General features: G+C 43.5%; 56 protein-coding genes, 1 pseudogene and 1 other annotated feature (2 of these 58 running past the window's edge). Of the genes and pseudogenes, 23 read left to right on the forward strand and 34 right to left on the reverse strand.

The window, feature by feature from the left end; translation table 11 throughout:
* On the forward strand, positions 1-189 hold the final stretch of the coding sequence (ompW, locus tag Xkoz_RS05270; protein WP_099141174.1) for an outer membrane protein OmpW. Its footprint begins 453 nt before the window's first position; the window shows 189 of its 642 coding nt (coding positions 454-642); its start codon lies off the left edge, out of view; it ends in the stop codon at positions 187-189.
* Positions 190-302: 113 nt separating this feature from the next.
* Here the strand turns inward: ompW and trpA are convergent, their stop codons facing one another.
* From trpA to Xkoz_RS05300, 6 genes are read right to left on the reverse strand one after another with little or no spacing between them, the layout of a single operon-like run.
* Positions 303-1,106: a tryptophan synthase subunit alpha gene (trpA, locus tag Xkoz_RS05275; protein ID WP_099141175.1), complete on the reverse strand. Its 804-nt coding sequence runs from the start codon at positions 1,104-1,106 to the stop codon at positions 303-305.
* The gene (gene trpB / locus Xkoz_RS05280; protein ID WP_099141176.1) at positions 1,106-2,296 is read right to left on the reverse strand and encodes a tryptophan synthase subunit beta; all 1,191 of its coding nucleotides are present in this window, start codon (positions 2,294-2,296) and stop codon (positions 1,106-1,108) included. The genes trpA and trpB overlap by 1 nt, the downstream gene beginning before the upstream one ends.
* A gap of 29 nt (positions 2,297-2,325) precedes the next feature.
* Entirely contained in the window at positions 2,326-3,690 is a 1,365-nt protein-coding gene (gene trpCF / locus Xkoz_RS05285) for a bifunctional indole-3-glycerol-phosphate synthase TrpC/phosphoribosylanthranilate isomerase TrpF (protein WP_099141177.1), read from the reverse strand.
* 2 nt (positions 3,691-3,692) lie between these two features.
* Positions 3,693-4,691, reverse strand: coding sequence for an anthranilate phosphoribosyltransferase (gene trpD, locus Xkoz_RS05290; protein ID WP_099141178.1), 999 nt, complete (start codon positions 4,689-4,691; stop codon positions 3,693-3,695).
* 48 nt (positions 4,692-4,739) lie between these two features.
* On the reverse strand, positions 4,740-5,318 hold the full coding sequence (locus tag Xkoz_RS05295; protein WP_099141179.1) for a glutamine amidotransferase-related protein: 579 nt from the start codon (positions 5,316-5,318) through the stop codon (positions 4,740-4,742).
* Positions 5,318-6,883 (reverse strand): anthranilate synthase component 1, encoded by a 1,566-nt coding sequence (locus Xkoz_RS05300; RefSeq protein WP_422646076.1) that lies wholly within the window; start codon positions 6,881-6,883, stop codon positions 5,318-5,320. Before Xkoz_RS05300 ends, Xkoz_RS05295 begins: the two co-directional genes overlap by 1 nt.
* 50 nt (positions 6,884-6,933) lie before the next feature.
* Positions 6,934-7,040 (reverse strand) — a sequence feature (Trp leader region).
* Positions 7,041-7,290: 250 nt separating this feature from the next.
* On the opposite strand from Xkoz_RS05300, the gene rnm reads away from it, so the two are divergent.
* From rnm to rluB, 3 genes are all read left to right on the forward strand, one after another.
* Positions 7,291-8,163: an RNase RNM gene (gene rnm / locus Xkoz_RS05305; RefSeq protein WP_099141181.1), complete on the forward strand. Its 873-nt coding sequence runs from the start codon at positions 7,291-7,293 to the stop codon at positions 8,161-8,163.
* Between the two features lie 19 nt (positions 8,164-8,182).
* Positions 8,183-8,803 (forward strand): L-threonylcarbamoyladenylate synthase, encoded by a 621-nt coding sequence (locus Xkoz_RS05310; protein ID WP_099141182.1) that lies wholly within the window; start codon positions 8,183-8,185, stop codon positions 8,801-8,803.
* A 64-nt stretch (positions 8,804-8,867) separates the two neighbouring features.
* Positions 8,868-9,791 carry a 23S rRNA pseudouridine(2605) synthase RluB gene (gene rluB, locus Xkoz_RS05315; protein WP_099141183.1) on the forward strand — a complete coding sequence of 308 codons (924 nt, stop codon included), beginning with the start codon at positions 8,868-8,870 and terminating at the stop codon, positions 9,789-9,791.
* 49 nt (positions 9,792-9,840) lie between these two features.
* Here rluB and cobO read toward each other — a convergent pair whose 3' ends face one another.
* Both cobO and Xkoz_RS05325 read right to left on the reverse strand, forming a co-directional pair.
* Positions 9,841-10,437 carry a cob(I)yrinic acid a,c-diamide adenosyltransferase gene (gene cobO / locus Xkoz_RS05320; protein WP_099141184.1) on the reverse strand — a complete coding sequence of 199 codons (597 nt, stop codon included), beginning with the start codon at positions 10,435-10,437 and terminating at the stop codon, positions 9,841-9,843.
* Complete coding sequence (locus Xkoz_RS05325; protein ID WP_099141185.1) at positions 10,437-11,201, reverse strand: YciK family oxidoreductase; 765 nt, start codon at positions 11,199-11,201, stop codon at positions 10,437-10,439. The genes cobO and Xkoz_RS05325 overlap by 1 nt, the downstream gene beginning before the upstream one ends.
* A gap of 234 nt (positions 11,202-11,435) precedes the next feature.
* Between Xkoz_RS05325 and sohB the strand changes: the two genes are divergently transcribed.
* On the forward strand, positions 11,436-12,482 hold the full coding sequence (sohB, locus tag Xkoz_RS05330; RefSeq protein WP_099141186.1) for a protease SohB: 1,047 nt from the start codon (positions 11,436-11,438) through the stop codon (positions 12,480-12,482).
* Between the two features lie 145 nt (positions 12,483-12,627).
* Here sohB and Xkoz_RS05335 read toward each other — a convergent pair whose 3' ends face one another.
* Positions 12,628-12,879 (reverse strand): YciN family protein, encoded by a 252-nt coding sequence (locus tag Xkoz_RS05335; protein ID WP_099141187.1) that lies wholly within the window; start codon positions 12,877-12,879, stop codon positions 12,628-12,630.
* 308 nt (positions 12,880-13,187) lie between these two features.
* Between Xkoz_RS05335 and topA the strand changes: the two genes are divergently transcribed.
* Together topA and cysB are read left to right on the forward strand one after the other, a co-directional pair.
* Positions 13,188-15,785 carry a type I DNA topoisomerase gene (topA, locus tag Xkoz_RS05340; protein WP_099141188.1) on the forward strand — a complete coding sequence of 866 codons (2,598 nt, stop codon included), beginning with the start codon at positions 13,188-13,190 and terminating at the stop codon, positions 15,783-15,785.
* Positions 15,786-16,145: 360 nt separating this feature from the next.
* Positions 16,146-17,120, forward strand: a complete 975-nt coding sequence (gene cysB, locus Xkoz_RS05345) for an HTH-type transcriptional regulator CysB (protein WP_099141189.1) — start codon at positions 16,146-16,148, stop codon at positions 17,118-17,120.
* Positions 17,121-17,306: 186 nt separating this feature from the next.
* On the opposite strand, the gene Xkoz_RS05350 is transcribed toward cysB, so the two are convergent.
* On the reverse strand, positions 17,307-18,146 hold the full coding sequence (locus tag Xkoz_RS05350; protein WP_099141190.1) for a hypothetical protein: 840 nt from the start codon (positions 18,144-18,146) through the stop codon (positions 17,307-17,309).
* A gap of 395 nt (positions 18,147-18,541) precedes the next feature.
* Here Xkoz_RS05350 and acnA point away from each other — a divergent pair, with 395 nt between their 5' ends.
* The gene (acnA, locus tag Xkoz_RS05355) at positions 18,542-21,235 is read left to right on the forward strand and encodes an aconitate hydratase AcnA (RefSeq protein WP_099141191.1); all 2,694 of its coding nucleotides are present in this window, start codon (positions 18,542-18,544) and stop codon (positions 21,233-21,235) included.
* Positions 21,236-21,340: 105 nt separating this feature from the next.
* Here acnA and ribA read toward each other — a convergent pair whose 3' ends face one another.
* Positions 21,341-21,949, reverse strand: a complete 609-nt coding sequence (ribA, locus tag Xkoz_RS05360) for a GTP cyclohydrolase II (RefSeq protein ID WP_099141192.1) — start codon at positions 21,947-21,949, stop codon at positions 21,341-21,343.
* Between the two features lie 360 nt (positions 21,950-22,309).
* On the opposite strand from ribA, the gene Xkoz_RS05365 reads away from it, so the two are divergent.
* The 4 genes from Xkoz_RS05365 (at position 22,310) to yciH (ending at position 24,940) form a co-directional block, all read left to right on the forward strand.
* The gene (locus Xkoz_RS05365; protein WP_099141193.1) at positions 22,310-22,624 is read left to right on the forward strand and encodes a LapA family protein; all 315 of its coding nucleotides are present in this window, start codon (positions 22,310-22,312) and stop codon (positions 22,622-22,624) included.
* Between the two features lie 6 nt (positions 22,625-22,630).
* Positions 22,631-23,800 carry a lipopolysaccharide assembly protein LapB gene (lapB, locus tag Xkoz_RS05370; protein WP_099141194.1) on the forward strand — a complete coding sequence of 390 codons (1,170 nt, stop codon included), beginning with the start codon at positions 22,631-22,633 and terminating at the stop codon, positions 23,798-23,800.
* A gap of 83 nt (positions 23,801-23,883) precedes the next feature.
* The gene (gene pyrF / locus Xkoz_RS05375; RefSeq protein WP_099141195.1) at positions 23,884-24,624 is read left to right on the forward strand and encodes an orotidine-5'-phosphate decarboxylase; all 741 of its coding nucleotides are present in this window, start codon (positions 23,884-23,886) and stop codon (positions 24,622-24,624) included.
* Positions 24,617-24,940, forward strand: a complete 324-nt coding sequence (gene yciH / locus Xkoz_RS05380) for a stress response translation initiation inhibitor YciH (protein ID WP_099141196.1) — start codon at positions 24,617-24,619, stop codon at positions 24,938-24,940. The genes pyrF and yciH overlap by 8 nt, the downstream gene beginning before the upstream one ends.
* A 75-nt stretch (positions 24,941-25,015) precedes the next feature.
* Here the strand turns inward: yciH and bla are convergent, their stop codons facing one another.
* The 10 genes from bla to Xkoz_RS05430 form a co-directional block, all read right to left on the reverse strand.
* Entirely contained in the window at positions 25,016-25,963 is a 948-nt protein-coding gene (bla, locus tag Xkoz_RS05385; protein ID WP_099141197.1) for a class A beta-lactamase, read from the reverse strand.
* 134 nt (positions 25,964-26,097) lie between these two features.
* Complete coding sequence (locus tag Xkoz_RS05390; protein ID WP_099141198.1) at positions 26,098-28,035, reverse strand: exoribonuclease II; 1,938 nt, start codon at positions 28,033-28,035, stop codon at positions 26,098-26,100.
* 439 nt (positions 28,036-28,474) lie between these two features.
* Positions 28,475-29,107: an endonuclease III gene (gene nth, locus Xkoz_RS05395; RefSeq protein ID WP_099141268.1), complete on the reverse strand. Its 633-nt coding sequence runs from the start codon at positions 29,105-29,107 to the stop codon at positions 28,475-28,477.
* A 13-nt stretch (positions 29,108-29,120) separates the two neighbouring features.
* Positions 29,121-29,825: an electron transport complex subunit E gene (locus Xkoz_RS05400; RefSeq protein ID WP_099141199.1), complete on the reverse strand. Its 705-nt coding sequence runs from the start codon at positions 29,823-29,825 to the stop codon at positions 29,121-29,123.
* A gap of 2 nt (positions 29,826-29,827) precedes the next feature.
* Positions 29,828-30,454, reverse strand: a complete 627-nt coding sequence (gene rsxG / locus Xkoz_RS05405; RefSeq protein WP_099141200.1) for an electron transport complex subunit RsxG — start codon at positions 30,452-30,454, stop codon at positions 29,828-29,830.
* A gap of 13 nt (positions 30,455-30,467) precedes the next feature.
* Positions 30,468-31,547, reverse strand: coding sequence for an electron transport complex subunit RsxD (gene rsxD, locus Xkoz_RS05410; protein WP_099141201.1), 1,080 nt, complete (start codon positions 31,545-31,547; stop codon positions 30,468-30,470).
* A 12-nt stretch (positions 31,548-31,559) separates the two neighbouring features.
* The gene (rsxC, locus tag Xkoz_RS05415) at positions 31,560-33,920 is read right to left on the reverse strand and encodes an electron transport complex subunit RsxC (RefSeq protein WP_099141202.1); all 2,361 of its coding nucleotides are present in this window, start codon (positions 33,918-33,920) and stop codon (positions 31,560-31,562) included.
* On the reverse strand, positions 33,913-34,536 hold the full coding sequence (gene rsxB, locus Xkoz_RS05420) for an electron transport complex subunit RsxB (protein WP_099141203.1): 624 nt from the start codon (positions 34,534-34,536) through the stop codon (positions 33,913-33,915). Before rsxB ends, rsxC begins: the two co-directional genes overlap by 8 nt.
* Positions 34,536-35,117, reverse strand: a complete 582-nt coding sequence (gene rsxA / locus Xkoz_RS05425) for an electron transport complex subunit RsxA (protein ID WP_099141204.1) — start codon at positions 35,115-35,117, stop codon at positions 34,536-34,538. The genes rsxB and rsxA overlap by 1 nt, the downstream gene beginning before the upstream one ends.
* Positions 35,118-35,234: 117 nt before the next feature.
* Positions 35,235-35,675, reverse strand: coding sequence for a DUF2569 domain-containing protein (locus Xkoz_RS05430; protein ID WP_099141205.1), 441 nt, complete (start codon positions 35,673-35,675; stop codon positions 35,235-35,237).
* 162 nt (positions 35,676-35,837) lie between these two features.
* Between Xkoz_RS05430 and Xkoz_RS05435 the strand changes: the two genes are divergently transcribed.
* Together Xkoz_RS05435 and Xkoz_RS05440 are read left to right on the forward strand one after the other, a co-directional pair.
* Positions 35,838-36,878 (forward strand): oxidoreductase, encoded by a 1,041-nt coding sequence (locus Xkoz_RS05435; RefSeq protein WP_099141206.1) that lies wholly within the window; start codon positions 35,838-35,840, stop codon positions 36,876-36,878.
* A gap of 32 nt (positions 36,879-36,910) precedes the next feature.
* A complete protein-coding gene (locus Xkoz_RS05440; RefSeq protein ID WP_099141207.1) occupies positions 36,911-37,891 on the forward strand; it encodes a bile acid:sodium symporter family protein in 981 nt (326 codons plus the stop codon).
* Between the two features lie 62 nt (positions 37,892-37,953).
* Here Xkoz_RS05440 and add read toward each other — a convergent pair whose 3' ends face one another.
* The 3 genes from add to manA form a co-directional block, all read right to left on the reverse strand.
* Positions 37,954-38,955, reverse strand: coding sequence for an adenosine deaminase (add, locus tag Xkoz_RS05445; RefSeq protein WP_099141208.1), 1,002 nt, complete (start codon positions 38,953-38,955; stop codon positions 37,954-37,956).
* Positions 38,956-39,164: 209 nt separating this feature from the next.
* Entirely contained in the window at positions 39,165-40,700 is a 1,536-nt protein-coding gene (locus Xkoz_RS05450; RefSeq protein WP_099141209.1) for a YdgA family protein, read from the reverse strand.
* 170 nt (positions 40,701-40,870) lie between these two features.
* Positions 40,871-42,031: a mannose-6-phosphate isomerase gene (gene manA, locus Xkoz_RS05455; RefSeq protein ID WP_099141210.1), complete on the reverse strand. Its 1,161-nt coding sequence runs from the start codon at positions 42,029-42,031 to the stop codon at positions 40,871-40,873.
* Positions 42,032-42,204: 173 nt separating this feature from the next.
* Between manA and fumC the strand changes: the two genes are divergently transcribed.
* On the forward strand, positions 42,205-43,599 hold the full coding sequence (gene fumC, locus Xkoz_RS05460) for a class II fumarate hydratase (RefSeq protein ID WP_099141211.1): 1,395 nt from the start codon (positions 42,205-42,207) through the stop codon (positions 43,597-43,599).
* Positions 43,600-43,660: 61 nt separating this feature from the next.
* On the opposite strand, the gene tus is transcribed toward fumC, so the two are convergent.
* Positions 43,661-44,587, reverse strand: coding sequence for a DNA replication terminus site-binding protein (gene tus / locus Xkoz_RS05465; protein WP_099141269.1), 927 nt, complete (start codon positions 44,585-44,587; stop codon positions 43,661-43,663).
* Positions 44,588-44,858: 271 nt separating this feature from the next.
* On the opposite strand from tus, the gene Xkoz_RS05470 reads away from it, so the two are divergent.
* The gene (locus Xkoz_RS05470; protein WP_099141212.1) at positions 44,859-45,491 is read left to right on the forward strand and encodes a helix-turn-helix domain-containing protein; all 633 of its coding nucleotides are present in this window, start codon (positions 44,859-44,861) and stop codon (positions 45,489-45,491) included.
* A gap of 120 nt (positions 45,492-45,611) precedes the next feature.
* Here Xkoz_RS05470 and Xkoz_RS05475 read toward each other — a convergent pair whose 3' ends face one another.
* On the reverse strand, positions 45,612-46,853 hold the full coding sequence (locus Xkoz_RS05475) for an MFS transporter (protein WP_244183406.1): 1,242 nt from the start codon (positions 46,851-46,853) through the stop codon (positions 45,612-45,614).
* A 166-nt stretch (positions 46,854-47,019) separates the two neighbouring features.
* Between Xkoz_RS05475 and Xkoz_RS05480 the strand changes: the two genes are divergently transcribed.
* The 3 genes from Xkoz_RS05480 to bioD all read left to right on the forward strand — a co-directional run bounded on the left by Xkoz_RS05480 (position 47,020) and on the right by bioD (position 50,072).
* The gene (locus Xkoz_RS05480; protein ID WP_099141214.1) at positions 47,020-47,940 is read left to right on the forward strand and encodes a LysR family transcriptional regulator; all 921 of its coding nucleotides are present in this window, start codon (positions 47,020-47,022) and stop codon (positions 47,938-47,940) included.
* 139 nt (positions 47,941-48,079) lie between these two features.
* Positions 48,080-49,279 (forward strand): sugar metabolism global transcriptional regulator Mlc, encoded by a 1,200-nt coding sequence (mlc, locus tag Xkoz_RS05485; protein WP_099141215.1) that lies wholly within the window; start codon positions 48,080-48,082, stop codon positions 49,277-49,279.
* 130 nt (positions 49,280-49,409) lie between these two features.
* Positions 49,410-50,072, forward strand: a complete 663-nt coding sequence (gene bioD, locus Xkoz_RS05490; RefSeq protein ID WP_099141216.1) for a dethiobiotin synthase — start codon at positions 49,410-49,412, stop codon at positions 50,070-50,072.
* Between the two features lie 66 nt (positions 50,073-50,138).
* On the opposite strand, the gene Xkoz_RS05495 is transcribed toward bioD, so the two are convergent.
* The 3 genes from Xkoz_RS05495 to ydfG form a co-directional block, all read right to left on the reverse strand.
* On the reverse strand, positions 50,139-50,459 hold the full coding sequence (locus tag Xkoz_RS05495; protein WP_422646078.1) for a DUF1161 domain-containing protein: 321 nt from the start codon (positions 50,457-50,459) through the stop codon (positions 50,139-50,141).
* 33 nt (positions 50,460-50,492) lie between these two features.
* Complete coding sequence (locus tag Xkoz_RS05500; protein WP_099141217.1) at positions 50,493-50,849, reverse strand: DUF1283 family protein; 357 nt, start codon at positions 50,847-50,849, stop codon at positions 50,493-50,495.
* A 65-nt stretch (positions 50,850-50,914) separates the two neighbouring features.
* Positions 50,915-51,661: a bifunctional NADP-dependent 3-hydroxy acid dehydrogenase/3-hydroxypropionate dehydrogenase YdfG gene (gene ydfG, locus Xkoz_RS05505; RefSeq protein WP_099141218.1), complete on the reverse strand. Its 747-nt coding sequence runs from the start codon at positions 51,659-51,661 to the stop codon at positions 50,915-50,917.
* A gap of 221 nt (positions 51,662-51,882) precedes the next feature.
* On the opposite strand from ydfG, the gene Xkoz_RS05510 reads away from it, so the two are divergent.
* The gene (locus tag Xkoz_RS05510; protein ID WP_099141219.1) at positions 51,883-52,566 is read left to right on the forward strand and encodes a hypothetical protein; all 684 of its coding nucleotides are present in this window, start codon (positions 51,883-51,885) and stop codon (positions 52,564-52,566) included.
* Positions 52,567-52,592: 26 nt separating this feature from the next.
* Here the strand turns inward: Xkoz_RS05510 and Xkoz_RS05515 are convergent, their stop codons facing one another.
* Complete coding sequence (locus Xkoz_RS05515) at positions 52,593-52,886, reverse strand: hypothetical protein (protein ID WP_099141220.1); 294 nt, start codon at positions 52,884-52,886, stop codon at positions 52,593-52,595.
* 160 nt (positions 52,887-53,046) lie between these two features.
* Between Xkoz_RS05515 and Xkoz_RS05520 the strand changes: the two are divergent.
* Positions 53,047-53,175: pseudogene (locus Xkoz_RS05520) on the forward strand (aminoglycoside adenylyltransferase domain-containing protein); the annotation flags it as partial.
* 224 nt (positions 53,176-53,399) lie between these two features.
* Here Xkoz_RS05520 and Xkoz_RS23700 read toward each other — a convergent pair.
* The 4 genes from Xkoz_RS23700 to aptA all read right to left on the reverse strand — a co-directional run bounded on the left by Xkoz_RS23700 (position 53,400) and on the right by aptA (position 56,896).
* Positions 53,400-53,528, reverse strand: coding sequence for a hypothetical protein (locus Xkoz_RS23700; RefSeq protein ID WP_279627391.1), 129 nt, complete (start codon positions 53,526-53,528; stop codon positions 53,400-53,402).
* A gap of 105 nt (positions 53,529-53,633) precedes the next feature.
* A complete protein-coding gene (locus Xkoz_RS05525; RefSeq protein WP_099141221.1) occupies positions 53,634-54,737 on the reverse strand; it encodes an alkene reductase in 1,104 nt (367 codons plus the stop codon).
* Positions 54,738-55,048: 311 nt separating this feature from the next.
* Positions 55,049-55,498: an ASCH domain-containing protein gene (locus tag Xkoz_RS05530; RefSeq protein WP_422646077.1), complete on the reverse strand. Its 450-nt coding sequence runs from the start codon at positions 55,496-55,498 to the stop codon at positions 55,049-55,051.
* Positions 55,499-55,564: 66 nt separating this feature from the next.
* Positions 55,565-56,896 carry an omega-aminotransferase AptA gene (aptA, locus tag Xkoz_RS05535; RefSeq protein WP_099141222.1) on the reverse strand — a complete coding sequence of 444 codons (1,332 nt, stop codon included), beginning with the start codon at positions 56,894-56,896 and terminating at the stop codon, positions 55,565-55,567.
* Between the two features lie 241 nt (positions 56,897-57,137).
* Between aptA and Xkoz_RS05540 the strand changes: the two genes are divergently transcribed.
* Together Xkoz_RS05540 and Xkoz_RS05545 are read left to right on the forward strand one after the other, a co-directional pair.
* A complete protein-coding gene (locus Xkoz_RS05540) occupies positions 57,138-57,578 on the forward strand; it encodes a DUF2946 domain-containing protein (protein WP_244183401.1) in 441 nt (146 codons plus the stop codon).
* A 92-nt stretch (positions 57,579-57,670) separates the two neighbouring features.
* Position 57,671 carries a 1-nt sliver of a TonB-dependent copper receptor gene (locus Xkoz_RS05545; RefSeq protein ID WP_099141224.1) on the forward strand. Its footprint extends 1,997 nt past the window's final position, so only 1 of the gene's 1,998 nt is visible here; only part of the start codon is in view: it crosses the right edge, with 1 base visible at position 57,671; its stop codon lies off the right edge, out of view.

Consider the following 57,671-nt stretch of genomic DNA (forward strand, 5'->3'; position numbering starts at 1 on the left):
GATTCCTGGGGAGTCGCCGGGCAAGTTGGCCTGGATTATAAACTGGACAAAAACTGGATGTTAAATACTTCACTTTGGTGGATGAATATTGAAACTGATGTGAAATTCAAAGTTGGTGATGTAGAGAAAAAATATAAAACCCGCCTTGATCCTTGGGTCTTTATGTTCGGTGTTGGTTATAGTTTCTAATTGTTAAAATACTGAAAAAAGTCAGTAAAAGCTGTGTGTGTTTGACTTTGACATAAGAGAGAACCAATGGGGCGTCATTGCCCCATTTTTACTGTATCAACTCCGCGTGCTCATCATTGTGTGGCGTTTTTCATGGCACGAACAAAATCGGTTAATTTTTCCAGCATGATGTTGGGTTGATGCAAGTTATCTTCAATGATTTTAACAACGGCTGAGCCTGAAATAGCCCCCGCAGCGCCGCCACTGAGCGCATTCATAACCTGTTTTGGCTCTGAAATGCCAAACCCTTGCAGGGCAGGGGCAGCGTGATATTCTTTGAGCTTGTTAACAATGTGGCTAAGTGGCTGTTGGGCACGATTTTCACTGCCAGTCACTCCCGCTCTTGATAGCAGATAGGTGTACCCACGTCCAAATGAAGCAATTTCACGCAGTAAATCATCATCTGCATTCGGGGGACAAATAAAGATCGGGGCAATATTATGTTTTATGGCGGCTGAACGGAAAGGTGATGACTCGGATAGTGGCACATCAGCGACAAGGACAGAATCAACCCCCGCATCTTTGCAACGACGGTAAAACGTATCAATGCCATTGTGAAAGACGAGATTAGCGTAAACTAACAGGCCAATCGGGGTATCTGGGTGCTTAGCCCGAATTTTAGCTAGCAGGTCAAAGCATAGGGTAGGTGTAACCTTGGATGATAACGCACGCAGATTGGCATTTTGGATAGTTGGGCCATCAGCGAGGGGATCTGAGAACGGAATACCCAATTCAAGCGCGTCTGCACCACCTGAAATTAAGCTGTCAATAATTTCCAGTGATAGTCCGGGATTAGGATCACCAAGAGTGACAAAAGGAACAAGGGCGCCTTGGTTTAGGTTATGTAGTTTTTTAAACAGTTGTTCGTAACGTTCCATCAGATTTCCCCCCTGGATTTTAAAATATCGTGAACAGTAAAGATGTCTTTGTCACCACGGCCAGATAGATTAACGATTAATAACTGTTCCTTGTCTGGAGCCTGATGGATCATTTTTAAGGCATAAGCTAACGCATGAGAGGATTCCAACGCCGGAATAATGCCTTCATTGCGAGAAAGTTGCTGGAAAGCCGCCAAAGCTTCATCATCAGTGATTGAAACATAATCAGCTCTACCGATGCTATTTAAATAGGCGTGTTGCGGGCCAACGGAAGGAAAATCCAGGCCGGCCGAAATAGAATAAGATTCTTCAATCTGTCCGTCTTCTGTCTGCATAATTGGCGCTTTCATGCCAAAGTAAATGCCTAATCTGCCATGTTTCAATGGAGCACCATGCTCACCGGTTTCAATGCCATGCCCCGCAGGTTCAACCCCGATCAGGCGAACACTATTTTCTGGAATAAATTCAGCAAATAAACCGATGGCATTTGATCCACCACCAATACAGGCAATGACTGCATCGGGCAGACGCCCCTCTTTTTCCAGAATTTGGGTTTTGGCTTCTTCACCAATCATACGCTGGAATTCTCGTACCATTGTCGGGTAGGGATGAGGGCCAGCCGCAGTACCCAATAAGTAATGTGCTTTTTCATAGCAACCAGACCAGTCACGCATGGCTTCGTTACAGGCGTCTTTCAGGGTCGCCGAGCCGCTGTGGACAGGGATCACTTCAGCACCCATCAAACGCATGCGAAAAACATTGGGCGATTGACGCTCAATATCTTTTGCCCCCATATAAATGCGGCATGTTAGCCCCAACAGTGCACAAGCCAGAGCCGTTGCGACGCCGTGCTGACCGGCACCTGTTTCAGCAATAATTTCGTTCTTTCCCATCCGTTTTGCCAGCAGTGCTTGTCCCAAGACCTGATTGGTTTTGTGCGCACCGCCGTGGAGTAAGTCTTCACGTTTCAGGTACAACCGTGTTTTTGTGCCTTTTGTCAGGTTTTGGCATAGGGTTAAGGCGGTGGGCCTGCCTGCATAATTTTTCAATAGATCCTGAAAGGTACGCTGAAATTCAGGGTCTCCCTGTGCATCAATAAAGGCTTCTTCTAACTGGTTAAGTGCAGGGATCAAAATTTGCGGAACAAATTGTCCACCAAATTCGCCAAAATAAGGATTCAATTTACTCATTATTCTACTCATCCATTTTGTCTGAAAAATTAGTGATAACAGCGTAATTGTTGAAATATCTGTTTGATTTTTTGACTGCTCTTGATGCCCGGAGCCACTTCGACTCCTGAGTTAAAATCGAGTCCATGACAGCCAAGGGATGCTGCCAATTGGCAGTTTTCGGCATTCAGGCCACCCGCCAGCAGGCTGTTATGCTGGATTTGAGGGGGAATTAACTGCCAGTCAAAGGGGGTTCCTGTTCCTCCCGAACCATTATCTAGCAATAAGTGATCAACATTGGGTATTGCGGAAAACGCCACAGCTTTGGACATATCGATGGCTTTCCAAATTTCACAATGTTCAGGCAGGACTGAACGCAAGGTATTGATGTCGTTTTCATCTTCATTCCCATGCAATTGGACTGCGGTAAGCGCGAGTGTCCGGGCAGTATCACTGATGAAATCGATGGATTGATTTTGGAACACGCCAACATACAGAAGAGAGGCTTCATTGATGATTTGTTGGGCTTGTTGCTGGCTGATCCTGCGCGGTGATTTTTCGGCAAAAATTAAACCGCCGTAAACGGCTCCCATCTGCAACGCAGCCTTGGCATCTTGTGGGCGAGTCAGGCCGCAAATTTTGTTGTCGCCCAAAATCAGGCGACGCAAAGCGAGATCTAAGTTTTGTTGTGCCATCAAAGCACTGCCGATGAGAAAACCATGGGCAAATTGGCTTAATTCGCGCACCTGGCGATGCTGGTGGATACCGGATTCACTGATGATAATAGTCCCTTCGGGTAAACCGGCAGCCAGTTTGCGAGTACGTGCTAAATCGATGGACAGATCACGCAGGTCTCGGTTATTGATGCCAATAACTTTTGCCCCCAATGCAATTGCCCGTTGCTGTTCATCTTCATTACTGACTTCGGTCAATACGCCCATATCAAGACTGTGTGCCAGTGCGGACAGGTTACGATAGGTATCATCATCAAGGACAGAAAGCATAAGTAAGATAGCGTCAGCCTGATAATAACGGGCCAGATAAACCTGATAGGCATCAATAATAAAATCTTTGCATAGAACCGGTTGATGTACAGCAGAACTGACCATTTTGAGAAAATCGTAACTGCCTTGAAAATATTTTTCATCGGTCAAGACAGAGATCGCGGCAGCATAAGGCTGATAAGTTTTAGCAATACGCACGGGATCGAAATCTTCGCGGATCAGCCCTTTTGAAGGAGATGCCTTTTTACATTCCAAAATAAAAACAGTCTGGCTATGGGTTAAAGCCTGATAGAAGCGACGATGGCTCGGTACGACAGCATCAATAAAGCTCTCTAACGGTTGTTTTGCCTGACGGGTAATCAGGTATTCTGCTTTATCATCAACGATTTTCTGTAATATGCTGGTTTTCATGATTAAATCCTTGTCGCCAATGCGGTCACTTTTTCATAAGCATGGCCACTATAAATGGTATTCAGTGCCAATTGTGTGTTTTCCCGCAGATCTTCATGTCCGTGAATTTTCATCAAAAGAGCCACGTTTGCTGCCACCGCATCAGCATGGGCTTTTTGCCCCTGTCCTTGCAGTAACATGGCCAACATATCGCGATTCTCTTCTGGGGTTCCCCCTTTCAGTGACGATATAGGATGGTTCGGTAAGCCAAAATCGCTTGCTGTTAACTGGTATTGATTTACTTCACCATGATTGAGTTCTGCAACATAGATTGGCGCATGTAAAGCAACTTCATCCATTCCGCCACTATGTACAACGGCAGCGCGTTGATAACCCAAAACTTGTAAGGTTCGAGCAATGGGTTCGACTAACTCAGGGCTGTAGACACCAACGAGTGACAAGGGGGGGCGAGCAGGGTTAATTAGCGGGCCAAGTACATTGAATAATGTTCGGGTTTTGAGTTGCTGGCGAACAAGTGCCGCATGGCGAAATCCACTGTGATATTGGGGGGCGAACAGGAAACAAACACCAATATCATCCAAAGCACTGCGGGAGTCTTCGGCACAGGCATCCAATGCAATGCCGAATGCGGCTAATAAATCGGATGATCCAGACCGACTGGAAATACTGCGGTTGCCGTGTTTTGCCACTTTAAGGCCACAAGCAGCAGCAATGAAAGCGCTGGCTGTTGAAATATTGATGCTATTGGAGCCGTCTCCACCCGTACCGACGATATCACAAAACGTGTAATCAGGGCGGGGAAAGGGGGCTGAATTGGCCAAAAACGCCTGGGCTGCACCGGCAATTTCTTGTGGTTGTTCGCCACGCAGTTTCAGGCTAATTAATACAGCGGCCAGTTGGGTATCGCTTAGCTCACCATGAATAATGGCCGTGAATAGTTGCTGGCTTTCTTGTTGCGTCAGTGTCTGGGCACTGAATAATTTGTCAAAAATTAACTGCATCGTCCCATTCCTTAAGTTTAGTGCCTTGAATTCGATACCTTTAAATGATTAGTTCAATACCCAAGCCAGTGTTTGTTCAAGTAGTTTGGCTCCCCTGGCGGTTAAAATAGATTCCGGGTGGAACTGAAAACCACAGACTTTATGTTCATCATGGCGCACCGCCATCACGATATCACCGCATGAGGCTGAGACAGTGAGAGTGGATGGAACGTGCACAGCGGCAAGGGAATGGTAACGAGCAACAGATAAAGGATTTGGCAGGCCGGAAAACATGCCTTTCCCATCATGGATGGCCGGTGTCGCCTTGCCATGCAAAATGTCCTGGGCAGCAGAGATTTTTCCGCCATAAGATTCAATGATCGCCTGATGTCCAAGACAAATTCCGATTATCGGGGTTTGGCCTGTCACTTGTTTGATCAATTCAGGCATACAGCCTGCCTCTGAGGGTTTTCCCGGACCAGGGGATAACATTAAAAGGGGGGATTCCATCTCATTGAGTTTGTCAATAATAATGTCGGCTGACACGGTATTGCGGTAGATAACGACATGGTGTCCATAAATACGTAGTTGATCCACGAGGTTATAGGTGAAGGAGTCCACATTATCGAGTAAAAGAATATTAGCCATCAGAATGTCACCTCTGCATGATGCGCTTGTGCAATTGCGCGAATAACGGCCCTGGCTTTACTGTGAGTTTCATCCACTTCTGATTGGGGAATAGAATCCAATACCACACCGACCCCAACCTGGACGGTGGCTTGGTTGTTTTCCACATAGGCGGAACGGATCACGATGCAGGTATCAAGATCGCCCTTGCCAGTGAAATAGCCAACTGCACCACCATAACTTCCTCGCCGTACCCCTTCATACTCTGCGATGAGCTGCATAGCCCGAACTTTAGGCGCTCCCGTCAATGTCCCCATGTTCATGCAGGCTTGATAGGCATGAAAGATATCTAAGTCATGCCTGAGTGTGCCGACAACGCGGGAAACCAGATGCATAACAAACGAGTAGCGATCGACTTTGGTTAAATCGGCAATATATCGACTGCCTGGTTCGCAGATGCGGGCTAAATCGTTACGAGCCAGATCAACCAACATCACATGTTCGGACATTTCTTTCGCATCGGTGCGCATTTCCAGCTCAATCCGGCTATCCAGATCGGCATCCAGTTCCCCGTTGCTATCGCGTCCGCGTGGTCGAGTACCGGCTATCGGATAAATTTCGATTTGGCGGCTACTGGCATCATACTTAAGCGCACTTTCTGGTGAGGCCCCGAACAGGCAAAAATCCTGATCTTGCATAAAAAACATATAGGGGCTTGGATTTTGTTTTTTTAATACATGATAAGCGTTCAGCGGAGAAGGGCATGGCAAGGTAAAACGACGTGATGGCACTACCTGGAAAACATCCCCTTGACGAACAAATTGTTGTAGCTGCTGTACAGTACTCGCGTATTGTTCATCACTTTGGCTGTAACCCACTGTCACATCGGGCAGTGAAACCGGCAAGAGGGGGTGAAGAGGGGCTGAAATGGCTGAAACTAATGTGGTTAAACGTTCTTCAAGGCGTTTTTTTTCTGAATCGGATTTGCCAAACAATGACGTTTGCAAACGTGAATGTTTATCTTGATGGTCGATCACTAATAACGTTTCTGCCAGATAAAAACAGAAATCAGGGCAGCGTTGGTGGCTTTCTACAGTAGGTAATGGTTCAAATCCAGCGACTAAATCGTAAGCAAACAATCCACCCACGAAAATGGCATCGGGGGATGTTGAGAAAGATCCTAATGTTGTCAGGGTACGTAATGCGTCAAAAACCGAATCGGATTTTAGCCGGCTGTCCTCGTCCAGATTGTGTTCAATGGCAGGGAATTGTGCTCGCATAACCTGCGGCTCTACGTCTAATTGGGCTTTGTCTGAAAGTAAATCAGCGAGTATGGGAAGTAGGTTTTGGCCATTTTTCGTTAGCGCTTCGAAAGTGATTTGATGCCCGTTGGCCGTAATGCGCATGGCACTATCAATGATCAAAATGCTTTTGAGGTTCTTTTTGCTGTGAATTTCAGCCGATTCCAGCAATAGCGTTGCTGGGCGATCACGACAAAGTTGATGAAAAAGCAGTGTTGGATCTATCTGGTAGAGCGTGTCTATCTGATTTATAGATAGAGTAAATTCTTTGTCAGTCATCTTCATACCCCGTTTTTAACTTTCATTCACAAAAACTTACGGTTTAGAGAATAGCTATAAAAAAACCCGCCTTTGAGGGCGGGTTTTGGCACTTGCGTATCTGAACTTAACTTAATGTGCGCGAACCAACCGCCCTAACTGGGAAGTTGTGCCACCAACGAGTTACTTGCATAGTTTGCATAATGACGTTCATTTCAAGTGCCTTATTTGTTCAATGGATTTTAATAAAGAATATCTTAGTTAACCCTTGTACTAGTAAACTGGGTCGAAGTTCACTTGTCAATGATTTTTTTGCTACCAAACCAATCTTGCCCCTTAAATATTATCTCTTGTGTTATCATTACCGCTTTGTACTTAATATTACTTGATAAAAGTACCTTTGTTTCCCAACCGAAAAAACAGGTAAAAAAACAATGACTGAAGCCGCCAGTGAAATGACAAAACGCTATGATCTGCATAGCCATACGACCGCTTCAGATGGTGTTTTATCACCTGATCAGCTCGTGGACAGGGCTGTTTCTATGGGAATTGATGTACTGGCAATCACTGATCATGATACGACGGAAAGTATTCCGTCAGCCTTAAACCATATTCAGCAACATAATTTGCCATTAACGTTGATATCCGGCGTTGAAATTTCGACATTATGGCAAAATCTGGAAATTCATATTGTTGGCTTAAATATTGATATTAACTCTATTTCCTTAAGACAATTGCTGGCGAATCAGGCTGATTTAAGGAAGCTGCGTGGTATTGAAATTGGGCAGCGATTAGCCAAAGCCGGTATTCCTGATGCCTGGGAAGGTGCATCCAGATTAGCCAATGGTGGACAAGTCACTCGCGGCCATTTTGCCCGTTATTTGGTCGAGGCAGGAGTGGAATCGACTATCCCGAAAGTGTTCAAGAAGTATCTGGTAAAGGGAAAGATCGGTTATGTCCCGCCGCAGTGGTGTACTATTGAGCAGGCGATTGAGACCATTCACCAGGCCGGAGGGCGGGCTGTCATAGCCCATCCCGGCAGGTATAATTTGTCGATGAAATGGCTAAAACGGTTACTGGTTTGGTTTAAACAGCATGGCGGTGATGCAATGGAAGTTGCACAGTGCCAGCAAGCCCCTAATGAAAGACAACAACTTGGTCAACTGGCAAGAGAATATGGGTTGAAAGTATCATTAGGATCGGATTTTCACCAACCTTGTTCATGGATAGAGCTTGGGCGTAATTTGTGGTTACCCGGTGATGTTGTACCGATATGGCACGACTGGTCACGGCTTGGGACTGCATAGAAATATAGGGGTTATTTGTATGAGCCAGTTTTTTTATATCCACCCTGACAATCCACAAACCCGCCTTATTAGCCAAAGTGTGGATGTGCTGAAAAAAGGCGGAATTGTCATTTATCCGACTGATTCAGGTTATGCCATTGGTTGTTGCCTTGAAAATAAGGATGCTATGACCCGTATATGTCGTATCCGCCAATTGGAAGGGCGCCATAATTTTACGTTGATGTGTCGTGATTTATCTGAAATTGCCACTTATGCCCATGTGGATAATCAGGCGTTCAGGTTGATCAAAAATAACACGCCTGGCAATTACACCTTTATTTTGCAGGCAACAAAAGAAGTACCGCGTCGTCTGATGAACGAAAAACGCAAGACTATTGGCCTGCGTGTTCCTTCTAATCCTATCGCGTTGGCACTGCTGGAAGAGATGAGTGAACCACTGATGTCATGTAGCTTAATTTTACCCGGAAATGATTTTGCTGAATCTGATCCTGAAGAGATTAAGGAGACCTTGGGTAAACAAGTTGATTTAATCATTCACGGTGGTTATCTTGGTCAGCAACCGACGACAGTGGTGGATTTAACTGAAAATTCACCCGTCATTCTTCGCGAAGGCGAAGGTGATGTCACCCCTTTTTTATAAAATGTACGATTTAATTTTTATTTAATATCACGACGCCTGTGAAGGCGACAGTAGAGGTTGCTCAATGAGCGATAAAACAGAAAAGTTACAAAAAGTTCTTGCGCGTTCTGGTCATGGTTCCCGTCGCGAAATCGAGGGGTATATCCAACAAGGTCGCATTAGCATTGATGGTAAGATTGCAACGCTGGGTGATCGAATCGAAGTTAATCCTTCAGTCAAAATTCGTCTGGATGGACGGATCTTAAATATCAAAGAGCCACAAAAAACCGTTTGCCGTGTTTTGGCTTATTACAAGCCGGAAGGTGAGTTGTGTACCCGCCATGATCCGGAAGGTCGTCCGACCGTATTTGATCGTCTGCCAAAAATGCAAGGCGCACGCTGGATTGCAGTAGGGCGTTTGGATATCAATACCAGCGGGTTGCTGCTGTTTACGACTGATGGGGAATTGGCTAACCGCTTAATGCACCCAAGCCGCGAAGTTGAGCGTGAATACGCCGTTCGGGTGTTTGGTGAAGTGGATAATGCAAAACTTCGTCAATTAACACAAGGCGTACAACTGGAAGATGGCCCGGCTTCGTTTAAGACCGTCTCTTTTAAGGGCGGAGAAGGTATCAACCAATGGTATAACGTCACCTTGACAGAAGGCCGTAACCGCGAAGTCAGGCGCTTATGGGAAGCTGTTGGTGTGCAGGTCAGTCGCCTGATCCGTGTGCGTTATGGCGATATCGATCTGCCGAAAGGCTTGCCGCGTGGTGGCTGGACTGAACTGGGGCTGGAGCAGACTAACTATTTACGCCAGTTGGTTGATTTGGGTGAGGAAGTGTTGTCCAAGGTGGCTGTTGGGCGTGACCAACGTCGCCTCAAGGCTAATCAGATCCGCCGTGCAGTAAGACGGCATGCTCAGGTTGCATCCCGTCCCGCAGGGAAACGTCCTGCCAGCAGTTCCCGTCAGAATGCAGGGAAGAAAACGACATCTAAAGGTCGTTAACACGCTTAAGCCGCTGTTTCAGTATATCATTTTGAAACAGCGGTTCCTTTTACCAATCAACGCCTTTCTGGGCCTTAATTCCGGCATTAAACGCATGTTTTACCGGGCGCATTTCCGTAATCGTATCAGCGTATTCCAGCAGTTCCCGATGGCATCCCCTTCCAGTGATAATCACGCTTTGGTGGGCAGGGCGCTGTTTAAGGGCAGTTAAAACAGCGGTAAGTGCTAAATAACCGTAACTGACCATATAGGTTAATTCATCCAATACGACGAGGTGCAATGAAGGATCAGATAACATGGCTACAGCATGTCTCCATGCCGTTTGGCAGGCTGCGGTGTCTGACTCGCGATTTTGGGTTTCCCATGTGAAACCTGTTGCCATCACATGAAATTCAACACCTTGCTGTGCCAGCAAGTTTCTTTCGCCACTTTCCCATGTTCCTTTAATGAATTGGATAACACCAGCACGCTGCCCATGGCCGATTGCACGAGTCACCGTGCCAAATGCAGCCGTCGTTTTGCCTTTGCCGTTTCCAGTGAACACAATGACGATCCCACGTTCTTGCTGTGCTGCTTCAATGCGGGTATCGATTTTTTCTTTCAGGCGTTGTTGCCTTTTCTGGTACTGGTTGTTATCTCTGGTCATTATTTGGCAGGCCCTGCTTTGCGCCCCGGTTGGGCATCAAAACTGACGCCAGAATCATTTCGGCTGTCATCCCCCATGACATAAAGGTAGACCGGCATAATATCTGCTGGCGTTTTTAATTTGGCGGAATTTTCATCAGGAAAGGCACTTGCTCGCATGCTGGTACGTGTTCCGCCAGGATTGATGCAGTTAATGCGCAGGGAACTGTCGCGATATTCTTGTGCTAAAACTTGCATCAAGCCTTCTGTGGCAAATTTGGAAACAGCATATGCCCCCCAGCCATTTCTGCCTTCACGGCCAACACTGGAGCTGGTCAATACCAGAGAGCCACAGGTGGATTTCAATAATAGTGGGATCAGTGCCTGGGTCAGCATAAAAGTGGCGTTGACATTGACTTGCATCACTTCATGCCAAAGTTGAACAGGTTGTTCTACGATAGGGGCGACAACGCCAAGCAGCCCCGCGTTATGCAAAACACCATCCAAATGTGAATAACGCTGTGCCAAAAAAGTTGCGAAAGTTTGACATTCTTCTGCGGTTACTGTCAGTAAATCCATCGTGTAAATGTCAGCCGGCAAACCGCCGTTGTCTGCAATTTGTTGCCTGACGGCTTCCAGTTTTGCGGTAGTACGTCCCAGTAAAATAACCTGTGCACCATAGCGGGCATAAGTTAATGCGGCTTCACGACCAATTCCGTCGCCGGCACCGGTCACTAAAATAATTTTTTGTTGCAGCAGATTATTATTGGGTTGGTAATCAAACATCGGACAATCTTCCTGTATTGCTTGTGGATCGATGATTTGCCATTTCAGGATGGCGCATGCAGTTTATCATCAGAACAAAACTTGAGCTTCCCGTCAAATTTGCCTTTATTAGTGAAAAATAAGCAAAAGAGTAAAACCCCATTGAGGTCAGGCAAACTGTTAAAGCAAGGTTTTCAGTTTTTAGTTAGAATGAAACAAATATATTGTTCATCATAAGCTAATAAAGGTGGAACTGTGGAATATTTGTCTCTATACGGACTGTTCTTAGCCAAAGTGCTCACGGTGGTCTTAGCAATAGTCATTCTGGCGGTTGTTTGTATCGGATTAGGTGTACGTAAAGCAATGCATAAAGGGGAATTAAAGCTGACCAATCTTGGTGAGTCGTACAAGGAAATGCAGCGTCGGATGCAGCAGGCTCGAATGAGCGAAGCAGAGAAAAAAATCTGGCAAAAGGCCTTAAAAAAGCAGCAAAAAAGTGATGCTAAACAGAAAAAAACGGAAGCCAAAACGGGACAGAAAGGGGTACAGAAGCCGAATCTTTATGTTTTGGATTTTAAAGGCAGTATGGATGCCCGTGAGGTGGAATCCCTTCGCGAAGAGATCAGTGCTGTATTGGCGGTGGCAGACAAAAAAGATGAAGTTTTGCTGCGTCTGGAAAGCCCTGGTGGTGTGGTTCATGGATATGGGCTGGCGGCATCTCAGCTGGTTCGCTTTCGTCAGAAAGGGATACGCTTGACCATCGCCGTGGATAAAGTCGCTGCAAGTGGTGGTTACATGATGGCATGTGTGGCTGATCGCATTATTGCTGCACCCTTTGCGATTATTGGCTCCATTGGGGTGGTGGCTCAAATGCCCAATATTCACCGATTATTGAAGAAAAATGATATTGATGTGGAATTACACACTGCGGGTGAATATAAACGTACGCTGACTGTTCTGGGGGAAAATACGGAACAGGGACGCAAAAAATTTCAGGAAGACCTGAACGAAACACATAAATTATTCAAATCGTTTATCCATCAATATCGCCCATCTTTGGATGTGGAAAAAGTATCTACGGGTGAATATTGGTACGGTACACAAGCAAAAGAGAGTGGACTGATTGATGATATCGGGGTCAGTGATGATTTTCTGATTGAAAAAATTGAACATTGTGAAGTGATCAGCGTCAATTATTCTCGCCGTAAACGCGCCATAGATCGTTTTATGGGAAGTGCGATGGAAAATGTTGATAAATTGTTTATGCGTTGGTGGCAAAGGGGCGAAAAACCTTTGCTGTAACGAAATAATCAGTTTTCGAGAAAACCATCCCAGTTATTATGTGGATAAAATATGCGGGCAAGTAGAGGCGATTTTGTTATATCCTTTATTGCCCGCATATTTATTGATAGCTTATCAATCGGGCTGGGGGAAGGCGGTTAGTTTTTTAATCTACCAAATGATATTTGGCGGATAATATATGCGCTAAATGTTTAAACATATTAAACACAGCGGTACTTTTTGCAGTAGGCAATCCGTATTCATCCAGGAAATATTCCCCTTGAAATATGAATACTCCACCTTTTTGCTCCACGCTTTCTGCGTACATTCCCTGTATAAAATCTTCGTGTTCCTTAATGATTTCATTTGCTTTTTTCAGTAACTGATCTTGTTTAATCGGCATGGTTTCAGTTTTCATTTATTGTGCTCCTTGAAGAAATAAGTTGTTGCGCATCGTTTTTTATCAGGTAGAGTGTGGGCTTTTCGTCATTGCAGATGGAAGATTTTGTTTACAACTGTTAAATCATACAATTGCATGGCCTATGTAGGTATATAAAATACCCTAAATATTTCAAAGGGTTTTGCGTTTAAGCAAAAGTACAAGATAAAAATTAGTTGATATCTTGCAAATCTATCGCAATATAAAAAGAGGTTTTATTTTATATATCGCAACATAACGCCGTGATTTTCGCCATCTGAAAAGAAGATAATTAGGTAAAGGTAACTATGGCTAAAGCTCTTGTTATAGTGGAGTCCCCGGCAAAAGCCAAAACAATCAATAAATATCTGGGGAATGACTACGTTGTAAAATCCAGTGTAGGTCATATCCGTGATTTGCCGACGAGTGGAACAGTGAGTCAAAAGAGTTCAAGCTCATCTACCGATAAGAATAAAAAGAAAGTAAAAAAAGATGAGAAAACGGCGCTGGTAAGTCGTATGGGCGTCGACCCTTACCATGGTTGGGAAGCGAACTACCAAATTTTGCCAGGCAAAGAAAAAGTTGTTTCAGAGCTGAAAACGCTGGCTGAAAAAGCCGAACACATCTATCTCGCAACGGATCTTGACCGCGAGGGAGAGGCTATTGCATGGCACCTGCGGGAAGTGATTGGCGGTGATGATACCCGTTTCAGTCGGGTTGTATTCAATGAAATTACCAAAAATGCAATCACACAGGCTTTTGATAATCCGGGTGAGTTGAATATTGATCGCGTTAATGCCCAGCAAGCGCGCCGTTTTATGGATCGCGTTGTGGGTTACATGGTTTCACCGTTGCTATGGAAAAAAGTGGCCAGAGGGTTATCGGCCGGGCGGGTGCAATCTGTTGCTGTTCGTCTGGTGGTTGAACGAGAGCGTGAGATCAAGGCATTTGTGCCGGAAGAATATTGGCAACTGCACGCGGATTTAATGGCTAAGGATAGCACAGCCCTTCACATGGAAGTCACCCATGAGAAAGGAAAGCCATTTAAACCCGTCAATGCGCAGCAAACGCATTCAGCCGTATCTTTGCTTGAAACAGCGAGATACAAAATCATTGAGCGTGAAGATCGTCCGACATCCAGTAAACCGAGTGCACCGTTTATTACCTCGACATTGCAACAGGCTGCAAGTACACGGCTTGGGTTTGGGGTTAAGAAAACCATGATGATGGCACAACGCCTATATGAAGCCGGTTATATCACTTATATGCGTACTGACTCGACTAATTTGAGCCAGGATGCATTGGAAATGGTTCGCGATTATATCAGTAACCACTTTGGTGACAAGTACTTGCCGCAAAGTGCCAATATCTATAGCAGCAAAGAAAACTCTCAGGAAGCGCATGAGGCGATTCGACCTTCTGATGTCGATGTCATGGCAGATGCATTGAAAGATATGGAAATTGATGCACAAAAATTGTATCAGCTTATCTGGCGTCAATTCATTGCCTGTCAGATGACGCCTGCGAAATATGATTCCACAACACTGACGGTTCAAGCTGGCGATTTTGAGTTACGTGCCAAAGGCCGTACCCTGCGTTTTGATGGTTGGACAAAAGTCATGCCGACTTTGCGTAAGGGAGATGAAGATAATACCTTACCGGCAATTGAAGTGGGCACTGAACTTGGTTTGCAACAATTGATACCAAGTCAGCATTTTACAAAACCACCTGCGCGTTTTAGTGAAGCATCCCTGGTCAGGGAGCTGGAAAAACGCGGGATTGGTCGTCCATCGACTTATGCCTCGATTATTTCAACTATTCAAGAGCGTGGTTATGTTTGCGTTGAAAATCGCCGTTTCTATGCGGAGAAAATGGGTGAAATCGTCAACGATCGTTTGGAAGAAAATTTCAACGAATTGATGAACTATGATTTTACGGCAAGAATGGAAGACCAGCTCGATCATGTCGCCAACAATAAAGCGAACTGGAAAGGTGTTCTGGACGAATTTTTCTCTAATTTCAGTGAGCAGCTTGATATTGCCAGCAAAGATCCCGACGAAGGCGGGATGCGTCCAAATCCGATGGTGATTACATCAATTGATTGCCCGACTTGTAGCCGTCCAATGGGAATTCGTACTGCGACAACAGGCGTATTTCTTGGCTGCTCTGGTTACGCGTTGTCACCTAAAGAGCGATGTAAGCAGACTATTAACCTTATCCCAGAAAATGAGATCCTGAATATTCTGGAAGGGGATGATGCTGAAACCAATGCATTGCGTGCTCGTCATCGTTGTAAAAAATGTGGTACAGCGATGGACAGTTATTTGATTGATAACCAGCGTAAATTGCATGTATGCGGCAATAACCCAGAATGTGATGGTTATGAAGTAGAAGAAGGTGAATTTCGCATTAAGGGTTATGATGGCCCGATAGTGGAGTGCGATAAGTGCGGTTCAGAAATGCACCTGAAAATGGGGCGTTTTGGTAAATACATGGGCTGTACAAATGAAGGGTGTAAAAATACCCGTAAGATTTTACGTAATGGGGAAGTGGCGCCGCCGAAAGAAGATCCGGTTCCGTTACCTGAACTGGCGTGTGAAAAATCGGATGCCTACTTTGTTCTGCGTGATGGCGCATCAGGGATATTTTTAGCCGCCAACACTTTCCCTAAATCTCGCGAAACACGTGCGCCATTGGTGGAAGAGCTTGTTCGGTTTAAAGATCGCCTACCTGAGAAATTGCGTTACTTAGCGCAAGCGCCAGTTTCTGATCCAGAGGGATATAAAACGGTTGTCCGTTTTAGTCGTAAAACTAAACAGCAATACGTCTCTTCGGAGAAAAATGGCAAAGCTACCGGATGGGCTGCATTTTTTGTTGACGGGACTTGGGTTGTGAAAGAAAAGTAATCTATCTGAAGATAAATTTGTCTATTATTCCCTCATTCATTGGGCATAATTCATAAAAATATATTTAGAGAGATATTTCTTTTTTTGTGGGAAAAGTAACTTTTCTTTCTAAAAAGCCAGTTTTTAAGACTGGCTTTTTTTGTATTTCGGCAAAATTAAAACACAATATATCTGCAACAGGTGATTGATAATAGTTACTCAACCTAATTATTTGTTATATAAATATATAGCAAGTGTTATAGTGGTTATATACTGACAAATATATATTCTATATAGTTATAAGTGGGTAACCATTAGCAATATAGAAATTGGTTAAACTACAAAACATTCATACATTTTATTATTAGGGACAGTGCTGATATGAAACTACAGCAATTGCGTTATATTGTAGAGGTGGTTAATCACAATCTAAATGTATCTTCTACAGCAGAAGGGTTGTATACCTCTCAACCGGGGATCAGCAAACAAGTCAGGATGCTCGAAGATGAATTAGGGATTCAGATATTTGCTCGTAGCGGTAAGCACTTGACGCACGTGACTCCGGCTGGTGAAGAAATTGTCCGTATTTCACGTGAAGTTCTGTCAAAAATTGATTCAATTCGTTCTGTTGCCAGTGAGCACACCTATCCCGATCGCGGTTCTTTATATATAGCGACGACGCATACACAAGCAAGATATGCTTTACCTCCCGTTATTAAAGGTTTTATTGAACGTTATCCCAATGTATCACTGCATATGCATCAAGGCTCTCCAACGCAAATTGCAGAGGAGGTATGCAAAGGAAATAGTGATTTTGCGATAGCGACAGAAGCACTTCACCTTTATAGCGATCTGATTATGTTGCCTTGTTATCATTGGAATCGTTCTATTGTAGTGACAAAAGATCACCCACTTGCTAATAAACAGAATGTGACGATTGAAGAATTGGCAGAATATCCGATTGTGACTTACACATTTGGTTTTACCGGACGCTCTGAGTTGGATGTTGCTTTTGACCGGGCCGGTTTGAAACCTAAAATCGTATTCACCGCAACAGATGCTGATGTGATCAAGACTTATGTGCGGCTAGGGCTAGGTATTGGTGTGATTGCCAGTATGGCGATCGAGCCTGTTCAGGACAGCGATTTAGTCCGTATTGATATGCGTGATCAATTTGGCTACAGCACGACTAAGATCGGTTTTAGGCGTAGTAGTTTCCTGCGCAGTTATATGTATGATTTTATTTGGCGTTTCGCACCACATTTGACACGTGATGTTGTGGATAAAGCCATTGCATTACGTTCTAATGAAGAAATCGAAGAAATGTTCAAAGACATTGAATTACCGATAGTGTAAAAATATTTAATATCAGTAAGGTAGTCATCAAGAAACACATGCATCGAGAAGATTAAACCACCTCCTGGCGAGGGAGGTGGTTGATCTTTATTTTTCTCATATCGGTTAACTAATGCTTTCAGGGCTAAAGGTCATTTAATTAAAGCATCGTCATATTTTCAACTTTATGAAATAATAATAATAATTTTATGTTCCTTTTGGGATCACCTTCTTAAATTCACCACTGAAAAAATTGTCAGAATCTTCTATTGAAGATTTTTGGTTTTTAAGAATGAAATTATCAAAAGCTGTTTTCACACTATGATTTTCTAACGCTTGATAATTAAATAAGGAAATACAAGAGGAATAAGTAAATTTAACATTAACCTTTTCATTAGAAGCACAGCTTGACGCTATTTCTGCGTTGGTTCTGTCAAAATCTATTTTATACAATTTCATCTTAGGAACATACATTACGCGATCATCAATACCAATTGCTTCAATAACACTGGCCAATGTGAGGGTAGAATAGTGATCGCCATTCTGTTTTAAACCTAGTCTTATAGCTTCCCCTTGCTTTTGCAGAAAATCTGAAAAACTTTTCAGGCTTGGGGAGTTTGCATTCAAAATAATATCCATAATGAGTTGGAGCAAGTTTGTTGCAATCGAAACCCCTTTCATTTCATGCTGATATGTTTGACTTTCAATATTCATGACACTCATCAATGGCAGTTTTGCCATAAGATCGCCCCAGAATTCGATATCCGTCTTATATTCTTTGCCATGAATATGGGTGTATTTGGTAATGTAGTCAGCGACGATTGAAGAAAGTGCTATCTGTATTTTTTTGACTTCATTTACTTTCTGTATGACACTGGATTTGTCGATAATATTTGAAGTAATAATAAATTGTACAAGGCCGTCTGTATCGCTAAGCTGATAATCCGCCAAGGAAAATTTATCTTTAATACCCGCCGAAAAGAACTGATCGGCTTGTTGGATATGGCTTAGATAACGCTGGTAGTCTCTATTTTTTTCTGTATCCATAATTTATCTCCACTCTCTAACGAACTCATTGAGTACCCTGAATATACCTTCATTTTTCAAATTGTAATTTGAAATTTATTAGCCAGAAATACGTAGAAACATGAGAGCCAATTCAATCAAACTGTTATGGCGTGAATAAAACATATCAACTTTAGGTGTGTCATCATTAAAATTTATCAATAAATGAGGATTTACAGTGAGTTAGAAAAATAAGTGGTTATGGAATAACAAATATTTGCTTATATACCAATTTAACTTCAAGTTGCCGTTTGTAAACCAACGAGAGTGTTTATATCTCCCCGCTACGCGGGGAGATATAAGACGCATCTTGAAAGGCGATTGGTATATGTTATGTTTAATGGTAACTGACCATAAATAATAAGAAAGGAGGAGTTATGTCGTTTAAATTGAGAACAGGCTGTGCTTCAATGCTCTCGATTGGAAGCAAATCGAAATCCACTGGCAGTAAAACCTATCACTATTACAGTTTACCTCTGTTATCTGAACAATTGGGTGATATCTCCCGTCTGCCAAAGTCCCTGAAGGTTTTGCTTGAAAATCTCTTGCGCAATATTGATGGTGAATCGGTTATGGAGGACGATTTAAAGGCGCTGGTGGAATGGCAAAAAACCGGTCATGCAGACCGGGAGATTGCTTATCGTCCCGCCCGTGTCCTCATGCAGGATTTTACAGGCGTGCCGGCTGTCGTGGATCTTGCTGCGATGCGGGAAGCCGTATTGAGACTTGGTGGAAATGCAGAACAGGTTAATCCGCTATCTCCGGTTGATCTGGTTATCGATCACTCGGTGATGGTTGATAAGTTTGGCACTGAGCAGGCATTTTCAGAAAATGTCCAGATAGAGATGGCACGCAACTATGAGCGTTATCTGTTCCTGCGTTGGGGACAGAAGGCTTTCAATCGTTTCCGCGTTGTCCCGCCGGGAACGGGAATTTGCCATCAGGTTAACCTCGAATATTTGGGTAAAGCGGTTTGGTATGAAAATCAGGATGGTAAAGATTTTGCTTATCCTGATACGCTGGTTGGAACGGATTCTCATACGACCATGATTAATGGGTTGGGTGTCCTGGGCTGGGGAGTCGGGGGTATTGAAGCCGAGGCGGCTATGCTGGGGCAGCCAGTTTCCATGCTGATCCCAGATGTTGTTGGCTTTAAACTGACCGGAAAATTGCAGGAAGGAATAACGGCAACTGATCTTGTACTGACGGTAACACAGATGCTGCGCAAGCACGGTGTTGTGGGCAAATTTGTGGAATTTTACGGTGATGGGTTAGCTGATTTGCCGTTGGCGGATAGGGCAACGATTGCCAATATGTCCCCGGAATATGGTGCAACTTGCGGCTTCTTCCCCGTTGATGATATTACATTAGACTATATGCGTTTGACGGGGCGCCATGAAGAAGAAATTGCGCTGGTTGAGACGTATTGCAAAACCCAGGGCCTGTGGCGTCATGCGGGGGATGAACCTATTTTTACCAGCACCCTTGAGCTGGATATGTCGACGGTTGAAGCAAGTCTGGCTGGACCAAAACGACCTCAAGACCGAGTGGCACTGGGAAATGTACCCCAAGCCTTTCAGTCTGCCCTGAAGTTGGACATCCATAAAACGCCCGGCCACTTATCTGCGATACCCGTTACCTTAGATAAGCAAACTTTTTCATTGCAAGATGGTGCCGTGGTGATTGCCGCCATCACCTCGTGTACCAACACCTCTAACCCCAGCGTCTTGATGACGGCGGGATTACTTGCCAAAAAAGCGGTTGAGAAAGGCTTGCAACGTCAACCATGGGTGAAAACTTCATTGGCTCCGGGTTCGAAAGTCGTGACAAGTTATCTGGAACTGGCAGGTTTCATGCCATATCTGGAAAAACTGGGTTTTAATTTAGTGGGGTATGGTTGTACTACCTGTATTGGTAACTCTGGGCCATTGCCTGATCCTATTGAGGTCGCGATTAAGCAAGCTGATCTCACCGTTGGGGCGGTGCTTTCTGGTAACCGAAATTTTGAAGGCCGCATTCATCCCTTGGTGAAAACCAACTGGTTGGCATCACCACCGCTGGTGGTCGCATATGCACTTTCCGGCAGTATGAAAACAGATCTGACGCGAGAGCCTATTGGGAAAGATCAACAAGGCAATGCGGTTTACCTGAAAGATATCTGGCCTAATAATAAAGAAGTTGCAGAAGCGGTTAGAAAAGTCAAAACCGAAATGTTCCATAAGGAATACAATTCTGTGTTTGATGGCGACGAACATTGGCAAGCTCTGAGCATTGAAAGTTCATCGACTTATTCTTGGCAGCCAGATTCTACCTATATACGCCACCCCCCTTTCTTCACTGATATGACGGCTGAACCTAAACCAGTGACAGATATTCATCAGGCTCACATCTTGGCGATTTTGGGTGATTCAATCACGACGGATCATATTTCCCCTGCGGGCAATATCAAAGCTGACAGCCCAGCCGGACGTTACTTGCAGGAACAGGGTGTTGCCCCCCAAGATTTTAACTCTTATGGCTCAAGGCGTGGCAACCACGAAGTGATGATGCGGGGAACGTTTGCCAATATCCGTATTCGCAATGAAATGACAGGGATTGAAGGAGGATATACCCGTCATATTCCTTCACAATCTCAACTCACCATTTATGATGCCGCTATGCGTTATCAGCAAGAGAAAATACCCTTAGCCGTTATTGCGGGTAAAGAATATGGCTCAGGTTCAAGCCGTGACTGGGCGGCAAAAGGAACAAGGTTGCTGGGGGTTAGGGTTGTGATTGCGGAATCTTTTGAACGTATCCACCGTTCTAACCTGATCGGTATGGGGGTTTTGCCATTGGAATTTCCCCAAGGCGTTAGCCGTAAAACGTTAAACCTGACAGGAGAAGAGCGAATTGATATTGCAGGATTAGCTCATATCCAGCCAGGGCAAACTATTGCGGTGAAAATTAGCTATGCCAATGGACAGGAAATTGTGATTAACGCTCGTTGCCGCATTGATACAGGAACAGAGCTGGCTTATTTCTATAATGATGGCATTTTGCATTATGTGATTCGTAATATGCTGAAATGATAAAATTGAAATAAGTATCAATCGAAAAATCACATTTAGAAATAAAAACTGCGCCCACACCGACGCAGTTTTTTGTCACATTTGCTGAATGTAATAAGAAGACTTTTAGCTTGATTTGGATAATAGATGCCCCATGCGGCTGGCTTTGGTATCCAAATAGTAAGCATTTTTGGGATTACGCCCGACAATCAGTGGAACACGTTCGATGATATTAATACCCGCACCTATCATGATTTCAACTTTTTTGGGGTTGTTGGTAAGAAGGCGAACTGCATTAATATTCAATAACTTATACATGTCTGAGCACAGGGTGAAATCTCTTTCATCGGCAGCAAAACCTAATTGATGGTTGGCCTCAACAGTATCAATACCTTGATCCTGTAAAGCGTAGGCCCGAATTTTATTCAGTAAGCCAATATTGCGTCCTTCCTGGCGGTGATAAAGTAAAACACCGCGGCCTTCCTGGCTAATTTGTGCAAGCGCGGCTTCTAATTGAAAACCACAATCACATCTTAGACTGAATAAAGCATCACCAGTGAGGCATTCTGAGTGGATCCGCGATAATACCGGTTCATCGCCAGAAATATCGCCGAAAACAAGGGCGACGTGATCGTGGCCTGTTTTGGTTTCTTCAAACCCAATCATTAAAAACTCGCCCCACGGGGTAGGTAATTTTGCTTCAGCTACTCGTTTTAGCTGCATTTTTGTATTCATATGATGATTTAACTCGTTATAAATATTACGATACTTAAAATAATACCGGTTGAGAAATCAGCTAAAACTACGCAAAAAATTTTTTCTGATTACAACGCATGCACGCTGATGCATTGTAACAGAAATTATTAATATGCATGAATTTAAAGCGCCTGGTTCTTTAATGATGAGCCGATTAGCATGCTAAACTATAGGCAGATTTTTGCAGATGAATTTATCCCAAAAGAGGGAATTCCACGTTTGTTGCAATAAATTGTTTCCTTTACGTAGACGTGTGTCGATGAGAAATGCTAATTTAACACGCCACTATGTCTGTTATTTGGCATAACCAATCAGCAACAATAGATAACAGGAAGAAATGTGAAATATTTTCTGATCTTATTACTGGCTCTGGTTGTTTTTGTTATCTCAGTAACACTGGGAGCAAATAATAATCAGATAGTGACATTTAATTATTTGATTGCGAAAGGCGATTACTCTGTATCCACATTACTGGCTGCATTGTTTGCTGTTGGTTTTATCCTCGGTTGGGGAATTTGTGGAGTTTTTTACTTACGCGCCCGTATTTCTTTACGACATGCGAAACGTAAAATCAAGCGACTGGAAACTCAAGTAGGGCAGTCACCTGAATCATCCACAAAAGTCGTATCTACCGTAGCATTAAACAAGGAATAATTCTCCATGTTAGAGCTGTTGTTTCTGTTGCTTCCCATTGCTGCCGCTTATGGCTGGTATATGGGGCGCAGAAGTGCTCAACAAGATAAACAACAATCGGCAAATCGCCTTTCACGTGAATATGTTGATGGTGTCAACTTTTTGCTCTCCAATCAGCAAGATAAGGCAGTAGATTTATTTCTTGATATGCTGAAAGAGGATAGTTCTGCATTTGAAGCCCACCTAACACTAGGAAATCTCTTCCGTTCCCGTGGTGAAGTTGAAAAAGCTATCCGTATTCACCAGTCTTTGATGGAAAGTGCTTCCCTGACATTTGAACAGCGTTTGCTTGCGATCCAGCAGCTTGGGCAAGATTATATGGCTGCGGGGGTCTATGATCGCGCTGAGAATATGTTCGTCCAGCTTGTTGACGAAACTGACTTCCGTGAAAATGCCTTCAACGCCTTGCTAACCCTTTATCAGTCAATCAGTGATTGGAATAAAGCCATTGATATTGCTGAAAAACTCGTGAAATTGGGCAAGCACCATTTTCGGGAAGAGATCGCCCATTTCTACTGTGAGTTGGCGCTGCAATGTATGGGCAGTGACGATTTTAGTGATGCGATCGGTTATTTGAATAAGGCATCCCAGGCAAACAAAAACTGTGCCCGTACTTCTATTATGTTTGGCCGTATTTATATGGCTCAAGGGGAATATCTTAAAGCCACCAATGCGCTGAAACGTATTCTCGATCAGGATAAACAACTGGTCAGCGAATCTTTGCCAATGTTGCAAGAATGTTACCAATATCTATCCCAGCCGGATGAATGGCAATCATTTGTACAGTGCTGTGTAGAAGAAAAGTGTGGTGCGATTGCTGAGCTTCATATGGCCGATATCCTTGAAAAGAGAGAAGGACGTGATGTCGCCCAAAATTTCATTAACCGTCAACTGGAACGCCATCCAACCATGAGGCTGTTTTATCGCCTGATGGATTACCATCTGGCGGAAGCAGAAGAAGGGCGGGCTAAAGAAAGCCTGATCCTTTTACGTAATATGGTTGGTGAGCAAATCCGCACAAAACCTGATTATCGATGTCATAAATGTGGCTTCACTTCCCGCGCGTTATATTGGCATTGTCCATCCTGTCGTTCCTGGGACGCGATTAAACCGATCCGAGGATTAGATGGTCAGTGACACTGTCACCATTAAGTTGCTATTTATTAGCGACTAAAGTTTATAATTGATTCAAATTAATAGATAAATCAAAGGGCCTAAAAATGACCTCCCGCACAGTTCACACTCTAGCTAAGCAGATCGACTCGCCTGTTATTGTTGCATTGGATTATGACAGCCAGGATGCAGCGTTGGCATTTGTCGACAAGATTGATCCCCAATCCTGTCGCCTGAAAGTGGGTAAGGAGATGTTTACACTGTATGGTCCGCAATTTGTTCAGGTACTGCATCAGCGTGGTTTTGAAGTATTTTTGGATCTTAAATTTCATGATATTCCCAATACAACGGCAAAGGCTGTCGCTGCTGCGGCTGAACTGGGCGTGTGGATGGTTAACGTGCATGCAAGTGGTGGCGCGAGAATGATGACAGCGGCTAAAGAAGCATTATTGCCTTACGGCAAGGACGCGCCTTTGTTGATTGCAGTGACCGTGCTGACCAGTATGGAACAGTCTGATCTATTGGAAACAGGCATTGATGTGACACCAGCGCAGCATGCTGAGCGCTTGGCGTTATTGGCAAACCAGTGTGGTTTAAACGGTGTTGTCTGTTCAGCCCATGAAGCACAACAATTGAAAACAGCATGCGGGCAAGCGTTCCAGCTTGTTACCCCAGGCATTCGTCCTGAAGGTACAGCAGCGGGAGATCAGCGCCGGATCATGACACCTCCCCAAGCGGTTCAGGCAGGGGTGGATTATATGGTGATTGGGCGTCCAATTACCCGCGCAGATAATCCGGCACTGGCGCTACAGCAGATTAACCACGCTATCGGAGTCATTCATGGATAATAATTCTCGATTGGTCTACTCGACAGAGGGTGGCCGTCTCCAGGAGGAAAAGGTAGCGCCTTCTCGTCCGAAAGGTGATGGTGTCGTGCGTATCCAACGCCAGACCAGTGGCCGAAAAGGGAAAGGTGTTTGTGTGATCACAGGCATTGATGCTGACGACCAAACTCTGGCTAAGTTGGCCGCCGAACTAAAGAAAAAATGTGGCTGTGGGGGTTCTGTCAAAGAGGGTGAAATTGAAATTCAGGGCGATAAGCGTGATTTGCTGAAACAATTATTGGAAGCAAAAGGCATGAAGGTAAAACTGGCTGGAGGCTAAGCCCGAATTGTCATAACAAGCGATGCCGTTTATTTGCTGCATCGCTTGTGAGTGAATTTAACCCACTGCACTGGTTTACTTCTGGTTTATTTCATTTCCCCCGTTTTGGGTTACGATACGTGCCGCCGCTGCCAATACGTCAGGACGGGCACTGGCTTCTTTGTTATCTGGCTGAGTAAAATAGGTAACCAAAACCAGCGGTGCACGTTTGGGTATTGGCCAAATGACGGCGATATCATTTGTTGTACCATAATCGCAGCGACCTGTTTTATCTCCTACCACCCAGTCTTGGGGGACGCCTGCACTGATACTGGCACTGCCAGTCGTATTGCCTTTTATCCACTTAGCCAATTGTTCACGTTGTGCCGTAGCCAAGGCATCGCCCAGCACTAAATCATATAAACTTTCCGCCATGGCTTGCGGTGTGGATGTGTCACGCTCATCACCCGGAATTGCGGTATTTAATTCGGGTTCATAGCGATCGAGGCGAAAAGAATTGTCACCGAGAGTACGGGCAAAGAGTGTCACTTCATTTGGACCATTGAGTTGGTTAAGAAGCAAATTCATGGCCGTATTATCGCTATATTGCAGTGTTGCTGCGCTCAGTTCTCCTAATGTCATCCCCTCTTTGAGATGTTTTTCCGTTATTGGACTATATTCGACAAGATCTGATTGTTGGTAGTGAACTCGTTGGTTCAATAAATGGGCATTTGTTTCACTTTTTTTCAGGATGGCCGATACCGCCATTAACTTGCTGGTGCTGCATAGCGGAAAACGCTCGTTTGCACGGTAAGACAGGGTGGAATGATCGGATGTGTCTATCAAGACCACACCGAGTCGGCCATTGGCATTTTTCTCCAATATGGCAAGTTGGTGGATGATATCGTCGGTCTTAAGGGGAGAGCTTGAAGATGATATTTGATTTTTATGAACAGTCGCACTGGCTGGAAAGGCAAATGATACATTAAATAAAAAAGCAAGGGCAGCTATAGAACAGCCCCGATTCAATGAAGAAAATAGCATGTGGGGGAGCCTTAGGATTTATCGAGAAATAAATCATGTCTACTATTGAATAGATAATCTTATTGTTTCTACAAACAAACTGCCGCCATAAATGGCGGCAGAGATATTTTATTGAAATTCCCGGTAAGATTAGCTTATACAGGACGCGCTATAATATTACGGGTTTCCATTCTGACCTCTTCAATGTGAACATTGATAATGTCATTCAGACGGTGAACAGCTTCGCCCTTAACCAACACGGAACCTGTTTCCTGGCTGCATTGAAGTTCATCGCGCACGGCATGCAAAAATGGTCCAGGAATGAATGCGACAGCACCGTTATCTACCAGCCGAACTCTTAAGCCACCGCGGGTGATATCAATAATTTCTGCCGGAAATGTTTTATCTGTGCCAGCATGCGGTTGTAAGAAACGGGCATAGAGCCAGTCACCCACATCACGCTCTGCCATGCGGTTAGCCCGACGACGCTCTGCCAATTGCAGGCAAAGCTCTTCGGTTGGTTTTTCTGCCGCAACTTGCTGGATAACGGCTTTCAGCAAACGATGGTTGATAATATCGCCGTATTTACGGATAGGCGATGTCCAGGTAGCGTAAGCGTCAAATCCTAAACCAAAGTGTGGGCCGGGTTCTGTTTTGATTTCAGCAAAAGTCTGGAAACGACGGATGCGGCTATCCAGGAATTGAGTCGGTTGTTCATCCAATTCACGGCGTAATTTACAGAACCCTTCCAGTTCCAGTAACGCCTCAGCATTCGCTTCGATGCCATGCTCTTTGAGAACTTCAACAACTTGTTCAATCTGGGTAGGTTCAAAGCCAGTATGGACGTTATAAATCCCAAAACCTAACTTATCACGCAGAATTTTAGCTGCACATAAGTTTGCTGCGATCATGGCTTCTTCAACAATACGGTTGGCTGTGCGACGTTGTTCAATAACGATATCAACAACATTGCCATTTTCATCAAGGATAAATCGATAATCAGGACGTTCCTTGAAAACCAAGGCGTTTTGCAGGCGCCAGTGATTACGGCGTTCACACATCTCTTTTAGAAGTGTGATTTGGGTAGTTACGGCGTCTGATTCTGGTTTCCAACCCTCCTGGCCTTCTAACCAGTCAGAGACTTCGTCATAAACCAGCTTACATTTGGACTCAACCCAGGCAGAGAAGAATTGGATATCATCACCAAATTGACCATTCTCAAGGATAGAAACCTGACAAACCAGGGCAGGGCGACGCATATTAGGTCGCAGGGAGCATAGGTCATCAGATAGCTCACGGGGGAGCATTGGAATATTGAAACCAGGCAGGTAATTGGTGAAACTGCGTTGGTAGGCAATTTTATCCAATTCACTACCTGCCTTGATGTAAGCCGTAGGATCTGCAATGGCAATAGAAAGTTTCAGGCTGCCATCATCACTTTTGATAATGTGCAGGGCATCATCCATATCTTCGGTTGTTGCACTGTCAATGGTGACAAAATCAAGGGCGGTCAGATCGATGCGTTCGACAGCACTATCATCGAGCTGACAGTCTGCCATTACCGGAGCTTCGCGCTCCAATGCGTGGCGAGTCAATGTTACCCACCACGGTGCGTAGTGATCATCACCTTGCGTAATATAACCCGTGATTTCAGCGTGAAAACCGCGATCGCCTTTTAGGGGATGTCGGCGCATTTCAGCGACAGCCCAATCGCCATGTTCAAACGTATGGTCAACCTGGTTCGTTGGGCGGCAAGGGATAGTGTCTTTCAGTAATGGATGGTCAGGAATAATCCATAGTCGGTTGTCGTTTTCTTTCTTCTGGACTCGGCCTACAAAACGGGTTAAGAAGGGTTCAACCAAAGATTCAGGTTCAGCAATTTCTTTTTCTTTATCTGTGTGGATAGCAGCGGTAATTCGGTCACCGTGCATGACTTTTTTCATGTGGGGAGGTGGAATGAAATAACTTTTTTGGCCATCGACTTCTAAAAATCCAAAGCCTTTCTCAGTTCCTTTGACTAAACCTTCTACGCGCAGAGTCTGAGAGTGAAGTTGCTGTTTTAGCTGCGCAAGCAGCGGATTATTTTGAAACATAATATCTGGGGAATATAGAGTTATTATCGGTAATTTTGGACAACAGTTTTACGCGAATCGGGAGTGTGGGGCAAGTAACATCTTATCAAAACAGGAAAAACTGTGGTGTGAGACCAAAAATCACCCATTTTTCCGAAGCGGAGAATGTTTATTGTTACTCATCTGCCAAGTGGCAGGGCAACACAGGCACATAAAGGCTATTTAGTTACAACATACTTATTGACTTTCCACAAACACCCATGCAAATCCCAACCTAAACAATACAAAAGCCATCCAGGTAATATAGATGAAATCCCCCGCCACAAGTAGCGGGGGATTTGACTTTAATAGATTCAAAAAGAGGGGAAATCAAGTATGGCTTGTTCAGTCTGTCTTCTATTTAATTGCTATAAAAAAACAGACTCACAGGCATTAGGAGAGAAAATTATCAGTGATTTTATTATTCTGTTTTATCCGTATATTCACAAAGATCCTCAATAATGCAGGAGCCACAGCGTGGCTTACGGGCAATACAAGTGTAGCGGCCATGTAAAATCAGCCAATGGTGGCAATCCACCTTGAATTCGGCTGGCACAACCTTCAATAATTTTTTCTCAACTTCATCAACATTTTTCCCTGGTGCAAATTGAGTCCGATTACTAACGCGAAAAATATGCGTATCAACCGCAATGGTCGGCCAGCCAAAGGCAGTATTTAAAACAACATTAGCTGTTTTTCGACCGACACCTGGCAGTGCTTCCAGTGCTGCGCGATCTTCCGGTACTTTACCTTGGTGATTTTCCAGCAATATCCGGCAGGTTTTGATCACATTTTCGGCCTTGGTGTTATATAGCCCAATGGTTTTTATATACGCTTTTAAACCATCAACCCCCAAATCAAGGATCGCCTGCGGAGTATTGGCTACGGGGTAGAGTTTTGCCGTTGCCTTATTCACGCTGACATCCGTAGCTTGCGCAGAGAGTAATACAGAAATGAGCAATTCAAATGGAGAGTTGAACACCAGCTCAGTCGTTGGGTGTGGGTTGTTATCCCGTAAGCGGGTGAGGATCTCAATCCGTTTTTGTTGATTCATATCTGTTGCACCCTTAGCTTCTTGCAATATGGCTTCCACAGCCTTTTTCTACGTTATACAGGCGTTCTTTATTTTCTGTTCGATTTTTGATGCGTTCATCGATGATATATTTTCCAGCCAGCATCAAACCTAACCCAATAAAAGCACCGGGTGGTAGGATAGCAAGCAGGAAAGGGGAATCCATATGGACTATTTCAATACGCAGTGACTTAGCCCAACTACCCAGCAATAAATCCGCACCATCAAAAAGGGTTCCATTTCCCAAAATTTCTCGTATGGAACCCAAAACAAACAAGGCGAAAGTCGCTCCCAACCCCATGGAAAGGCCATCGATCATCGAATGGTAGATGGAATTCTTTGACGCGTAGGCTTCAGCGCGACCAATCACGATACAGTTAGTCACAATTAAGGGGATGAAGATCCCCAATGACTCATAAAGCCCGAAAGCAAAGGCATTGATTAACATCTGGACGGTACTGACAACAGAGGCAATTATCATCACATAAATGGGAATACGAATTTCATGGGGCACCCAACGACGTAAGGCCGATACTGCAATATTGGTACTGATCAAAACCAGTGTTGTCGCCAACCCTAATCCCAGGGCATTGGTCGCTGTGGAGGAAACGGCCAATAAAGGACAAAGCCCTAAAAGTTGTACCAATGCAGAGTTGTTTTTCCATAGCCCCTGAATAAAGAGGTTCTTCGTTTCATTCATGATTATTTCTCTCCACAAGTTGGTAAAGAAGAAAGTTGTGCCGGCACGGTTTCCAGATAAAGTGCTGTCCGTTTAACGGAATTGACGACAGCACGTGGCGTAATGGTTGCGCCGGTAAATTGATCAAACTCGCCCCCGTCTTTTTTGACGGCCCAATTATGATCACTCTTTGACATGACTGTCTTGCCTGAGAAAGCATAGATCCAATCGGAAATCCGGGTATCAATTTTGTCCCCTAAACCGGGTGTCTCATGGTGTTCAGTGACACGCACACCGAGCACACGGCCAGAAAAATCCGCGCCAACCAGCAATTGAATTGCGCCTGAATAACCATCAGGGGCTGTGCTTTCTAACGCCGCGGCAACCGGAGTCCCTTTTTTACGGGCGAGGTAAAGACGGTGAGGTTGTTCATTACCCAATGCACTATCTGTCACCAGGTAGCATTCATTTTGCATATCATTGTCATATAAAGCAGGTGGCACAACTTGATCCAGTAATACTTTATGCTGCAAAGCGGCCTGTTCAGCAATTCTGTCCTTTGTTAATGAATAAACAATGGCGGTTAACCCAGTCGTAAATGCTGCGAAGATAGCGAGGGTAATACCGTGACGACGCATAGTTTCTAACATAGCAACTCTCTTCCTATTTATGGCCGTAAGCACGAGGCTGGCTGTAATGGTCTATCAGTGGGACACAAATGTTTGCCAGTAATACCGCAAATGCAACAGCGTCAGGATAACCACCATAAACACGAATGACCCAGATAAGGCCACCAATAATAGCGCCATAAATCAGGCGACCTTTTGGCGTTGTTGATGCGCTAACCGGATCCGTCGCAATAAAAAATGCACCTAACATGGTTGCACCGGAAAAGAGTTGCAATAAAGGGGGGGAATAGCGAGTAGGTTCAAGGAGCCAACTCATCAATGCACAAATACCCAGCGACAAAATGAATGCCGTTGGGATTTGCCAGTGAATGATTTTTCGGTTAAGCATAATCAAGCCACCAACCAAATAAGCAACGTTGACCCATTGCCAGCCAATCCCCGCTAAAACCCCTTGTAATATAGGTTGTTGTAATACTTCATCAATATTGTGAGTCAGCCTGCCAGTTTTAAAGCTGTCTAACGGTGTAGCCTGGCTCAATCCATCAATGCCTTGTTTTAGTTGTAGCAACGTAGAACCATCAGGCGTATGTCCTGTGAAAATGACCGTCAGGCTATCCCATGGTGTTAAAGTGAATGCCTGTAAAGATTCTGGCGGCATCCAACTGGTCATTTGGATAGGGAATGAGATCAGCAGGACAACATAGCCAACCATGGCTGGATTAAATGGATTTTGCCCAAGCCCACCATACAAGTGTTTAGCAATGATAATGGCAAAAAATGTGCCGAGCACGATTAGCCACCATGGTGCCAATGGTGGCAAGCTAATACCTAAAAGCAATCCTGTGACTAAAGCTGAATTGTCTTTGAGATAGGGAAGTATGAGTTGTTTTTTCAACGCAACGGCAGCGGATTCGGCTAGCAATGCGGTCATGATAGCTAACAATATTTGGAATAATGTTCCGTAGCCGAAGAAGTAAGTTTGTACAGCAATACCGGGTATCGCAGCTAAAACCACCCAAAACATGATCTGGCTGGTGCTTTTTTGATTGTGTGTAAAAGGCGAACTTGCGACTTTTAGTGGGTTGTTGTCAGTTTTTACTGGCCTGAATTTCATCGATAAATTTCACTATTCTGTTGTAATTTTTTGTTCTTCTTGAGATTGAGCCGCTTTTTTGGCTTTGGCACGGGCGATGGCCGCAGCGACAGCGGCTTTGCGCGGATCCGTCTCTTCCGGTTTTTCAGCGACAACCTGTGGTGGCGCTGGTTCAGGCTGGCTTTGCGCTGCTTTTTTGGCTTTGGCACGGGCGATGGCCGCAGCGACAGCGGCTTTGCGCGGATCCGTCTCTTCCGGTTTTTCAGCGACAACCTGTGGTGGCGCTGGTTCAGGCTGGCTTTGCGCTGCTTTTTTGGCTTTGGCACGGGCGATGGCCGCAGCGACAGCGGCTTTGCGCGGATCCGTCTCTTCCGGTTTTTCAGCGACAACCTGTGGTGGCGCTGGTTCAGGCTGGCTTTGCGCTGCTTTTTTGGCTTTGGCACGGACGATGGCCGCGGCGACAGCGGCTTTGCGCGGATCAGTCTCTTCCGGTTTTTCAGCGGCAACCTGTGGTGGCGCTGGTTCAGGCTGGCTTTGCGCTGCTTTTTTGGCTTTGGCACGGGCGATGGCCGCAGCGACAGCGGCTTTGCGCGGATCAGTCTCTTCCGGTTTTTCAGCGACAACCTGTGGTGGCGCTGGTTCAGGCTGGCTTTGCGCTGTTTTTTTGGCTTTGGCCCTAGCTATCGCCGCGGCGAGGGCGGCTTTGCGTGGATCATCACTACCTTGAACCGATGTTGATGTCTCTATATCTGGATTTGGGGTAACGGGTTTTTCTGCCTGACGAGCACGCAGTTGCTCTTTTCTGGCCTTACGCGCTGCAGTTGCTGCTGCATTGTCAGGTAATTGCCCTGCTTGCACGACGATAGACTCACCAGTATTGCCCTGTTTTTCCTTCACCCGGGCGAGGGCGGCCTGTACTGCGCTGATATCGCTGTTATTTATTTGAACGGCTGCCTTCTTATGGCGATCTTCCCGTGCTAATTTTTCCCGTTCCATACGTGCTTGTTTGGCTTCAAAACGTATTTTGGCTTCGGCAGAGCGATAGGCTTCTGCTTCTATAGCCCGTATTTCTGCTTTTTCCTGTCGATAATATTGCACCAGAGGAATATTACTTGGGCATACATAAGCACAGGCACCACATTCAATACAGTCGAATAGATGGTGATTTTTGGCTTTTTCATGTTCTTGCCCACGACTGAACCAATACAGTTGTTGGGGCAACAGCCCAGCCGGACATGCATTAACACATAAGCCACAGCGGATACACGCATCCTCAATGACCTTGGGTTCCATCTCTTGTATTGAAGGTGCAAGAATACAGTTACTGATTTTGACGATGGGAACATGCAAGTCGGGCAACGTGAATCCCATTAACGGCCCACCCATAATGACCATTTGTTCTGATCCTGGGTTAAATCCAGCCTGTTGTAGCAGGAATTGAACGGGGGTACCGAGACGAGTCCAGAAATTACCCGGGGAAGTGACACATTCCCCGGTAAGGGTGACGACACGTTCGATTAATGGCTCCCCATCAATAATGGCCCGTTTTATTGCCACTACTGTACCTACGTTTTGCATAAGGACGCCGATGTCAGAAGAACGGCCACCAGAAGGAACTTCCTTGCCGGTCAGGATCTTGGTCAGTTGTTTAGCGCCACCTGAAGGGTATTTTGTTGGAATGACTCGCACGATGATGGATTTGTCACCATTGAGCACCGTATGCAGGGCACTAATTGCCGCAGGCTTGTTATCTTCAATTCCGATCAATACTTGCTTTGGATTGAGCAGATGCATCAAAATACGGATGCCCGCGATAACCTCTTCTGCATGTTCCTGCATTAAACGGTCATCGGCGGTGATATAGGGCTCACATTCAGCCGCATTGATGATCAAGGTCTTGAGATTGTGTCGTCCCCCCTTAAGTTTTGTTTCAGTAGGGAAACCTGCGCCACCTAAGCCGGCAATACCGGCTTGATGAATGCGTTTTAATATTTCATTGGCATCCAGTGTAGTGTAATCAGCGACGTGGTTGCGTTCTCCCCATTGGTCTTTACCATCAGGACGCAACCGGACACACAATTCTTTCAGTCCGGAAGGGTGTGCCGTCACGCAAGGCTCAATGGCGATGATTGTTCCTGATGTAGAAGCATGAATCGGTACTGTTCTGCCCATCCCAAACGTTAACGTTTGGCCTTTCAGTACCTTATCACCCACCTTGACCAATAGTTCGCCTTCTGGCCCCAAATGTTGTTGTAGAGGAATAATTAATTCATCCGGCAATGGGGCATGACGTAACGGGGTGCAGCTAGATTGCAGTTTCATTTCTGGTGGATGGATACCACCCTCAAAATCCCAGATTTTATTTTTGTTAAGCAAGTTGAATAGATTAAACATGGGCTTTAACCTCAACAGGCTTAGCAGGAGAGTACAAAGTAGGTTCTGGTGTGACGGGAATGTTTTTTACTGGAATGGTGTTTAAATCCCATTTCCAATTTGAAGTCGTAGTCGCAACAGGGATCATCGTAATACAATCTGTCGGGCAGGGCGCGACACAAAGGTCACAACCGGTGCAAAGATCTTCAACCACGGTATGCATGGCACGGTTTGCGCCAATAATGGCATCGACAGGACAAGCCTGAATGCATTTGGTGCAGCCTATGCAATTTTCTTCATCAATAAAAGCCACTTTTCTGGCTGGATTTTGAATACTCTCGTCGCCATCCAACGGTTGCGGATCAACACCCAGCAGCTCAGAAATTTTGAGCATAACTTGCTCCCCACCAGGGGAGCATTTATTGATCATTTCGCCATTGTTGGCGACGGCTTCGGCATAGGGGCGGCAACCCGGATAGCCACATTGTCCGCATTGGCTCTGGGGTAATAAATTATCGATATTTTCAACAATCGGATCTTCTTCTACTTTAAAACGGCGCGCCGCAAAACCGAGGATTAAGCCAAAGGCTAATCCAAGCATGCTTAACACACCGATCGCAATCCACAATGACATCATCAGAATTTCACCAATCCACTAAATCCCATAAAGGCGAGGGACATTAACCCAGCCGTAATAAGCCCTATTGATGAACCACGAAAAGGGGCTGGAACATTGGCAACGGCCAGGCGTTCTCGAATGGCGGCAAACAGCACCATGACAAGAGAAAAACCGGCCGCAGCGCTGAAACCATATACCGCAGATTGTAAAAAGCCGTGGGATTGATTGACATTGAGTAAAGCGACACCAAGTACAGCGCAGTTCGTGGTGATCAGTGGCAAGAAAATACCTAACAAGCGATAAAGCGTCGGGCTGGTCTTGCGGACGGCCAGTTCAGTAAACTGAACGACGGCAGCAATGACGAGAATAAAGCTCAGGGTTCGCAAATAAGCCAAATCAAGTGGGACAAGAATAAACGTGTTGACCAGCCACGAACAGATAGAGGCCAGGGTGAGAACAAAAGTTGTTGCCAATCCCATGCCGATGGCGGTTTCGAGTTTTTTTGATACTCCCATAAACGGGCATAGGCCCAGGAATTTTACTAAAACAAAGTTATTGACCAAAACTGTGCCAATAAATAACAAAAGGTATTCAGTCATTGCTATACCTGAAAATAAGATATTGGAAAATGGAATACTGCTACATAGTTTGAATAGAAATTCCCCCACTTGAGCGTGGGGAAGTGGGGCAATGATAGCAATCAATGGTGGGGTATGTTATCGATCTTGTGTGAAAGTCATTTTCACCCGATGGGAGCGTTTAATATAAGGAACGAAAACTGCGGCAGCCAGTAATGGCCATAATAGGGAGCGTATTGCCATTTCGTCAGAGACGGGAGAAAAGGCGAAGGTCTTTATTGCGATTAGAACACAAACCATCAGCCAAATAATAAAAATGCGCGGGAATCGTTTTGAACGAATAAAAAGCAATTTCAAAACCCATACAGTAAAACACCACATTATTACCGTGGTTAATACTGAGGTGTACCACAACATAGTAAAACTCCCACCGATTTGATGAATGGTTTCGTTTTTATGGATAAACGTCATCATATATAACAGTAGCATCAGACTGGTCGCGATTAATGTCATGATCAAATATGCGGCAGGCGCTAATAACCAGCCGTTAATACGATGATAATCATTAGATTGATACATAAGAAGTTTCCACTCCACCATGAGTATTTTGATACTAGAACAATCATTATAGGAAAAAGAGAGTAACACTGAAATCAGGATTATTTGCTAACGTGTGATAGGTGGTGATACTTTCTGATGCCTTATTACCTGTTTATTACGATCATTTTTTAGAGGCAAGTTATGAGTGATTTTTTAAAAGTGGGTTTAGTGGGCTATGGCTATGCAAGTAAAACATTCCATGCGCCATTGATTGCCGGGACACCTAATATTGAATTGGTTGCCATTTCCAGCAGTGATAGCGATAAAGTTAAAAAAGACTGGCCAGCCATATCCGTTGTTTCTTCGCCTGATGTACTCTTTAACGATCCCAATATTGACCTTATTGTGATCCCCACACCCAATGATACTCACTATCCATTAGCACAAAAGGCGCTGGCTGCGGGTAAACATGTTGTCGTTGATAAGCCTTTCACTATTACTGTCGAGCAGGCTCACTCACTGAAAGAACAGGCAGAAGAAGCGAATTTATTGCTGTCGGTATTCCATAATCGTCGTTGGGATTCTGGCTTTTTGACGGTGAAGTCAATGATTAAAGAAAATAAGTTGGGAGCATTGAAATATTATGAATCCCATTTTGATCGTTATCGTCCTGCCGTTCGCCAGCGTTGGCGCGAAGCTGCTGGAGCAGGGAGTGGCATTTGGTATGATTTAGCCCCGCATTTGCTGGATCAGGCCGTCCAACTCTTTGGCAAACCACAAGCCATCACAACAGATTTAGGCATGATACGCCCGAATGCAGAAACCGCGGATTATTTTCATGCCCAACTCACCTATCCTGATTTGAAAGTTGTATTACATGCAACCATGCTTGCAGCAGCAGAATCACCTATTTATACATTGCATGGTATGGCCGGGAGTTATACCAAATATGGTCTGGACCCTCAGGAAGAGCGACTGAAAGCAGGGAAGAGGCCACCACGGGCAGACTGGGGATATGATGCGCGGGATGGATATGTGACGTTGTCACAAGAAGATAATCTGGTGACAAACGTTATTCCAACTGTGCCAGGTAATTATGGTGCTTATTATGCCGCTATTCGTGATGCGATTTTATTTGGAAAACCTAATCCAGTGACTGCCAGTGAAGCTATTTTGATTATGAAACTGATTGAGGCAGGCGAAAAATCGGCAAAAGAACAACGCACGATCTTAATTGACTGATCAAGCGTATTTAGGCAAGGGGAGCTATATTGATGAACGTGTTGCAAAAATTGCGGGTTGATCCTTTTTTAGTCACGTTGATTACAGTTGTCATCATTGCATCGTTTTTTCCCTGTGAGGGTGAAGCTAAAAAGTGGTTTCAGTACCTAACAACGGCTGCTATTGCGTTGTTGTTTTTTATGCACGGAGCAAAGTTATCCCGTAATGCCATCTTGGCAGGGATAGGGCATTGGCGATTGCATTTGGTGATTTTCACTAGCACCTTTATTTTGTTTCCCCTATTAGGTATGGGATTAAGTTTCATCGTGCCAGAGTGGATGTCACCCACGGTTTACATGGGTTTTCTTTATCTTTGTGCATTACCGGCTACGGTACAATCGGCTATCGCTTTTACTTCCGTTGCCGGGGGAAATGTTGCGGCGGCGATATGCAGTGCTTCCGCTTCCAGTCTATTAGGGGTATTCCTGTCCCCATTGTTGGTTGGTTTTTTGATCCAAACCCAAGAGGGCGGCGCCCATACTGATATGTGGAAAGCGATAAAAGATATTATCTTACAGTTGATGGTGCCTTTTATTGCCGGACACTTATCGCGTCCCCTGATTGCCAATTGGGTGGAAAAACATAAGAAATTGGTCAACATGACAGATCGTTCTTCTATTCTGCTGGTGGTTTATGTGGCATTTAGTGAGGCGGTGGTGGAAGGTATCTGGCATAAAATCGATGCTTATTCACTGCTTATGATTGGGATCATCTGCTGTGTTTTATTGGCGGCTGTATTAACAATTAATGTCTATAGCTCACGTTGGCTGGGTTTTGGTAAAGATGATGAAATCACTATTGTGTTTTGTGGTTCAAAGAAGAGCCTGGCTAATGGTGTACCCATGGCGAATGTATTGTTTCCTGCGCCAATGGTAGGGGTGATGTTGTTACCCTTGATGATTTTCCACCAGATCCAACTGATGGTTTGCGCTGTACTTGCTCAGCGTTATGCGCAACGCCTAAGAACAAAATAGGCACATAAAAGGCAGAGTCCTTTTCTGCCTTGAAAGACTTTATTTTTTGAATAAATAATTTTCTAGCGGCTGGCGACCTTGTCTTTCAGTGCCTGTTTTTCCGCTTCGTTGAGAAATGCCGTTGTCAATCCATTCATCTGTGCCTGCCGGATCAGTGATGGGGAGAGTCCCGCGGCTGGCGCAGCAACGTTATATTCATGGCGAATTTCAATGCCTTCTACTGCCGGATCATCTGTATTGATTGATGCCAAAATACCGTGCTCAAGAAATTGTTTCAGCGGGTGAGCTTGCAAGGAACTGACTGTGCTGGTTTGCAGGTTTGATGTCAGGCAAGATTCAATACCGATGCGGTGTTCGGCTAAATAATCCATCAGGGCTGGATCGGTGATTGCTTTGACGCCGTGCCCAATACGTGTTGCGCCCAGTTCACGAATAGCGTGCCAGATGCTTTCCGCCCCTGCGGCTTCGCCTGCATGTACGCTAATATTCCATCCCGCATCACGCGCCTGGTGAAAATGTTGTTCAAAGAGATGGCCTGGGAACCCAAGTTCATCACCTGCCAGATCTAATGCAGTAATATGTTGTTTATGGGCGAGAAGCCCGGTGAGTTCTTCGGTGCAAGCCTTTTCGCCAAAGGTTCTACTCAGGATACCGATTAGACGGATCTGAATATCATGCTGTTGACTTGCTGAATGAATACCATCAATGATTGCTTCTACAACACCTTCAACGGGAAGCTGGTGTTTCATGGCCATGTAATAAGGGGAGAAACGCAGTTCAGCGTAATCAAGTCCCGCATTGACTACATCTTCAACGTTTTCAATAGCGACCCTGCGGCAGGCTTCTAAATCGGCAAGTACAGTAACACCCCAGTCCAACTTCTGGAGGAAACTGACAAGGTTAGGTTCATTTTCGATGATTTGGACATGGGGACGTAGTGCTTCCAGCTCATAGGCTGGGAGTGGGATATTATGTTGACGAGCAAGATCCAAAATGGTTTCAGGACGGATATTACCGTCAAGGTGGCGGTGTAGATCGGTCAGTGGAAGCTGTATGTCAATCATTTTCTTATCCTTCTTATCAAATCTTATATATGCAAAAAAGCCAGCCAACATGTTGACTGGCAAGAAAAAAAGTGAAAGCACTTATCGATATCTTAAATCTTAGCGATGCTTTAGCTGAGTAGGTCTTAACCTAAAAAAGCATGTACTTTCTTGTGGGAGAACCCGAAATTCGGGTTCTGGTTGTTATAATGGCGGTTGGCTAACTTCACTTATTCAGTGACAGGGGGTTTAACCTCATCATGCTGATTTTGTTCACCATTTGCATCTGCATCATCATAGGTTCCGGCAAAACCATTATCAAGCAGGAATTGATGTAAGTTGGATTCTTTGTTGTTTAATTTGACCTTATCATTGGCATAGTCAAAGTTAAGGCCAATGATGCCGTTGTTATCAGTCAGGACTTTATATTTAATCCCTTGTTGCGTCATCAGCTGAACTTGTTGTGTTGCTTTCGCTTCTTCGGCTGCTTTATCCTTACCACCATCTAACATCGCTGACTGGGCAATAGATTCTATCAACATGGCCTTAGGCACGTTAACGTGCAAGGACAGATCTTTAACCAGAGTACGGATCATCTCTTCTGGCTTCATGAATTGCAATGTACTTTTATCTTCAGGAATATTTTGCAAGGAGAGTTTGAAATCTACTGAACTCTCACCTTTGCTGTTTTTCCAACTCAAAGGAGAAATGCTGAATTGTGGATTGTTATTCAGCAGAAGATGTAAGTTACTGAGGATCGCCAAGGAAACTATGTCATAAGATGCTTCATCTGTCGTCAAGGCTGCTTCTGTCGCCTCATTGTAAGCCTGAACAAATTCACGTACAGACTGGCCATCCAGTTTTTCCATGCCCAGGGCGAGTTTACCGGAACCGAACTCTAGATCCTTGATCTTTAAACCATCAATACTATAAGTGATTTTGATGTTCAGATTGTCTTTATCTTCTCCCAAATTGGAGGTCACTTTTACCCCTTTAAGGGAGAGATCAGGCTCATTAGGAATTCCATTCATGCTGAATTCGCCAATACTGTAGCTGTGATCTCCGGTATAGAGATCGAACTTACCTTTTTCACTGTTTCCTTGAAAATCGATGCCTTTAAATGAGATTGTCTCTTTTTTAGCAGGATCACTGAAAGACAGTTCATCACTTTTGACCGTGAATGAAAATTCACTTAAATCACGATTAACATCGGCACTGATTTTTGCTCCTGAGAATGACAGAACCCGTTGTTCACCATTTTCTTTGGTTTCCGTATGATTAACAGGGATCAGGTTAATGTTGGCGGATAGCGCGCGACTATAGCTGACCTTGGCATCTAAGCTCAGTAATGATTTTTCATTTGTGATATTAAATAGCTCTTTCAATGCATCATTTTTTTCAAGTTCTGCATGGATAGAACCCATTTGAGGTATCAGGTTGAATGTCTTTAGGTTAGCAATCGGGAAAGGCCCATGATCGATCGTCGATTTGAAAACGATTTCTTCATTTGGCGGAATGTCGGCATTTTTTACACCTTTTTTGATGGTTAAGATCAAACGGACATCAGAGCTAAAAATACCGCGTTTGAAGTCTTTTGCTTGCCATGCTATGCCACTTTCAGGAAAAGATTTTTCCAGTTCAGTGTTTGCCTTTTCTATGAAGCTATCCAGGCGATCTTCAAGTTTCTTACCTGTATACCATGATGCTCCTGTCCATACCGCACCCAGAGCAACAACAACGCTTACTGCAACTAACGATTTTTTCATGTGGAGATCCCATCCTTTTAACCCATACACATGGGTGTATTATGCACTTTGTATTTATGTCAAAAATGGTTGTTAAGTGTATAGTCTAGCTAAAATATTTTTAATCATTTTCACCGAAAATAGGATTAACAACCAATGAAAATAATCCTAACCATACTAATCTAATAAAATTAATTAGATACCTTGGCTATTTTTCCCTTACCATAAACAGTCACGGCTTTTTCAATGGCAGGTAAGAAGATTGATTCACCCGCGAGTAATCTTAATTGCTGCTTATCAGTGCTGATAACCGCTTGCCCTTCAACACAAAATAGAACCGATGCTGAATCATTTTCCAATGAAATGGGTTGTTCTGAAACAGGATAAACAGAAAAACAAAAATCATTAACAGGAACAGGGTAATTCAGAGCATCTTTTTCCTGTTTTGGCTCGGTTAGCAAAGTATCGGCAGCTTTTGGAATAAAATCCAGATTAGCCATTAATTCAGTGACATCAATATGCTTGTTGGTTAAACCTGCCCGCAAGACATTGTCAGAATTGGCCATAACTTCCAGAGCAACACCGTTAAGATAGGCGTGGGGAGTGCGGGCATATAAAAACATGGCTTGACCTGGTTCGAGTTCAACGACATTGAGCAGGAGCGGTGCAAATAGCCCATTATCATCGGGATAAAACGAGGCTATTTTTTTGATCGTATCCCACGGTTCGCCCTGATGACTGTTTAATGCCGATTTTAAGACCGCAATCGCCAATTGTTTTTGCTCGCCTTGCATATTCAATAACTGTGAGAATAGAAACGACAAATTTTGTTCAGTGGGTTGCTGGTGGAATGTTTGAATATCTGGATGGGCGGCAGAAACATACCCCAATAATTGCGCGATCTCAGATAGGGGCCTAAACGCATTCATAGCCTTGAACGGCGTCAATGCATAGACCAATTCAGGTTTATGATTATCGTCTTTATAGTTGCGCTGTGCTGAGTCTAACGGTATCCCTTGAGCATTTTCTTTGGCGAAACCGATTTCTGCTGATGTCTTATCAGGGTGTACTTGAATAGACAGTGGCTGGGCGGCACACAATACTTTGAATAAGAAAGGCAAACGCGGGAATTTTTTTCCAAGGTATTTTTCTGGTTCTTCGTCGATCAAGGTATTTAAGGCGATAGTTTCACCCGTTTGTGGAACCGTAACCAGTGAACTACATTTTGGATGTGCTCCCATCCATAGCTCGGCCATTGGCTGATTGTCAGGATTCTCGATACCATAAATATCCGTCAGGGCAGTTTTGCTTCCCCAGGCATAATGTTGGATTTTGTTGGTCATTTTCAGCATGGCGGAATTTCCTATAATAAAAAGTCACTTATTTATATGACAACAATACAATAAACACGGTTAGGTCGCATTATCGATGACAAATTTATGCCATGATAGACGGATGCCGACTCATTTTATCTGCAAAGTTTGTTCCGGCGTATTCAATTATTCTGTGTGCTAAGGAGATAGTAATGGCAGCCACTCGCATTGAAAAAGACTCAATGGGACCTATCGAAGTACCTGCTGACCAATTATGGGGAGCGCAAACTCAGCGTTCACTGGAGCATTTCCGCATTTCTCAGGAAAAAATGCCTGTTGCATTGATTCATGCCCTTGCATTGACTAAACAAGCTGCAGCTAGTGTCAATATGGATCTGGGCCTTTTGCCTAAAGAACGTGGCGAAGCAATTATCGCTGCGGCAAAAGAGGTGTTAGAAGGCAAACATCCAACAGAATTCCCTCTTGCTATTTGGCAGACCGGTTCGGGAACTCAAAGCAACATGAACATGAATGAAGTGTTGGCGAACCGCGGTAGTGAGATCCTTGGTGGCAAAAGGGGGAACGAACGTCTGATTCATCCTAATGATGATGTTAATAAGAGCCAAAGCTCTAATGACGTTTTTCCAACAGCCATGCATGTTGCAGCGGTCACTGCATTACGCGACCATCTGTTACCAGAGTTAAAGGTACTACAAAAGACGCTGGCAGATAAAGCGGAAGCATTCAAAGACATCGTAAAAATTGGGCGTACTCACTTACAAGATGCAACACCATTGACCTTGGGCCAGGAAATTTCCGGCTGGGCAGCGATGTTGACGCACAATGTGAAACATATTGAAGATAGTATTCCCCATGTGTGTGAACTGGCCCTGGGGGGAACGGCGGTAGGAACGGGTCTGAATACCCATCCTGAATATGCCGTTCGTGTTGCGCAGAAAATAGCTGAATTATCCGGCCATCCTTTTATCACTTCACCCAATAAATTTGAAGCCCTGGCAACGTGTGATGCGCTGGTGCACTCGCACGGTGCATTGAAAGGTTTGGCTTCATCATTAATGAAGATTGCTAACGATGTTCGTTGGTTGGCTTCTGGCCCTCGCTGCGGTATTGGTGAAATTTCTATTCCTGAAAATGAACCAGGCAGCTCCATCATGCCGGGTAAAGTGAACCCAACCCAGTGTGAAGCGATGACCATGTTGTGTGCCCAGGTGATGGGTAACGATGTGGCGATCAATGTTGGTGGCTCGTCGGGTAACTTTGAACTGAACGTATTCCGTCCAATGGTGATTCATAACTTCCTGCAATCCGTTCGCTTGTTGGCAGATGGTATGCGTAGTTTCAATGAGCATTGTGCTGTTGGTATTGAACCTAACTATGATCGTATCACTCAGTTGCTGAATGAATCACTCATGCTGGTAACGGCATTAAATACTCACATTGGCTACGACAAAGCTGCTGAGATTGCCAAAAAAGCCCATAAAGAAGGTCTGACGTTGAAACAGTCAGCACTCCAGCTAGGATATTTAACTGAAGCTGAATTTGACGAGTGGGTTCGTCCAGAAGATATGGTTGGTAGCATGAAGTAATGCTTGTTATATAAGCAAAAACATAAAAACCGGAGAACCTTTGCTCCGGTTTTTTTATATCTTAAATTTCTTTGTAAAGATGTAAGCGAGGAATGACCAACTCAAGTGGCTTCGCTTTGGGTTTATATTTATGTTTTATTGCGTTGGCATTGTAGTTGGGTAATGAACCGATTTTGGGTTTGATTTCATTATCTTCAGTATAGAAAACAATGACAGGAACCGGGCAGGCATATTGAACCTGTTTTTGTATTTCTGAATACCATACACGGGTAATGGGTTGCACTTTGACGGGCCGTTTGATTTTCAATACCACATCGTCGGGTAATTTTTTGATATCTGTCATCTCTAATGCCACCAATGCTGCCCATTGATCGCTGGAATAGGGGGGAACTGCTCTTCCTGCATTATAGCTTTTTTCCAACTTTTCAAGAATTTGTTGTTTGGTGACTTTATTAATGATGTTCTTATTAGCCCAACCAAAATTAATGGAGTCAGGGTTTAATAGGGGAGTGATAGTACGATAAGCATTTAAGGTAATCAGGCCCCGCAAACGGTCATGTACAAATTCAAATCGTTGCTCTTTACTGACGCCAGATCCTTTGGTCACGATATCTTCCAGCTCTATTTTTAATTGGTTAACTTCACTAATGACCGTCATTGCTTCTTTATATTGCTGGTGGCTGACAGTAAAACATAAAGCGCCCGGCAAACGGCTCGCCGCTTTACTGCTAATATTAGGGCTATTATGGTGTATGAATAGCTTCTGATAGAAACGTAAACCTATGTTGAGCGCTTCATATCCCTGTAACGGGTTAACTAAGATTTCAGTTATTTGTTCATGCTCTTCACCTTTTTCGATCTTCGGTAATTCAAATACCCGTGCATCAATAAGTTGATAGTTTGTTAACAATGCCACCAGTTCAGACAGTTTTTCTTCCAGCTTTTTAAAGCAAGTTGTAAGTGATTCTATTGAAAGATATTTATTCATAATTGTTATCAGCCAGCCTTGTTCAGATATGTCTTTGTTAGTTACAACATACTTTTGAACATAAACCCAAACCACAAAAAATTCAACCACAAACCACAAAAAGCTAACTAACAACAAAACAACTGTTGCGAAATAATTTAACATTGTGATAAAAAATAAATAACACGTTAATTAAAAGTTGATGTGCTAATTCCAACCAATTCATTCGCCCAATTAAACATAAATAAGTCATTTGATTGGTAACGTGAGTAATACATCAAGGTTGTAAAATATGAAAAGATTAGTTAAGCCTGTGAATTCCTTCAAAAAGGTGATTGATACACTATTGCCATACTCAGAACTAATCACAACTGATTTTTCAACACAAGGAAAACTAATTAAAATAGAGAGTGAATTTGCTAAGTTTTTTTTATTAGATCAAGGCCATATCAATATACGTAGAATAAACGACAATCTAATCATTGCGACGTTTTTTTCACCTTATGTCATCGGATTATCTTTTTATTCTGGCGCAGAAATCTATTATTCCATTGAACCAGGGGAAGATTGTAAAATTTATCAAATTCCTCGGCTTAGTGCATTGAATGCCGTAAAAAAGCATGACCTCTACAGAGAGTGGATGAGGATAGTTTCTTATAAAATATCTTTCTTTTATGCCAGGGATATTAGCCTTTTTCGTCACGGTAACAGGGATGTCGTATGTAGTTTGTTATCTCGCCTGATGACTTTACCTGCGGAATTCAGGGAAAATATTACCGTCATTAAATATATAGAACAAAGATGTACACTTTCCCGTAGTTGCATACAGCGAATCTTGCGTTCCCTAAAGAAAGAAGGGCGCATTGAACTTATTGATGGATATCTCACCAAAATATTAATTCTGCCGACTGAATCCTATTATTGAGAGCAAGATATTGCCGGCATTAGATAAATAATGAATAGTTTCGATTATTTTAAATGTATCACTTAAAAGGTTGCCGACATTTCTTATTTGAATCAAGCCGATGCCGGCAATTATATTTTATTATTTTGGTAATTTATTGAGCTTGCAGCCTAAATAAAGTGCAATAATGGTTAGTAATGAAATAAAAGCAGCAACGCCATTCCACCCAAAATAAGACCAAAATACGCCACCCAACGTCCCCGCAATACTGGAACCTGCGTAATAACAGAATAAATACAGTGATGAAGCTTGCGCTTTTGCTCGTCTGGCTCTTTGTCCTACCCATCCACTAGCAACAGCATGAGCGGCAAAGAAGCCCGTTGTCAGCACCATTACGCCCAATATCACTGCCCAAATGGGGGAAAATAGGGTGATTATGCAACCAACCAACATCATACTCGTCGCTGCTAATAATATTTTTCCTCTCCCATGCTTGCTGGTTAACTTACCGGCTTTAGTTGCACTGTAAGTTCCTGCCAGATAGACGATGGATAGCAGCCCAACGACAGTCTGGTTTAAATGATAGGGCGCTTCTAATAATCGATAGCCAATGTAGTTAAAGATGGTGACAAAACTGCCCATAAGCAAAAAGGCTTCAGCAAATAGCAGGGGAAGACCTTGGTCACGAAAGTGTAGTTTCAAATTGATGAGCAGTGACTTAGGCTTTAACGAGCTAGGTTTAAAGTGCTTGGATTCCGGTAACATCTTCCAAAATGCGATGGCGGAGATTAAGGAAAAAGCGCCTAATAAGATAACGGCGATCCTCCACGAGTAGTAATCCGCAATTATACCGGTAACTAAACGTCCACTCATTCCTCCTATCGAATTACCACTAATATAGAGTCCGATAGATAAGGCGACATAGCTTGGATGGATCTCTTCACTTAAATAGGTCATTGCTACCGCGGCAACACCACTTACTGACAAACCCACCAGTGCGCGAATAAACAAAATCCCATGCCAGCTTGTTACAACAGAACTTAAGAGAGTAAAAATGGCAGCAGCAATAAGTGATACTACCATGACATTTTTACGACCAAGGGCATCGGATAGAGGACCTGTGATTAACAGACCTAAAGATAACATCCCAGTGGAAAGTGACAGTGCCAGGCTACTGTTGGCCGGCGAGATGTTAAATTCATCTGACAAGATTGGCAAAATAGGTTGGACGAAATAGAGTAATGCGAAAGTTGCCAGCCCAACAGCAAAAAATGAGAGGGTAACTCGCAGGTAGACAGCATCTTCACGTTGAATATAGTGCTGTTTACTTTTGTGTCCCTGATTAATCGTGTTTTCAACATCTCGTTCAACGCCAGAGACCACTGATTTTCCACTGACGCTTTGGATTGTATTCACGCTACTTCCTTAATCTATGTAAAACAAACGTTAACTACTTGATGTAGATCAAGGATAGAAATTCACGAATATTTTGTCTAATATATTAATAGTTAGAAATGATATTTTAAAAGTATCAATTAGGTGATAGATAATGGCTACTAATATTGAACTACGACATTTGCGTTACTTTATTGCGGTGGCAGAAGAGTTACATTTTGGCCGTGCAGCAGAACGGCTCAATATCTCACAACCACCATTAAGCCAACAGATTCAGGCACTGGAAGCAAATATAAATGCTCAGTTACTGGTGCGTAATAACAGAAACGTTAATTTAACGTCTGCTGGACATATGTTTCTTCAAGAAGCGTACCAAATCATTGCCCAAGTCGATGCTGCCGCAACCAAAGCAGCCAGAATGCAACAAGGGGAGCTGGGAGAGCTGTCTATTGGCTTTACATCCACCGCACCTTTTATGCAAAAAGTGGCACTGAGTTTACGTCAATTCCGAGAGCGTTATCCTGATGTCGCCATCCATATGCATCAAATGAATACTAAACAGCAAATTGCGCCCTTACAGACAGGCAGAATTGATATAGGGATTATGCGTAATACGTCATTGCCCGATAACCTGGAATACCAGTTACTCTTTCGGGAGCGTTTTATGCTGGTCGTATATGATGATCATCCTTTGCTGAAGTACGCTAAGGAGGGTGTGGATTTGGAAATGTTATCTGATTATCCACTGGTGTTTTTTGAGCGTGATGTAGGGACAGCATTATATGATGAAATTATTTCCTTATTGACCAATGTAGGAGTGGTTCCAACGATTTCTCAAGAAGCAGGGGAAGCGATGACTATACTGGGGTTGGTCGCTGCTGGATTGGGAATAAGCATTATTACTGAATCGTTTACCCGAATGAAGTTAGATGGCGTCCAATACCTGCCTTTAGCGAACAGTCCTGCTTACTCTGAGGTGTGGTTGGTTAAGCATAAAAATAGTAACAATAGTGCAGCGGCAGAGCGACTAACTCATCTCCTGATTTCAAATATAGTGGATGAAACAAGGGGATGAAATGATCCATCAAAAGTAATAATCACAATAAGTTCGTGTGAAAGATCACATTTCTATTCCAAACGGATATCTTCTCATTTAAACAGAGACATAATCGTCATTAATTTTTTAGCAGCGTGAATTAAATGCAGGAGGCGAGGTGAGTGTTGATGTTCAACCAAGTCATATTGATCAAATTAAGCAGACTAACATTGGGTTAGTTTATCGGTTAATTGATCAATATGGGCCTATCTCGCGTATCGCCCTGTCCAAAAAAGCCAAATTGGCTCCCGCCAGTATTACTAAAATCACACGGGAACTCATTGATGCACATTTAGTGAAAGAAACGGAATTCCCTGGCCTCGGTTTTAGGGGGCGTCCGGCTATTGGGCTGAAAGTGGATAGTGAAGGGTGGCAATTTTTATGTATCCGCATTGATGAAGGGCGTATTGTTATTGGGCTTCGTGACCTGAGCTGTAATCTCGTCGTTGAAGAGCAATTCGCATTCTCTGTACTTCAAGGACACTCTTTCTTAGATTGTCTTGTCGATAAGATTGATAACTTCTTTTTGCGTCAACAAGCAACCCTGGAACGTTTAACGGCAATCAGTATCACCATCAATGCGATAGTCGATCCCATTAATGGGGTTATCCATAGCTCACCCTACTACGATATCCAAAACCTTCCTCTGGGAAAATTTTTACACCAACGCACAGGACTGCCGATTTTTCTGCAACATGGCATAGCCGCGTGGACAATCGCAGAGTCTTTATATGGAGCAGGGGAAAACTGTCAGGATCTTATCCAGCTTGTTATTGATAACAATGTGGGGGCAGGGATCATGACCGCGGGACAAATGCTTCATGCAGGAAATCATAGTGTCGTAGAAGTTGGACACATCCAAATAGAGCCTGATGGTGAACGTTGTTACTGTGGCAACATAGGCTGTCTTGAAACTGTCGTGGGCCTCAAAAAAGTTTTGCAAAAATCCTATTTCCTGACAAAAGGCTATTCTGGCTCTTTATCCGTTGATTTACTTTGCCAGTCAGCGATAGACGGTGATCCACTGATAACAGAAGTTATTTATGATGTAGGGGAAAGAATAGGGCGTATCATGGCAGTTATGGTCAATATTTTTAATCCCGAAAGGATCTTGATTGGTTCGCCGCTGAACAGCGTTAAACATATTCTTTACCCTGTCATCCAACAGCAGATAGCACAGCGTTCACTTCCTGGTTATAGCCAACAAGTTGAGATTGTGGCTACCCAATTTGATAATACAGGCACGCTGCCTGCGGCAGCTTTAATTAAGCAAGCGTTGTATAACGGTGAATTATTGATTGAGATTATGCAAGGATAACACCCATCACGCGAAACATTGAGCTAACGCAATCCCCATCTTAAACACATCCCCTACACTCTAGCCCTACTCGTTAAAGAGAATAAGTAATTGCCTCGTTATTATGTATGGAAAACGGAAAAATGAATTTATGCTAACGCGCTTATTTGTTACAGGCACGGATACCAACATCGGTAAAACAGTTGTTACCCGCGCATTATTGCAAGCCTTTAATCGTGAAGGGACAACCGCAGTAGGATATAAACCTATTGCAATAGAAAAACAAGAAACACCGGAGGGAATACGTAATCGTGATGCCTTAGTCATCCATAAATCTTCACCGGTACAAGTGGGCTATGAAGAAATCAATCCTGTTATTTGGGGAAACAATTATGAAGAAGCAAATCGTGCTGACTTTACCCAAATGACAAAAGGCCTAAAGAATTTAGGGCATAAAGCAGATCGTGTCATTATTGAAGGTAACGGGGGGTGGCGCATGTTACTGGACGATGAAACGTTTTATTCTGATTGGGTCGTGCAAGAAAAACTTCCTGTCATCTTGGTCGTTGGTATTCAGGCGGGTTGTGTTAACCATGCCATTCTGACTGCGCAATCCATCATTAACGATGGTGTCCCCCTGATTGGCTGGATTGCAAATCGCATCAATCCAGGACTAGCACACTACGCTAAGGTCTTGGAACGATTGCAGCATCACATACCGGCACCACAGTTGGGGGAAATACCTTATCTTTTAAGGCCAGAAGAACGCGATCTGTCGTGTTATCTGGATATTTCCGTAATATCAGGCATTTGATGATTGAAAAAAGAAATAAAAAGGGAGCAAATTGTATGCTCCCTTTTCCAAAAGTTAGAATGAATGTCACTCTTGGCTTTTCTTATCACTTGGTGTTTGGGTTGGCGTTGTGCCAGTCGAGTTAGAGTGAGAAAGACGGACATAGACTATAGTTTGCTTGCCGTGATCACAATGACCAACAACTTTTCCACTTGTGGCATTGTTTTCACTAGCTTGACCACCAGAAACTAAATCAAGCCTGAAATCCGTTTTTGGAACACCATTCTTGATGATTTTCTGCGCAATTTCTTCTTTCAGGCTTTCACATGTTATCTTTTGTGACGCTTGCACTGCAAAGGGAGAAATCGCAAAAAATAAAGCTCCAGTCAGTAGGATCTTTTTCACCATCATCTCCTTATTTTGATGTCGGTGTTGAATTTATTAAGGTTTAACCGGGAGACCTGTATTAATATCCAGGCAACGCTTTGTGCTCGGTTCCCAATAGGCATTAATATTGGCACTTTTCAAACAGGCTTCACGATTATCAGCTTCCACTTCATACTTATCAAACTCTTTCTCTCTACGTTTGTCCACTTTCTGGCGTAATCTTCTTTGTTCATTCCAGTTTTCTTGGCTTTGACGCGCTTTTTCTTTGCTCAAGGAATTTTCTTCGCCATTGATGGTTACGCATGTACTTTCCGCGCCACAAGGCGTAGAAAATGCTGATGTTTGCCAGAAGAGAGAAGACACCAGAGCAATAATAGAAATGCTTTTAACGATCAAAGAACGAACGCTCATGTTTAAACCTCTTGTACTTAATAAAAGATAAGATTAGGCCATTTAACGAAATTGCCAAAATACAATTAACCCCTGTGTATGCTTAGACCGGCAAATGACTGACAAACAGGCATCATTTCTAACGTGTTAATATTGACATGAGAGGGCAGGTTAGCAACCCAAAATACGGCTTCCGCGACATCATCGGCTGTCAGTGCATTCGTTCCCTCATAAGTTTTATCAACCTGTTCTTGATTACCTTTAAAACGGACATGAGAAAATTCAGTTCCGCCAACCAGGCCTGGCTCAATATCAGTGACTCGAATGTTCTTTCCATGCAAATCAGCCCTTAGCCCTAAACTAAATTGTTTTACAAAGGCTTTGGTGGCACCATAGACGTTACCGCCAGCATAAGGCCAATTTGCGGCGGTGGAACCAATATTAATAATGTGCCCGTGATTAGCTTGTACCATATTAGGCAACCAAACCCGTGTCATGTTCACTAATCCTTTGGTATTGGTATCAATCATGGTTTCCCAGTCATCAGGATTAGCCAGGTGAGCAGGCTCTAACCCTAGTGCAAGCCCTGCATTATTTACAAGAACGTCGATATTACGCAGGTTATTGGGTAGTTGTTGAACGACTTGCTCGATAGCCATCCGATCTCTCACATCCAGTTGGATGGGGTGGAAGTTTTCCCCTAATTCATGCTTCAACTTATCTAATCTATCTTCACGACGCCCTGTTGCAATGACGACAGAGCCATGTTTAATAAATTTTCTCGCAATGGCTTCACCGAAACCGGAAGTTGCCCCTGTCACAAAAATAATCATAACTATCCTCTTAATCAGCTAATTATTATCGTTAATACCCTATTAGTAGAAAAAGTTGTTTCTCATTAGTCAAGGTTAAATTATTCTGTTTTTTATAATTGATTGTTTTTATTTGATTTATTTGGAAATGGACAAAGCCTTTGTTAACAAAAAGAAAAACTTGATAAAAATAAGTAACGGCAATAAATTGTTACTATAGAATTATATCATAAGGGGATAGTATGCCATTTTATCCAAAATTTAGGACTACTTTTGAGCCAGGAGATCTGATATTTGGTTTATCTGAGGAAAGAAGTAAATATGCTCAAAAACACCCATCATTTGTTCATTGTCATGATCCTAATAACATTTTTGTCATTGATAAATATTCAATTACCCAACGTGAAATTACTGTACGCAATTTGCTTGGACACCAAATCCCACATAATCAAGAAAGCTTTACAAGAGCAATAGAAAAACATCATAAATACAAAGGAATACGGAATAAAGAAAGTGATAATGACATTAAAATTGACTTTAGCGTAGGGAAAGTCCACTACTCTAAATCAGTGACAAGACAAAAATGTAAGGCTGGGTTATCTTGGTATTCTCACTCATTAAACAATTCATGTATCCATTTTATTTTAGATGGAATAGATATGAAACGTGTTCTCAATAAAACCAACGAAATCAAGAAAATAAATAAATCATATACTGGTAGTGAACTGAGATGGATATACCGAAATAGGAATGATCCAAGAGTTAAATCTTGCATACAATTTTGGCGAAACGGTCGGCCAGTACTCCCTCCTTGGATAGAAGGAAGGGAGGCATATTTATGGCAAGATTACCATCCAAAATCTGAAAATTCCGACATTGAAATCGGGGAATTTGCTGAAACTGTTTTGAACCAACATCTAAGATAAACATAATGGCTCGCAGAATAGTAGCTTCAGATCCTGATGGGTTTTCTTGTTAAAACTTTTACGAGCGCCGGTATAAACACAGCGGTGTAGAATAAGGGGACATATAACATTCCAATAGCGATCAGCATAATTCCTATGGAAAGCATCAAAGCAACCGTGCTATCAGGGGAGGTTGTATTCATTAATCCCTCAGATAAACCTATCAAAAATTCTTTTGCTTGTAATTTTGCATAAAGCCATGACGAACCGACAAGAACGGTTCCTAACCAAAATGAGATCCAGCATATCGCAGATGTAAAGGAGATTGCGTTATTTCTCATTCTTTACCTTTTTATTCATTAAATTATAGACATTGAAAGGATGCCCTAAGTTAAGTATTGTCACTATGCGGGCAGGGTGAAAAAACTTCGATATCTTATTATCTAAATATTGAGTAATCAACTAGATAAGAGGAGTTTATAGTTGATAAACAATCTGAATGATGAGCGCAATGTCATTTTAATCCTAGCTCGAATGTGGCAAACAATAACTATTGGTGAAATTTCTCCAAAAGATGTGGCTGCAAAATGGGTTTTATCCAGGTTGTCCAAAGAACATTTGGCCTTGATCTGAGTGTGGGTGGATGTTCCCATGATTGGAGACACTTAACAAACGTAGTCGCGACAACGCCAATTGAGAGCGTTTTTAGGGTAAGAAGATCGGGTACTCAGGGTCAAACCTCAGTACTTTTTTAAAAGTGTTAAAGGTTCGCACAATCTATATTATGTTAAATTAACGATATTGCCATGAAGGGAACCACACAGACACTAGATGGTAATAAACTATTGTTTGCATTATAAATTCATTCTTTTACTCTCTTCTTCCCTTTTTGAACTTTTATTATTTAGTAATGCATCAGCAATCTTATAACCTAACTCCTGAGTATCAATATTCTCTTGATTACCCAGAACAGCAATATTCACTCAATTTCATCCCCATGACTTTTTCAGCCACTACACCATCCGATTTTTCTGATGAGTGCAGGTAGATGCCGGGTTTTGGCGGTTTAGCGAAACCGCCTATAAAAACTAATAGTTAGCCTTTAACCAATCGGTATATCCTTTTGCGCCATTACCGAAATAGGCATCATTATTTACATCAACTAGTTCAATACCGTAGCGTAGACGCTCTACTAAATCGGGATTGGAAATAAATGGCCGCCCGAATGCAACTGCATCCACCTTCCCTTCCGCACGACGGGAAATCGCCATTTCAAAGTCATAGTTGTTATTACCAATATAAGCTCCGTCGAACAGCGATCTGAGTGCATCCAGATCAATATCTTCAGGAACATCACGGTTTCTCCCTGTTGTTCCTTCAACAAAGTGGAGATAAGCTAGCTTGAATTTATTGAGTTGCTGAATTAAATAGCCATAAGTGGCCATCACATTACTATCAAGAGGCGTATTTCCTACTTCGATTGTGACTGGAGATAACCTGATACCAACTCGACCTCCACCCCAAACCGAGGTTACCGCTTTAACAACTTCGAGAACCAATCTGGCTCGATTTTCAATTGAACCACCATACTGATCGGTACGATGGTTAGTGGAATCACGCAGAAATTGTTCCAATAGATAATTGTTAGCTGAATGAATTTCTACACCATCGAATCCTGCACGTTTAGCGCATTCTGCTGCATGTCTATATTGTTCAATGATATCGGGGATCTCATCAGTTCTAAGTGCTCGCGGCATAGAAGATTTTTCAATACCACGATGAGTATAAACATTGCCGGTTGTTTTAATAACCGATGGCGCTACCGGTGCTTCCCTATTTGGTTGCAGATCAACATGTGAGAAACGGCCGACATGCCACAATTGCACGACAATCTTGCCACCAGCAACATGAATAGCATCTGTCACTTTTTTCCATCCTGCTACCTGATCTTCGGTCCAGATACCAGGTGTCATGGCATAACCTCGTCCCTGTGATGAAATATTAGTTGCTTCTGAAATGATTAAACCGGCACTTACACGCTGAACATAATATGTCACATTAAGTTCGTTCGGAATCCCCTCTTCACCTGTGCGAGAGCGTGTTAACGGTGCCATGGTAATACGATTGGAAAGCTCAATTTCACCTAATTTGGTCGGTGAGAAAAGATCGGTTCGAAGACTATTATCAGTCATAATATTTTCCTAATATTGATATTTTAATAATTGATGTAATCACATGCTGAAATTTTCATTCTTCCGATACGAAATGGAATAATATTTACAATGAGGAAAAAAATAAAATTTAGCAACAATTTTGATATGGGATTATTAATAATTAGGAACAAATATAATTCTGCATAAACTTAAAAGTAATACAACAAGTGGATGGTTCGTTTGCAAGATAATAAAAATGGGAACTATATGCTAACCAACATTCTTACAGATGATTTGATGAGCGCACGAGGTCTATTTAAAGCCGCGATGTTGCGGCAATAAAATAAATTTTATGCGGGAATATTTTCAGCGATGTTTTCAACTACCTTAAATTCGATCACAACAATTTCCATGTCGGGTGAAAAATCACCAACCCTTTCGAAAAAACGTTGATGCTCCAATTGCCAATGAAGCAAACTTCTGTCGCCCTCGCCTTCTTTCCCTGCCAGTTCTTCTGTCATTTCAGAAAATTGCATTAAGTGCATAGCTCTGACTCTGGCAATGCAAACTGGATGTTCTTTACTATCAGAGACAATATAATGCTTGCCAACTGCAATTTTATCTTCGTCTGATTCATAAGAATGGAAAGAACACGTTGTTGCTGTTTTTATTCCTTTTGCAATCAATTCAGCCAATTCATCGTGCATGGAAGGGGAATCACCCAATACCCAATGCCCTGCTTTTGGATATTTGCTTTCAATTAACGCCATAATGCCATTTGTTTTCATCGTATCTTGCAAGATGCTCCCTATGTATGTTTAGGCGGTTAGCAAACCGCCTATAGGATAATTTAATGAAAATTCACTTTATTTAATTTGATGCAGAACATCACCCACTGCATCAAACAGACGATCAAGATCATCAACTTTAGCATTGAACATGGGACCAAATTGTAACGTATCACCACCAAAGCGGACGTAAAAACCCGCTTTCCATAGTGCAATACCCGCATCAAAAGGCCGAACAGCGGCATCTCCATCCCGTGGAGCGATCTGAATGGCGCCCACCAGCCCACAGTTACGAATATCCACAACATTTGGACAATGATTCAGTGCATGTAATTTTTTTTCAAAATGCGGTGCCAATTCCGCAGATTGTTGAGGAAGGTTTTCTTTTTCCAGTAGCTCCAAGGAGGCCAGCCCCGCCGCACAGGCAACGGGATGACCTGAATAGGTGTAACCGTGGCTGAACTCGATCATGTGCTCTGGTAGCGACTGTGACATAAAGGCATCGTAGATCTGACTGGATGCAATGACTCCCCCCAGAGGAATTGCGCCGTTAGTGATTTGTTTGGCAAAGTTGAGAATATCTGGGGTTACACCAAAATATTCAGCACCACTCCAGCACCCCAATCGCCCGAAACCAGTAATGACTTCATCAAAAATCAGTAAGATATCATGTTGGGTACAGATTTCCCGCAAACGTTGTAGGTAACCTTGTGGCGGGATAATAGCACCAGCAGATCCAGAAAGTGGTTCAACGATAACCGCGGCGATATTACTGGCGTCATGCAATTCAATGAGTTTCAGAAGTTCATCGGCCAGTTCAGGGCCACCCGTCGATGGCACCCCCTTAGTAAAAGCCATATTAGGTTGTAATGTATGGGGAAGATGGTCGACATCCATAAATTGACCAAACATTTTGCGATTACCCCCAATACCGCCAAGACTGGTTCCCGCAATATTGACGCCATGATAACCGCGCGCCCGACCGATAAATTTAGTTTTTGCCGGTTGCCCTTGAAGCCGCCAATAAGCACGGGCTATTTTTACAGCGGTATCGGCAGCTTCTGAACCTGAGCTGGTAAAAAATACATGATTTAAATCACCCGGCATAAGGCGGGTGATTTTATCTGCCAACTTAAATGACAGAGGATGTCCATGTTGGAAACCAGGGGAATAATCTAATGTACCCAGTTGTTCTGCAACAGCCTGACGGATCTCAGTGCGTAAATGTCCCGCTCCACACGTCCATAACCCTGATAAACTGTCATAAATTCGACGACCTTGATTATCAACCAACCAGTTTCCTTCTGCTGAGATAATTAAACGTGGATCTTGTTGAAAATGACGATTGGCACTGAACGGCATCCAATGTGCTTTAAAATTCAGTGCTTGAAGATAATCATTATCTGACATTTTTTAACCCCTCGCACAAGGTTGTAACAAAGAGCTTGCAATGAAACCAAGCCCAAGTTAAACCTCAATGATCGAATTATTCGTGATGAGTTTACTGACGTAGCTGAAACTAACCAATAAGAGTCTATCTTGACTGTCTTTATAAATATATGACGTTTTTGCTCATTGATAACTTTGATTATGGCTAGCCTGGTGCAGTAAGATTGGCATCCAATCGTAAGAATTGATCTGGATCATTAACTTGATATCATTTTTTCGTCTTTCACAACGCAGAACACCTGCCGCTATTGCCCTACTGGCGATTTTGATGCTGTTCATTGCTCCGGTGGTGTCAAAAACACTGGAGCATTACCGTGAGGGAATAAAAAATGAAATAAATCACTGCATGCCGATGTCTGACATGCAAAATAACAATAGCCATCACCAGGCATCATCACCGACGCACACTATGGGTCATCATGGTGTCGCTCATATCCATATGGGATTGTTGGATGATATCGCGTGTGGTTACTGTCAGCTCCTGATTGACCTGCCGTTATTGGGCGGTTTTGTCTCTTGCGTTCTGTTGACCTTAAGGGCGCCTCAAGAGCCACCAGCATCACGTTTTTCCGGCCCAATTATTCGGTTGTTCTACGGCGAATCACAACCCCGCGCGCCCCCCTTAATGAGTTTGTTTACTTGAAGATTTGCTTTGCCTTACGCAGATTGTATTGCAATTTATTCATTTTTAAACAAATTCCAACGCTGAATTTGTTGCTCATTAAGGGATTTTTTA

Source organism: Xenorhabdus kozodoii (assembly GCF_002632875.1).
In the GTDB taxonomy this organism is placed as follows: domain Bacteria; phylum Pseudomonadota; class Gammaproteobacteria; order Enterobacterales; family Enterobacteriaceae; genus Xenorhabdus; species Xenorhabdus kozodoii.

What these genes read in the sequence shown, in the direction of transcription:
- rnm (WP_099141181.1), top strand. Translation starts at nt 7,291, where the DNA reads ATGACTGAAGCCGCCAGTGAAATGACAAAACGCTATGATCTGCATAGC.
- Xkoz_RS05440 (WP_099141207.1), top strand. Translation starts at nt 36,911, where the DNA reads ATGAACGTGTTGCAAAAATTGCGGGTTGATCCTTTTTTAGTCACGTTG.
- topA (WP_099141188.1), top strand. Translation starts at nt 13,188, where the DNA reads ATGGCTAAAGCTCTTGTTATAGTGGAGTCCCCGGCAAAAGCCAAAACA.
- rsxC (WP_099141202.1), bottom strand. Translation starts at nt 33,920, where the DNA reads ATGTTTAATCTATTCAACTTGCTTAACAAAAATAAAATCTGGGATTTT.
- manA (WP_099141210.1), bottom strand. Translation starts at nt 42,031, where the DNA reads ATGCTGAAAATGACCAACAAAATCCAACATTATGCCTGGGGAAGCAAA.
- Xkoz_RS05300 (WP_422646076.1), bottom strand. Translation starts at nt 6,883, where the DNA reads ATGAAGATGACTGACAAAGAATTTACTCTATCTATAAATCAGATAGAC.
- nth (WP_099141268.1), bottom strand. Translation starts at nt 29,107, where the DNA reads ATGAATCAACAAAAACGGATTGAGATCCTCACCCGCTTACGGGATAAC.
- Xkoz_RS05470 (WP_099141212.1), top strand. Translation starts at nt 44,859, where the DNA reads ATGAAAAGATTAGTTAAGCCTGTGAATTCCTTCAAAAAGGTGATTGAT.
- fumC (WP_099141211.1), top strand. Translation starts at nt 42,205, where the DNA reads ATGGCAGCCACTCGCATTGAAAAAGACTCAATGGGACCTATCGAAGTA.
- trpD (WP_099141178.1), bottom strand. Translation starts at nt 4,691, where the DNA reads ATGCAGTTAATTTTTGACAAATTATTCAGTGCCCAGACACTGACGCAA.
- trpCF (WP_099141177.1), bottom strand. Translation starts at nt 3,690, where the DNA reads ATGAAAACCAGCATATTACAGAAAATCGTTGATGATAAAGCAGAATAC.
- rsxA (WP_099141204.1), bottom strand. Translation starts at nt 35,117, where the DNA reads ATGACTGAATACCTTTTGTTATTTATTGGCACAGTTTTGGTCAATAAC.
- Xkoz_RS05350 (WP_099141190.1), bottom strand. Translation starts at nt 18,146, where the DNA reads ATGGATACAGAAAAAAATAGAGACTACCAGCGTTATCTAAGCCATATC.
- Xkoz_RS05435 (WP_099141206.1), top strand. Translation starts at nt 35,838, where the DNA reads ATGAGTGATTTTTTAAAAGTGGGTTTAGTGGGCTATGGCTATGCAAGT.
- rsxG (WP_099141200.1), bottom strand. Translation starts at nt 30,454, where the DNA reads ATGTTAGAAACTATGCGTCGTCACGGTATTACCCTCGCTATCTTCGCA.
- yciH (WP_099141196.1), top strand. Translation starts at nt 24,617, where the DNA reads ATGGATAATAATTCTCGATTGGTCTACTCGACAGAGGGTGGCCGTCTC.
- trpB (WP_099141176.1), bottom strand. Translation starts at nt 2,296, where the DNA reads ATGAGTAAATTGAATCCTTATTTTGGCGAATTTGGTGGACAATTTGTT.
- add (WP_099141208.1), bottom strand. Translation starts at nt 38,955, where the DNA reads ATGATTGACATACAGCTTCCACTGACCGATCTACACCGCCACCTTGAC.
- Xkoz_RS05525 (WP_099141221.1), bottom strand. Translation starts at nt 54,737, where the DNA reads ATGACTGATAATAGTCTTCGAACCGATCTTTTCTCACCGACCAAATTA.
- Xkoz_RS05450 (WP_099141209.1), bottom strand. Translation starts at nt 40,700, where the DNA reads ATGAAAAAATCGTTAGTTGCAGTAAGCGTTGTTGTTGCTCTGGGTGCG.
- ydfG (WP_099141218.1), bottom strand. Translation starts at nt 51,661, where the DNA reads ATGATTATTTTTGTGACAGGGGCAACTTCCGGTTTCGGTGAAGCCATT.
- acnA (WP_099141191.1), top strand. Translation starts at nt 18,542, where the DNA reads ATGTCGTTTAAATTGAGAACAGGCTGTGCTTCAATGCTCTCGATTGGA.
- pyrF (WP_099141195.1), top strand. Translation starts at nt 23,884, where the DNA reads ATGACCTCCCGCACAGTTCACACTCTAGCTAAGCAGATCGACTCGCCT.
- Xkoz_RS05510 (WP_099141219.1), top strand. Translation starts at nt 51,883, where the DNA reads ATGCCATTTTATCCAAAATTTAGGACTACTTTTGAGCCAGGAGATCTG.
- trpA (WP_099141175.1), bottom strand. Translation starts at nt 1,106, where the DNA reads ATGGAACGTTACGAACAACTGTTTAAAAAACTACATAACCTAAACCAA.
- bla (WP_099141197.1), bottom strand. Translation starts at nt 25,963, where the DNA reads ATGCTATTTTCTTCATTGAATCGGGGCTGTTCTATAGCTGCCCTTGCT.
- Xkoz_RS05430 (WP_099141205.1), bottom strand. Translation starts at nt 35,675, where the DNA reads ATGTATCAATCTAATGATTATCATCGTATTAACGGCTGGTTATTAGCG.
- Xkoz_RS05335 (WP_099141187.1), bottom strand. Translation starts at nt 12,879, where the DNA reads ATGAAAACTGAAACCATGCCGATTAAACAAGATCAGTTACTGAAAAAA.
- cobO (WP_099141184.1), bottom strand. Translation starts at nt 10,437, where the DNA reads ATGACCAGAGATAACAACCAGTACCAGAAAAGGCAACAACGCCTGAAA.
- ribA (WP_099141192.1), bottom strand. Translation starts at nt 21,949, where the DNA reads ATGAATACAAAAATGCAGCTAAAACGAGTAGCTGAAGCAAAATTACCT.
- aptA (WP_099141222.1), bottom strand. Translation starts at nt 56,896, where the DNA reads ATGTCAGATAATGATTATCTTCAAGCACTGAATTTTAAAGCACATTGG.
- Xkoz_RS05500 (WP_099141217.1), bottom strand. Translation starts at nt 50,849, where the DNA reads ATGAGCGTTCGTTCTTTGATCGTTAAAAGCATTTCTATTATTGCTCTG.
- rsxB (WP_099141203.1), bottom strand. Translation starts at nt 34,536, where the DNA reads ATGATGTCATTGTGGATTGCGATCGGTGTGTTAAGCATGCTTGGATTA.
- Xkoz_RS05480 (WP_099141214.1), top strand. Translation starts at nt 47,020, where the DNA reads ATGGCTACTAATATTGAACTACGACATTTGCGTTACTTTATTGCGGTG.
- rsxD (WP_099141201.1), bottom strand. Translation starts at nt 31,547, where the DNA reads ATGAAATTCAGGCCAGTAAAAACTGACAACAACCCACTAAAAGTCGCA.
- lapB (WP_099141194.1), top strand. Translation starts at nt 22,631, where the DNA reads ATGTTAGAGCTGTTGTTTCTGTTGCTTCCCATTGCTGCCGCTTATGGC.
- rluB (WP_099141183.1), top strand. Translation starts at nt 8,868, where the DNA reads ATGAGCGATAAAACAGAAAAGTTACAAAAAGTTCTTGCGCGTTCTGGT.
- Xkoz_RS05310 (WP_099141182.1), top strand. Translation starts at nt 8,183, where the DNA reads ATGAGCCAGTTTTTTTATATCCACCCTGACAATCCACAAACCCGCCTT.
- Xkoz_RS05295 (WP_099141179.1), bottom strand. Translation starts at nt 5,318, where the DNA reads ATGGCTAATATTCTTTTACTCGATAATGTGGACTCCTTCACCTATAAC.
- bioD (WP_099141216.1), top strand. Translation starts at nt 49,410, where the DNA reads ATGCTAACGCGCTTATTTGTTACAGGCACGGATACCAACATCGGTAAA.
- Xkoz_RS05390 (WP_099141198.1), bottom strand. Translation starts at nt 28,035, where the DNA reads ATGTTTCAAAATAATCCGCTGCTTGCGCAGCTAAAACAGCAACTTCAC.
- tus (WP_099141269.1), bottom strand. Translation starts at nt 44,587, where the DNA reads ATGAATAAATATCTTTCAATAGAATCACTTACAACTTGCTTTAAAAAG.
- Xkoz_RS05400 (WP_099141199.1), bottom strand. Translation starts at nt 29,825, where the DNA reads ATGAATGAAACGAAGAACCTCTTTATTCAGGGGCTATGGAAAAACAAC.
- Xkoz_RS05515 (WP_099141220.1), bottom strand. Translation starts at nt 52,886, where the DNA reads ATGAGAAATAACGCAATCTCCTTTACATCTGCGATATGCTGGATCTCA.
- Xkoz_RS05495 (WP_422646078.1), bottom strand. Translation starts at nt 50,459, where the DNA reads ATGGTGAAAAAGATCCTACTGACTGGAGCTTTATTTTTTGCGATTTCT.
- Xkoz_RS05325 (WP_099141185.1), bottom strand. Translation starts at nt 11,201, where the DNA reads ATGTTTGATTACCAACCCAATAATAATCTGCTGCAACAAAAAATTATT.
- cysB (WP_099141189.1), top strand. Translation starts at nt 16,146, where the DNA reads ATGAAACTACAGCAATTGCGTTATATTGTAGAGGTGGTTAATCACAAT.